Raw genomic sequence first — 53957 nt, 5'->3', positions numbered from 1 at the left:
CCTGGCGCGTTTCTCCCGGCTCGCGAAACACATCCACCCACAGGAACATCCCTCCGGGTTGGATGCGCCGGCGGGCACCCCCTAGAAACCTTTCCTTATCCCCGTCGCTGAGGTGGTGAATGGCGAAGGCTGAGTGGAGGATGTCGGGTTGATCAAGGGCTGGATCGCTCCCATCGATTCCCGTCGACCAGCCCAGGAGGTCGCCTTCGCGCCAGTGGCTGGGGTAGGGCACTGTGCCCAGGGCCTGGGCGGCCAGGGGCAGCACCACCGCTGCCAGGTCTAGGCCGGTGTAACGGCCCAGGGGCAATTTTTTCAGCAGCGGTGCCAGTAGGGCCAAATCACCGCAGCCCAAATCCAGCATGGTTGCGGCCGGGGCATGGCCGGGGCGGGCGGCCAGCCAGTCGTTGATGGTGAGGGCTGTGGCTGTGGCCACGGCCTGGTGTTCCATCAGATCGTGCTCCACCACGGCCCGGTAGGAGCTCCACTGCCGATTGAAGAAATCCATGCTGCGTGCCTAATCGGGCCCATTACCCATCCCAGACTGATGCCTGGGCGGCGCAGAGGGATTAATGGAAGTGGGGGAGCAATTTCACTCTGGCAACCCCGGCGTGCCCCAGCTGTGGCTGGTGGTGCTGGGCGGCCGAGCACCGGGCTGCCATATCGAGCTGCACGACGTGCGTTTCGTGGCGGCGGCAGACATCGAGGCGGCTATCCCGGAGCTGCGGCGCCAATGGTTCGGGAAGCGTGAGGGTTTGCACCTGGATGCCTATGTGAAGGTGCAGGCGGTGGATGGCTGGGAGGTGAGCTTGGGCCGCGAACCCGCGGTGCCCAGGCCCGAGCGACTGTGGTTTGTGAACTTGGGCGCCTACCGCCCCGATTCCTTGGCCGAGTTGCACCACTTCGGCCTAGTGGTGGCCCCTTCCGCCGCGGCTGCCAAGGGGGCCGCCAAACGCCAGTGGCTTGCGGGGGCGTTGCAACAGCACAAAGATGACCTGCTGGCCGTAGACGATTGCCTGGCCTTGGAGCAGCTGGAGTTGTGGGGCGACACCTGCTGGCACGTGCAGCTCAGCCCCCACCCCGAGGGTCTCAGCCAGAGCCAGGTGCCCGATTGGTTTGGTTATCGGCCCATCTGATTTGATTTAGTTGGGTTGCCTGCCTGCGGGCCTCCAAGGATGATCAGGTCACCCGGCAGGCGCGCTCCATGAACATCGACGGCAAGGCCTGGCGCACGATCTGGCTGGAGCCTGATGGCGGATCGGGCCTTAGCGCGGTCGGCGTAATCGACCAGACCCTGCTGCCCCACCAATTCACCACCCGAATCCTGCGCAGCTGCGATCAGGCGGCTGAGGCGATCAGCACGATGGTGGTGCGGGGCGCGCCGCTGATTGGTGTTACCGGCGCCTATGGCCTGATGTTAGCCCTGCAGGTGGATCCCTCCGATGCAGCCCTGGCTGCCGCCTTTGAACAGCTCAATGCCACCAGGCCCACGGCGGTGAACCTGCGCTGGGCCCTGGAGCGGGTGCGCGCCAAGGTGCAACCCCTGCCGCCGCTTGAGCGGGCCGCGGCGGCCCAGGCGGAGGCGGCGCTGATTGCCGAGGAGGACGTGGCGATGGGCGAAGCGATCGGCGAGCACGGCTTGGCGATCTTCCAGCAGCTGGCGGCGGCCCGGCCGGCTGAGCGCCAGGCTGAGCCGTTCAATGTGCTCACCCACTGCAACGCCGGTTGGCTGGCCACTGTGGACTGGGGCACGGCCCTGGCCCCCATTTACAAGGCCCACCGCGCCGGCATGAAGATTCACGTCTGGGTCGATGAGACCCGTCCGCGTAACCAGGGCGCCAGCCTCACCGCCTATGAGCTGGGCCGCGAGGGGGTGCCCCATACGGTGATTGTTGACAACGCGGGCGGCCACCTAATGCAGCACGGCCAGGTGGATGCGGTGATCGTGGGCAGCGATCGCACCACCCGCACCGGCGACGTCTGCAACAAGATCGGCACCTACCTCAAGGCCCTGGCCGCCCACGACAACGGCGTGCCCTTCTACGTGGCCCTGCCCGCCTCCACCATCGACTGGACCATCGCCGACGGGGTGGCTGAGATTCCGATTGAGGCCCGCAGTGCCGCCGAGGTGACCCACATCCAGGGCCTTTTGGCGGATGCACCGCCCGGATCCAAGCCGGTAAGCGTGCAGGTCACCCCCAACGCCAGCGCCGCCTTCAACCCGGCCTTTGACGTGACGCCGGCGCGGCTGGTGACGGGCCTGATCACCGAGCGGGGCGTGGCTCCTGCCACCCCAGAGGGACTGCGGCAGCTTTATGGCCCAGTGGACTGACGCCGCCGCTGTTTTTAGCCCCTGTGGTTGTTATCGCTATGCCCTTTGGCGTAGCTGGCAGGGCGGCGAAGGGGAGTTGCTGGTGGTGGGGCTCAACCCCAGTACTGCGGACGCCTTTAATGACGACGCTACCTTGCGCCGCTGCATCGGTTTTGCCAGGAATTGGGGTTTCGCCGGCGTGAGGCTGGCCAATCTTTTTGCCTGGCGCAGCCGCGACCCTCGGCTGCTGCAGCGTGTGGCCGATCCAGTGGGCCCGGAAAACGACCGCTGGTTGAGGCGATTGGCCGCTGGTTCGGCGATGCGGCTGGTTGCCTGGGGGGCCCGCGGCCAGCTGGGCGGGAGGGCTGAGCGGGTGCTGGCCTTACTGCCTGAACGCCACTGCCTGGGCTTTACCCGCAGCGGTCAGCCCTGCCATCCCCTCTACCTGCCAGCGACGCGCCGGCCCCGGCCTTGGCAGCCGTAATCTGCGCCAACTGTCCTTGGATGAAAACGGACAAGCAATTCATTCAATGGGTGCCTCCCAACGCTTGCCATTACCTGGTCGCAGTGAGTTGGGGGGGGGCAAACAAGAGACACGGGAGGCGGCTCAGGTGAATGGCATTGTTAGTTTGCGTCATGCCAGCTATCCAACAGCTCGCCAACTTCTGCCTTAAGAACGATCAGATCTGAATAGACAAGTCCGAAAACGGCATCGTCATCAATTGCTCCATAGTCATGGGCAAGCAGGTTCCGAAAGTCAACGATCGCACGAGAATTAGATATAGAACTAAACAGCGTCTCATCGAGGAAGCTGACCCTCCTAAGGGCCTTGCCAATAATGATGAACTCTCGTTCGATAGCAGATCTAACGGCACGCTTGTTGCGGTAATCTTCTAATGAAATGCCGCTCATGACATCTTCAGTCGAGTTGCAGGCATCAGGGATATCCTGTAAATATGCAGATAGATCACGCGCCATAAACTAGCTTCTTCGTTCGGTCAATCTCGCCAGCAATAACTTTGTTCTTCACCGCTCCCTGCATAACCAAGTCAACGTCGGCTTGGAAGATATTCCTAAACGCCTCGCGAGCGTCAAGCTACACATGAAAGCGCTTGGTGATTTCCAATGGGCCAAATTCAACAAGAAGGTCAATATCACTTTCTCCAGGCCTGAAGTCCTCTCTGAGGGCTGAGCCAAAGACAAACAAACGCCCAATCCCATATCGCTGGCAGGCTGCCGCGATCTCCTGTCGCTTCTCGTCAATGATGGCTGACATAACCCACATCCTAGCCCATTGTACCCAGAAACCCAGGGAGACCACCAAGAGACCGTGCTTCAAGGGCTTTGCAACGTCAAACTAACGCCAAGATCAGCGGCGGGCATAGAACTTGGGCATTGCCGAATTCTCCCGCTTCCATCTTCTGTATCTTGATGTTAGAAGGTTCACTCATCGGTAGACATCTCTTCTGTGGCCAACCTTAACAACGTCGACAACATGCCTCTCATCATCGACGGAGCAAATGACCCGATAGTTACCTTGTCGGACACGATAAAAGTTTGGCCTGCCTGCAAGCTTTTCATACCCTGATGGCCGCGGTTGAGTTGCCAGTGATTTAATTTTCACAATCATCCGTGTCAACGTCGCCTTGCCTGATAACGCTTGGAGCTCTTTAGCAGCTGATGGCTTAATAGAGAGGCTATTTTCGGCCACTATCTCTTAGGTTTGTGACAAACTCTTCGAAGCCGGAGCTTGGCTCAGCTTGCCTCTGATCAGCATCTCTCAAATCATCAGCATCTTCTGCCCCCCTGTTTCAGGAAAGATGTCACCCCTTTTATTCGTACACCAGGGGGCTTGAGGACATGAGCAATGCGTCGTTACAGCGAGGCCGTAAGGGCTGATGTGAGAAGGCGGATGAGTCCGCCACAAAGACAGAGCGTGGCCCGGATTTCAAAGGAGCTGGGCATTCATATTTTGACCCTCTACAGATGGAGAAGGACTTGGCGATTGCAGGGAGAGGTAGTACCGGCTTCCGAGAGGGAACCAGAAGCCTGGAGCGCTGCAGACAAGTTCACGGTGGTGGTTGAGACCGCTGGCCTCAACGCCACCGAGCTCAGCGGTTACTGCCGCGAGCGAGGGATGTTCCCCGAGCAGGTAAGAATTTGGAAACAGGCGGCACTTGATGCCAATGCCAAGCCGGTGCTGACGATGGACGAGCAGAAGGAGCTTGAAAGGCTCCGCGCCCAAGACCAAAGGGAAATCAAAGCCCCTAAAAAAGAGCTGCAGCGAAAGGAAAAGGCCATGGCGGAGATGGCAGCCCTGCTGGTGCTGCGAAAAAAGTGGGATGCCTTTTGCTCGGAGGACGCGGAAGGCTGACCAACGCCGCCCACCGGCAGAAGGCGATCGAGCTGATCACAGAAGCAAATGCCACTGGCGCCAGGTTGCTGAGGGCCTGCTGCGAGATCGGGATCTCTCTGCGCACCCTCAAACGCTGGCGGAAGGCTTTTGCAGGTGATGGGGATGGCGAAGACCGCCGTAAAGGCAGTCTCCGCTTAGTTTCCCACCGCCTCACGGGCGAAGAGCGTCAGCGGATCCTGCTGACGTGCAACCAGGCGGAGTACGCCTCGTTGCCGCCGGCTCAGATAGTGCCAGCCTTGGCCGATCAAGGGCTTTTTATAGGTTCAGAAAGCAGTCTCTATCGGGTGTTGCACCAGGCAGGGCAATGCCATCGGCGCGGACGGGCCAGGTTGCCGCAGGAGCCACGCTCAGTGCCGCGCCTGATGGCGGCTGGGCCCAACCGGGTCTGGAGCTGGGATATCACCTATCTGCCCACGACCGTCCGCGGGATTTGGCTGTACCTCTACCTGGTGATCGACGTCTGGAGCAGGAAGGTGGTGGCCTGGGATATCGCCGAGCGGGAAGACCCAGCCATCGCTGCCGATCTGGTGAGTAGGGCTTGTCTGAGAGAACGAATCAGCAAGGGCCGCAAGCAGCCGTTGATCCTCCATGCCGATAACGGCAATGCAATGCGTGCCGCAACGCTGGAAAGCCGACTGGAGGAGCTGGGGGTGCTCAGATCTTTCTCCAGGCCACGGGTCTCAAATGACAACCCCTACTCGGAATCGCTGTTCCGAACCGTCAAATACCGGCCCGACTACCCCAGCCGGCCTTTTGCCAGCAAAGACGAGGCCTGCCAGTGGGTCGTGGCCTTTGTGGATTGGTACAACCACCGGCACCGCCATAGCGGTATCAAGTTCGTGACGCCCCACCAGCGCCACAGTGGCGCCGCTACGGCCATTTGCCAGCAGCGCATTGATGTCTATGAGAAGGCTCGCCGGGCAAATCCATCGCGCTGGAGCAGGCAGATCCGCTGCTGGCGTCAGCCGGCAGAAGTGTGGATCAACAAGCCACCAGAGGAGCCCAATTCAATCCAGCCGGTACCATTAATCCAGGCCGCCTTAGTGGCAGCCTAGGAGTGACACCTTTCCTGAAAGTCACCGTGCCAATGTCATGCGCACTGCTTCATTGACCATGTCCGATATTGAGCGGCTACATGCAGCAGCTCTTAGGCGCAATGCACGATGAACATCCATGTCAAAGTAGATGGTGGTCCGTTTCGTTTCGTCTATTCCTTGACCTTAGCGTCTTGACGTCAAGGCGCCAAGACGGCGGCGCTTGCTGCTTCCCTCCTATCCTTCTAACGCTGCCCCTGAGTGGCAGGCAGGGAGCTTGTAGTGGCGGAGCAGAGAGTTGCTGGTGGCCTGTCCACCTAAAGGGGCTTGTTGACCGGCCTTTCCGCTTACACAAGCAACTCTTCAAGTTTATTTCTCGTGAGATCTACATCACGTAGTACCTTGGCCAGCAAACCAGGCCCGATTGATTCACCGGAATGCACTGGCTCGACTGTTGTCCGTTCATCTGGATGCCGAAGAAAATGATGGCTACCCTTCACTCTTAGCACAAAAAGCCAGCCCTCTTGAGTGCCATAATCATTGCTTTTCCTGTAACCGCTGAGTACTTCGATACTCCTATCCCGTAACCCTCTGAATACCTAAAAAATCAAGTTGCTCAACATCACCCTCTTGAACTTCAAGGCACAGCTCAATAGCTTCCTTGATGCGCTCCATCATCTCATCAAGAGAGCGTGCCTGTGTGTGACAGCCAGACAGAGCAGGCACACTGGCGACTAAGAATCCATCCGAGTCTTTCTCGACAACGACATCAAATTGCCTTGCCATGGTCCTCCGCTACATCTCTACAAACTAGCTCTGATCTGGTCTTTCCGGGATCTCATCAATGGGACTGGCCAGCGCTCCAGATAAGAAGCGGGTAAAAATCTCGGCAAAGAAGTCAGCCATTGTTCCCGTCTTCTGCATCTGGATATTAGCCACGCCGCTACACAGAAAACATAGCCTGCAAAACACTGAGCACCTCAACCAGCGTGTCTTCGTCCAATACGCCTAGGTGCTTAATCAACCGGTCTCTATCGACAGCCCTGAGCTGATCGGCAACCACATGACCATCTTTATCATCAAATCTGCAACGTATGCGAAAAGGATAGGGATGGCCACCTGTTGTAAGTGGCGCAACGATAAACGTGCGGAGATGGGCATTCAACTCATCTGGGGAGACGACAACGCACGGCCTGGTTTTCCTGATTTCTGATCCTTGCGTGGGATTAAGGGAAACAAGGTAGATAGCCCCTCTTGAGACGGCTGCTTCTGTTACCACGACCATTCTTCGTCGTCAAAGCGGGTGCTGCTCATATCATCGAGAAGACCATCTGGATCGAATGCTGCTGCTGCTTCTGCCCAGCCTGCTCTTGGATGTGCAGAGGGTCTGATCGTCAGCACTCCAGGCGCAGCCTCGATTTCGACTTCATCAGAAAGCCCCGCCACCTCAAGTAACGGCTTCGCGAGACGGATGCCCCGCGAGTTCCCAATTTTGACAAGCTTCGCCCGAACCATGGCGACCTCAGACCGACGTGCTCACATTGTAGCCACATCTGCCGTCATCAGCCGTTGCCTCTGCTCTGGCTAACGCCGCCCCTGAGTGCCAGGCTCGGCGCTGGGGCAGTTCATCAGAGATTTGATGGTGGCCTGTCCACTCAAGGGGTGTTTTAGACGACTTGATGTATATCTCACAGATCACTCGGCTGTAGACCGGTGTTCTTTGCGATTCAGGACAACATCCTCGGACCTATTTCCTCACCATCATGGAAGGCAAAGATGAAGTCAGTACATCCGTCTCGAGCAAGTGTCTTGTGAGATCCTGACTGACGCTTGACTCGCCACCCAATGGACTGGAGCGCAGCCAACACCCTTCTCGCCTTGACAGATGGCCATGCACTCATGCACTAACGGGGAGAGAAAGATTGATACTCACAGGCTCAGACTCGCTATTTTCTAGCCTTTCGGCAATAACGCGAAGTGCCAAGATTTCGGCCTTCGACATTGCATCTGCGGCAGAGATGCCATAGGAGAGGACGCCAGGCAGCTCAGGAACCTCTGCAATCCAGCGGCCGTCAACCTCTTGCTCGCACTCCAATGTGAAATTCATAGCCTATGAACCGATGCCATTACCTTAGCAACACCAAAAGGGATTGACACCACTCCCGTTGGCTGGTTGAGTTTTCGTCTCAGATGTTCGTCTAACGCTTGCCATCACCTGGCCGCAGAGAGTACGGCCTCGATCCGCTCCATGGAATCAGTGAGTTTCCGGCGGCGGATCAGGTGAATGGCATGGTTGGAAAGTGCTCTTCGCCCTCAGCGCAAATCTCTCAGGATGGCGGATAGACTCAACAGATAAATCAACATCTAAATCTGGCCAATAGAGATGGTCTGCCGTCGGGCGCAAGACGTTAAGGATCTGCTGAATCGTGGCCGCCTTGAACCACGGAAACTCGGAATATGGAAGCGCTAGCTCTTCATCGTCAATAAGCATCCAGACGCAGTGGCCAGATATATTCGTTACCTCAGCTCCTAAAGTGGTTGTTCCAGGCATCGGTGATCTCCTGTTGACGGGACTCGATGAGGCGTTCTGCGTCTTTAATCTTTGAAGAGCTTAGCCCAATGTTGCGGGCGAGTTCAATGGTCGGCTTCAGCCAGAACTTCGCCTCGCCATCTGGATGGCTCACATGGATGTGAACTCGGCTTTCCTCGCGCGAGAAGAAGAAAAACCGATATTCGCCATCCCGGAAGACGGTTGGTGACAATTGCTCTCCCGAAGTTGCCGTTCAGGATAACTCCGCCGCCATTAACAGGAAGCACTCAGTAGCTGCGACCCATACCCGGGGCACACTGAGCATCTAGTCTGATTCGGTATGGCGCTCGCATCTTTCTAACGCTTGCCATCACCAGGCCGCATAGGGCTGTAGTCATCGAAGTTACCCTCAGGTGTCGGGTCTGGTGAATGGCATTATTAGCGGTCATCTATGCGGACCCGCCATTACTCTGGGCGGCGTGCGTGATGAGCAAGTGCAAATACAACTATGTCATCTTCATCCGGTCGATATACAATCGCAAAAGGAAAGTCCTTGAGGAACATTCGCCGAGTGCTTTCTGACGCTGGCGTCCCAGTAAGAGGGTAAGCGAGGGCGCGAGCAGTGGCATCTTCAACGGCAACAAGAAAACGACTGCCAAGCCCCAACTCCTTGTTGTTGCAGTAGGCAACTTCTGCAAGAAGCTCACGTCTAGCAGGAGCAACAAAGCGTGCGCATTTCACTGCAGAGTTCGACGAGCTTCAGCAAATACTTCTTCGGCCAAGTATGAAGTAATTTCGCCCCGGTCAAACGCACTGACACGCTCTTCAATATCTTCAGCCCAAAGAGCCTCGATTTCAGCGATTGATGTGTGGAGTGACTCCAGCATGCTCTCGGCTAGCCTTGCCCTATCCTCTGGGCTAAGGGCGCGTGCCTGCTCCTCAATGCTCTTAAGAAAGGCTGACATTTCGCTCAACCCAGATGCCTAGAAAGAGATCCTACTCCGTTTCGTCCGGTGTTGGGTACCGCTAACAACTATTTGGGCGGATCCGCATAAGATGTGTTCATGAAGTTACAGAGTGTCTGCGGGGCTGCTAATGCCGTATTGGCTCGATTGAGCACGTGGGTATAAATCATTGTGGTTCGGATGTCATGCCCCCGTTCCAGGAGATGGGTGGCAAAGGAATGGCGGAAGCTGTGGGAGGTGGCGGGCTTGCTGATCTTTGCCGCAATGACGGCGCACCGAATTGCTTTTTGCACCAGGCTCGGATTCAAGTGATGCCGACCCTACTGACACATGTGTCTAGCCTCAGGCCCAATCGCCCACCTGCCGTTGCCTGCTGACGCTCAGCCTGAATTACGCCAGCAGCTGGTGGCGGTGGCCCGGCGGATGAACTCAAGTGGCATCAACCAGGGCACTTCCGGCAACCTTTCGGCCCGCATTCCCGGTGGTCTGCTGATCACCCCCACCTCCCTGCCCTACGAGCAGATGGAACCCGAGGATCTGGTGGCGATCGACTTTGGGGGCAACCCCATGGACAATCCCACGGGCCACCCCAAGGGCCACCACAGCAGTCCGCGCCGGCCCTCCTCGGAATGGCAACTCCATGCCGAGATCCTGCGCAGTCGCCCGGAAATCGAGGCGGTACTCCACTGCCACTCGATCCACGCCACGGCCCTGGCTTGCCATGGACGGCCGATTCCGAGCTTTCACTACATGGTGGCGATGGCGGGCACGGCGACGATCCCCTGTGCGCCCTATTCCACCTTTGGCACCAAGGCCCTCTCCCTTGATGCGGTTAGGGCTTTGGAGGGCAAATTGGCCTGCCTGCTGGCCCAGCATGGCCAGGTAGCTCTGGGCCGCAACCTGGACCAGGCCCTGCGCCTGGCGATTGAGGTGGAAACCCTTGCCCACATGTATCTCCAGGCTTTGACCCTGGGGGAACCGCCGCTGCTGGACGCTGCAGAGATGGAGAGGGTTATTGCCCTGATGGGCTCGATGCACTACGGGCAAGCAGCAGACCGCCCAGGGCAAAGCTGAGGGTGATCGCCAGGCATAGCCCGGTCCAGGTGGGTAGGCCAATCGATTCCACTGCCAGGGGTGCGACCACCGTGATCACCCCGCCGGCCAGGATTGGTTGCATCGCCAGTTGCTTGAAGGAAAAGGGGGCCAGGGTGTTGCTGTCGCCCTCGGGATCCGCCAGGCCAAGCAACAGCAGGCCACTGGCGGCCACACCGGTGGCCTGGCCAAATTCGGTTATGCCCCGCTCAAACCAGGGGCTGGGCAAAATCCTCGGGGCTAGCAGCAGCAGGCCCAGCAAATTCCAGGCCAGCCCCACCCCGGCAAGCACGGCCAGGGGCAGCCAGTCGTGGAGCAGGAGGGGCAGGTTGAGGCCGGCCATGGCTCCGGTGATCAAAAGATCGGTGGCGAGGGAGGCCGTTTGGGCCTGGGGCCGTGGCGTGGCCAAGCCGCTTTGCCCGCTCCGCTCCAGCAGCCCTTGCACCAGTAAGGAACCCAGCAAAGCCAGGGGGAAGAGGGGCATGATTCGCACCACCTCAGTCAGGCCGCCACTGATGTTGGGTGTGATCACCAGCAGCAGCCTTTGCAAGGCGAGGGCCAGCAGCACCGCCAGGCCGCAACAGCCCAGGTTGGTGGCCAGTCGCTCCAGGCCCCGGAACCAGGTTTGCTCAGCTATAGCAGGGGTTTTAGGGGCCAGTGGGGTTGGTTCAGGTGCTGACTCGGACTCCGCCAGCCAGCCCCGGGATCGGGCCAGGATCACCAGCAGTGAACCCACCACCACTGAGCTCACCAGGCCCACGGTGGCCATCGCCAGGCCCAGGTCGCGGCCGCCCAGAAAGCCCCACTGGGCATAGATCGGCCCCATCACTGCCGCCGAACCATGGCCCCCCTCGAAGCCCACCTCAATTAGGCAAGCCATCAGGGGATGGACACCGAGCCAGGGGATCAGTAATCCCAAAACCACCAATCCCCCCATCAGGTATTGGCCGAAGCCCAGGGTGAGGCCCAACAGCAACTGGGCCGTGGCAGGTCGCCAGAGGGAGCCGGCGCTGGGCAGGGGTTTGCCCAAAAGCATGGTGGAAAACACCAGGGTCATCAGCACCTCCGGGAAGGGGATCCAGCGCTCAGTTAGGCCAGCGGGCAGCCAATGCACCGGGCCATAGGGCCCAATTAGGAGGCCAATTAATCCAGATAGCAGGGCAGAGGGCAGGCCGATTCTCTGCATGCCACTGGCTTCGCCCAGGCTGCGCCCCAACAGGACCAGAGCCCCCAGCACGACCCCACTAAGCCCTAATTCCAGCAAGTCGGCGTTCATTTAGGGGGCATTGGCCCCGGCAGGTGGGGCGAAATGTTTGGCGAAAAAGGCTTCGGTGGCTTCCAGCACCTTGATTTGGGTGCTGCTCTGCTTGAAGCCATGGCCCTCTCCCGCAAACAGGTGCACCTCCACGGCAATCCCCTTGGCCTTGAGGGCTGCCGCCATCTGCTCGGTTTGCTCGGCTGGCACCACCCGGTCGTCGAGGCCTTGAAAAAAGATCACCGGACAGCTCATTTGGTCCGCATGCTGCAACGGCGAGCGGGCCAGGTAGGTGTCCTTTGCTGCAGGCCAAGGGCCCACCAGGGAATCGAGGTAGTGGGCCTCAAAGCGATGGCTGTCCGCGGCAAGGGCGCCCAGGTCTGCAACGCCGTAGCGGCAGGCACCGGCTCGGAAGACATCGCTGAAACAGAGGGCAGCCAGGGTGGTGAAGCCCCCGGCGCTACCCCCCTCAATGGCGATGCGCTGGGGATCGGCTTTGGCCGCCGCCACCAGGGCCCGGGCCGCGGCGGCGCAATCGGCCACATCCACCACCCCCCATTGGCCATCGAGGCGTTGGCGATAGGCCCTGCCAAAACCCGTCGAGCCGCCGTAGTTCACATCCACCACCCCCCAACCCCTGCTGGTCCAAAACTGAATCGCCAGGTTCAGGCCGGTGCGGGCCATGGCGGTGGGGCCGCTGTGGCTTTTGACCAGCAGCGGTGCATTCGCCGAGGCCCCAGCGGTTGGTGGGTAGTACCAGGCATGGGTGGGTTGGTCGTCGAAACCGGCAAACCACAGTGCCTCTGGTGGGCTGATTGCCCCTGCTGGCAAAGGATTGGGGGCGACGGGCCGGTGCTGCCACTGCCCACTGCTGATTTCCAGCTCCAGCAGTCCGGAGGGGCTGCTGGGATTGCTGGCCACACAGACCAGACGGCCTCCCTCAGCGCTTAGGGCGGCCAGGTCGTTGAAGGGCTGCTCGATCGGCTGCCAGGCCGCCGGCGTGCCTACCCGTTCTGGGGCCAAATCCAGCCGGCCGAGCTGCCACTCGCCCTGGTGGCAGGTGGCGGCAATCAGCTGGCTGCCATCCCAGGCGGTGGTCCGCATGCCATAGACCCATTGGGGCATGCCAAATTCCGCCTCCATCGTCAGCAGGGCTTCGCCTTGGGGGCTGCCGGGCCGGAAGCGCTGCAGATTCCACCAGCCGCTGACATCGCTGGAAAAAACCAGTTCGGGGGGGGCACCAGCGGGGGTAATCCAGAGCGGCTGAAACACCGATATGGCCTCGGGCCCATCGGGGCCGGCTCCGGCGATCGCCTGGGCCTCGCCCAATTGGCCGTCCCCATTTAGCTCCGCTAGCCACAGTTGGCTGCGCTGCCAGGGCATGGCTGGCTGCTGCCAGGTAACCCAGGCCAGGTGCCTGCCATCGGGGCTCAAGGCGGGGTAGCCGCAAAAATCAGCCGGCTGATGCAGCAGTTGCGGTTCGCCGCCAGCAAGGGGGATGGCCACCAGTTGGTCAATCCCGCCCGCCTCCATCACCCCAAGCCAACGCCGGCGGCCTGGATCGATTAGGCCATCGGCGAAGGCGCGATCAGCCGGTGCCACCAGGCGCCGGAAGTCCCCCTGGGGGGCGCCGCTAACGGGATCCAGCTGCAGGTGGTGGGGGCAGCGATCACCGTCGTGGATAACCACCAGATCCTGGCCTTTGACGGCAAAGACCCCGCCTCCGTACTCGTGTACCCGGCTGCGCAGGTTCCAGCTGTTTGGGCTTAGTTCGATCGCCCCATCTCCCAAGCCGGATTTACTGCCAGTGGGCCCACTGCCAGTGGGCCTGACCATCAGGGTGCTGCGGCCCTGCTCGTGGGGCCTTTGCTCCAGCCAAAAAAGGCGGCCGCCATCGAGTAGGGGCTCCTTCAGGCTGGGGATCCGCCCCACAACTGATGCGGCGGGGAGGCCCCGGTCGGTGGTCCTGCTCAAACCATCACCCTGGCTCCTCGCCCTAAAGTGGAGTTTCATTCCTTAAGACACCACCTTGGCGCGCAGCTTCGCCCAGTTGGCACGCAACGCGGAGCAATCCAGCCGCAGCGTTCAGGTGCCCAAGCAGGCAGTTGAGAAGCCTTCGCTTGAAATACACACCCTGGGTAACCAGGCGTTGCGTAAAAGTGCCAAGCGGATCAGCAAGGTGGATGAGACCGTCCGGGACCTGGCCCGTGAAATGTTGCGCAGCATGTACACCGCCAATGGCATTGGCCTGGCGGCGCCCCAGGTGGGCGTCCATAAGCAGCTGCTGGTGATCGACCTCGATCCGGAAAATGCAGCCACGCCCCCCCTGGTGCTGATCAATCCCGAGATCAGCAGTTTTGGCGTCGGCATTGAGACCTACGAGGAGGGTTGCCTAAGCATCCCCGGGGTTTATCTCCATGTGGTGCGGCCTTCAGTGGTGGAGGTCACCTATCGCTGCGAGATGGGCCGGCCCCAGCGGATCAAGGCCGATGGCCTGTTGGCCCGCTGCATTCAGCACGAAATGGACCACCTCAATGGGGTGCTGTTTGTGGATCGGGTGACCGATGAATTGAGCCTGAATGAGGGGCTTAAGGAGAAGGGTTTCGACCGCAACCACGTCAAATCCATTCGCTGAATACCAGCCCCACCACCCTTCACCCATGCCGATGAAACCCCTGGCTGGCCTTTTCCTGGCCCTGGCCTGCCTGCTTGGAATTGCCGCCACCGGTTCGGTGTTTGAGCTGGCCTATGGCGAGCCTGACCTGGGCCAACTCACCACCCGCTGGATATTGGGTTTGAGTGTGCCCGGCACGGTTGTTGCCCTGCTGGTGGCAATCCGCATCAACAAACCTGCCTAACCACAGCCTTCCCCCCTGGCCTAGGGCGCTTTTGCTCCATACCATTGGTTTCCTCAGGTCCGATTGGTGATGCCGTTCAACGCTCTGCGATCTGCCCTTACCCCAGCAAAGGCAAAGGTTTTTGCCCTGGCGGCGGTGGCCTTTGCGGTGGTGGCGGCAGATGGACTGTCGGCGCTGAGGCCCGCTGCTGCTGGTGCCCTATTTGAGGCGGCTGATCTCGACCAACAAAAATTTGTGCTGGTGGCTTCCCCCATCGGTGATGGCAGCAGGCAGCAACTGAACATCTACGAACAGGTGAGCGGCCGGCGTCCCTGCTTTGCCATGAGCGGCTCCAATCCCGCCAAGGTTGATCCGATGTTGGCCACCTTTGATTTCACCGGCGTTTGCAGCCGCTACATCGATGCCAACGGCTATTCCCTGCGGATCGGCGATACCGATTTGGCCACCAGCTACCGCCTTTCGGTGATCCGTAAGGACAAAGACATCCAGCTGCTGGCCATCCCCACCAAGGCGGACGCGGGCCCCGAATATCTGGTTGCCCGCACCCTGGGCGATGGGGCGGGCTTTATGCAGTTGGTTTTCGAGCCCGGTTGGCAGCTCAAGCGCCGGGCCTTTGCTGGCCGCAAGCTCGGCCATGTATACGTCTACCGCGACACAGCGGCGGCTGTTGTGGAAATCCAGGCCCCGGCGGCGCGCCCAGTCACCCGCCAGTGAGCTGCTGGGCAAGGCCAGGCCAGGGGAGTTGCTACATTGGCAAACTCCGTGCTTTGTACAGCGCTTCATGACCCAGGTCACTGTCGGCGAAAACGAAGGCATTGAATCGGCTCTGCGCCGCTTCAAGCGCCAGGTGTCCAAGGCGGGCATCTTTGCCGACCTGAAGCGGCTTCGTCACCACGAAACTCCCGTTGAGAAGTACAAGCGCAAGGCCCAGCAGCGTCGCCGTCGCCGCTGATCTCAAGAAGTCAGTTGATCGAAGGAGCGGAAAGTGAGGGCCTCGGCAATGGCGCTGGGGCCGATCTGCTCCTTGCCGTCTAAATCGCAGATTGTCTGGGCAACCCGCAGCAGCCGCTCCCCTGCCCTTGCCGATAGCTGTCTTTGATTGAGGGCCCCCTCCCATAGGGCCAGGGCAGCATCGCTGAGTTTGATAACTTCGCTCAGCCTGGCCGATGCCAGCTCCCCATTGCTACAGCCAGCGGGGTTGCGCTCTGCCATGCGTTGGCGGGCCTGTTTGACCCGCATGGCCACTTTTGAGGTGGATTCGCCCTCTGGCTCTTGGTGGCTGCGGCGATAGGGGGCGGCAAGTTCATCGCTGTTGGGCCTGCGCATCACCACCTGCAAATCAAGCCTGTCGAGCAGGGGGCCTGAAAGCTTGGCCCAATAGCGTTTACGGATTGATTCGCTGCAGCTGCAAAGTCGTTCGGGATCGCCATGCCAGCCGCAGGGGCAGGGATTGGTGGCTGCCACCAGGGTCACGCGGCAGGGGAAGTGGCTGCGGTACCTGGCCCGCTGCACCCAAATTTCCCCGTCTTCTAGGGGTTGCCGCAATTGATCCAAAACACTGCGGCGAAATTCCGTGAGTTCATCTAGGAACAGCACACCGAGGTGGGCCAGGGAAAGTTCGCCAGGTTTGGGGATGGCGCCACCCCCGATCAGCGCTGCGGCTGAGCAGCTGTGGTGGGGGCTGCGAACGGGCCGTTGCAGCACTAAGCCTGTCTCGGCGCCCAGCTGGCCGGCCACTGAGTGGATGGCCGTAATCGCCAGGGCTTCTGCGCGGCCGAGGGGCGGCAACAGGCTCGCAAGCCGCTTTGCCAGCATCGTTTTGCCACTGCCAGGGGCACCGCAAAGCAGCAGATGATGGCCGCCTGCTGCTGCAATTTCCAGGGCTCGACGGCCATGGGGTTGGCCGCGCACATCCTGGAGATCGGCATGGCTTGGGCCCGGCTGCTGCTGGCCCCTGGCCGCAGGCTGGCTGCAGCTGATCGCAGCAGGTGCCCCCTTGAGCTGGGCCACCACGGCCGCCAGATTCTCGGCGCCCCAGGCATGGAGCCCCTCCACCAATTGGGCTTCCCTGAGGTTGGCGGCTGGCACAACCAACACCTTGGCCTGGGAGCGTTTTGCCTGCAGTGCCAGGGCCAATACCCCCCGCACGGCCCGTAGCCCTCCGTCGAGGCCGAGCTCACCACAGCTCCACACCCCTTCTAAAAGCTGGGGCGCCAGTTGGCCGCTGGCAACCAACAGCCCTAGGGCAATCGGCAGGTCAAAGCCGGGCCCCTCCTTGCGCAGGTCCGCAGGGGCAAGATTCACCACCACCCGGGTTAGGGGCACATTTAGGCCGCAGTGGCGCAGGGCTGAGCGCACCCGCTCCCGCGATTCCTGCACGGCGGTATCCGCCAAGCCCACCATGTGCAGGCCTGGGAGTCCGGCGGCTATGTCCACCTCGATAGTCACCGCTTGGGCCTCCAGGCCCACCAGGGCCGCACTGCTGCACCGTGCCAACATCACGCCAAAAGGGGTAACTAGGACTTAGTGCCACCCCCTGTCCCACGCCCCCCAATTCCTTTGGAGCCTCGCGGCCCAACTGCCATGGCAAGCCCCAGCAACGACACGATTTTTGGCAAAATCCTGCGGGGTGAAATTCCCTGCGACCAGGTCTATGCAGACGACCAATGCCTGGCCTTTCGGGATGTGCAGCCCCAGGCGCCCGTGCATTTGCTGGTTATTCCCCGCCAATCAATTAGCGACCTGGCGCAGGCAGATGGGCAGCACCAGGCCCTGCTCGGCCATTTGCTTTTAGTGGCGGCCAAGGTGGCCCAGCAGGAGGGCCTGGGCAGTTGGCGCACCGTGATTAACACCGGTGCGGAGGCTGGCCAAACCGTATTTCACCTGCATCTGCATGTGATTGGTGGTCGTCCGCTGGCCTGGCCCCCGGGCTGAGCGCGGACCCGCGACAATGAGCTTCTCTAGGACAGTCTATGAATCCATTCACGGCATTTCGGATCCAGATTGGCAAGCTGCAGCGACTGGCGCAGCCCTACTTCCTGCCTCTCGAGGAAGGGGCCTCCAAAGGCGGCTGGCAATTTGTGCTGCTTATTCTGGCTTTGCTGGCAGTGGTTGTTGGGGGCACTCTGCTGCTGCTGACTGGTGTGGTGGTCCTGGCCGGGGCTGTTGTCCCCGAGCTGCGAGATCGCTTTATGCCGGGGGTGGCCCAGCAGGTGGCCGCGGTCTGGCAGGGGCCTATCGGCATCGTCGTGGTGGTGCTGATGGCCGCTGGCATGGCCTGCTTCGTCAGCTTCCGCAGTCGTCTGCGTCAGGGACGCTGGATCCCTTGGGCACTAATGGGTGCCATCGCTCTATTGATCCTTGTCATTAATGGAATAAATGTCGGCATCAGTTTTGTGGTGCGGAATGTCGACAACACGTTGGTGGCATATGACCGCGACGGTTTCTGGAAGACCGTCGCGATCTACGCTTTTTGCCTGGTTTTGGCACTTCCCGTCCGTGCAGTTATGAGTTATTTGAGCAAAAAGCTCGGATTGCTCTGGCGGGAATGGCTGAGCGGGAGATTGCTGACACGCTATCTTGCCAATAGGGCCTACTATGTTTTAAATCCCAATGATGAGACTTGCGAGGATATTGATAATCCGGATCAGCGTATTGCTGATGATTCCAAGGAGTTCACTCGAACCAGTGTAGAGGTTTCCGTAGAGCTTGTATATTCATTGCTTACATTTTTTAGTTTCATCCTGGTTCTTTGGAATATTAGCTCTTCTCTCTCTCTCTTGCTTATTGCGTATTCGGTTGTCGGCACTGCGGCTGTTGTATTTGCGGGCCGCAAGTTGGTTGCTTTCAATTATCTACAGCTCAAGTTGGACGCTGATTTTCGTTATGGCTTGGTGCACATCCGTGACAATGCCGAATCGATCGCTTTTTACGGTGGGGAGCGTCAAGAGGGCCAAGAAGCTGGCCGAAGATTGTCGGGAGCGATTCGTAACTACGACAAATTGATTATATGGGAAGCGCTAATTAGTGTAATACAGCGGTCTTATGATTATTTTTCACGCTTCCTTCCCTGGCTAGTTATTGCCCCGATCTACTTGGCAAAAGAGATTGATTTTGGAGTTATAGCTCAGGCGAGCCTAGCCTTTTTCCAGGTATTGTCTTCGGTAAGCTACATTGTAAACAATATTGATCGACTGGCGGCCTTCTCGGCTTCGATTAGCCGGCTCGAAGGCTTTCAGAGCAAGGTGGACTCGATCAGCACGGAGGCTGTAGCCCTCGCGGACCAACTCGCCGCCACCAGTCGCGGTCGCGACGACGGCACGATCTTGGTGAGCCATGTCGATTTGGTGCCGCCCCGCACCAATCGAACCTTGATCAGCGACCTCAGTGTTGAGGTGGATCGCCATCAGCGTTTGCTCGTTGTGGGCCCATCCGGCTGTGGCAAGACCTCCTTCCTGCGCATGGTCAGTGGCCTGTGGCCCCCTGCAGCGGGCTCGGTGCAGCGGCCAGAGTCTGGGGAGCTGCTGTTTATTCCCCAAAAGCCCTACATGATCCTGGGCAGTCTGCGCGAGCAGCTCTGCTATCCCCTGCAGAGCGACCGCTTTAGCGATGACCAGTTGCGCCATGTGCTCGAGCAGGTGCGGCTGCCCGAGTTGGTTGGTCGCTATCCAGATCTAGACATTATTCAGGATTGGCCTCGCCTGCTTTCCCTGGGCGAGCAGCAGCGTTTGGCCTTTGCGCGCCTGCTGCTGAATTCACCCCGTTTTGTGGTACTCGATGAGGCCACCAGCGCCCTGGATGTGGCAACCGAGCGTCACCTTTATTCCCTGCTGGCTGAGCGGGAGATGGCTTTTGTGAGCGTTGGTCACCGCCCCACCCTCACCGCCTTCCACGACACCGTGCTGGAGCTCGATGGAAGCGGCAATTGGCGGCTGCTACCTGCGGCCGGCTATGACGTTGGCACCAATGCCTGATCCGATGACTGACGAATCACCCCAGCAGGCCACTCCTGCCGCCAGCACAACTCCTGCCACCAGTGCCACCACCGGCGATGTGCCGGCCTTTGGCTGGAGTGGCTACGCCGAGCGGGTGAATGGCCGTTTTGCAATGGTGGGTTTTGTGGCCGTGGTGGTGATCGAGCTGATCAGTGGCGACACCTTCCTGCATTGGGCTGGTCTGGTGCCCTAGGGCAGGCTGATCAGATCTATTTGCCAGGTGCCATTTCTGCTGACTTCCACGGCCAGTTCGCGCCCATCGGCCCTTAGGGAGACCCCCCTGGGTACCCCGGGTGGTTGCATTCCAATCGGCTCCAGGCTCATCAGGGAGCGGCGGTAGAGCACCAGCTCGGTGCGTCCCTCCAGCTGGCGCACCAGGGCAAGCCTTTCGCCGCTGCTGTCGACACTGACGCTGAGGGGCTGGGCATCGCCCCGATTGAGGCCAATCACTGGCACGGGAGTTTGGCGGCCCATATCCACAAGCACCACCTGCTCCCTGCCGCCCCGGCCATTGATCAGGGCCAACCAGCGGCCCGAGAGGCTCGGATCCCGATTGCTGCCAGCCATTTCCAATTGGCTGTTCAGGGCGGCCATGGGGGTGGGCATCGGCCCCATGCAGCCGCCCAGGGCCCCAGCCAGTAGGGCCAGGCCGCAGCCCCAGCCCAACACCTGCATTGGTTTTGCCCTGGCAGCTGGAGCACTCATGGTGGGGCTCCAGCGCCAGCCTGGGCCCCTGAATTGGTTTCAACTGCCAGGCCGCCCGGGAGATCAGCCTCCAGTTGGCCGGCCAGGTCCAATACCTGCACGCGCATTTGGCCGGCTTGCATCACCCCCAGGGCCAGGCGACGGCCGTCGGCCGCCAGGCTGATCTTGAGGGGTTGGCTCCCAGCTGGCACAGGAATTCGCACCATGTTGCCCGTGGCTCGATCTTCAATCAGGGCAACCCGCTCTTGGCCCTGTTGCACCACGGCGGCTATGTAGCGGCCATTCCAGCTCAAGGATGGGGAGCTTTGCGGTTCATGGCCGCGCAGGTGCCTTAGGGGAATTATTCGCCCGCCGGGTTGTTCCTGCAGCAGCACCCTTTGTTTGCCCCCCTGCTCAACAACGGAAGCCAGGAAGCGCCCATTGCCACTAAGGGCCGGCTCTTGGCGGTTTTCTGCCCCCAGTAGCCCCGATGGCCCCGCACTGCGCCGACTGAACCAGCCACTGCCATCGCAGCCAGAGAGCCCAAGGGCAGTAACCACTGCCGTGGCAGTTGCCAGGGCTAGGGCCAGGGAGCGGGCGATTGGCCTGTCCGGGCAGAAAGGCCAAGTCTTCAGACGTGGGTAATCAGCTTTCAGTCGTCGAAACGGGAGCTGTTGTCCCTAGGCCTACTTTCTGGTGCAGTGCCAGGGCTAGGACCTGCACTGGGGGCTGCAGGGGTGCCCGCTGGCGGTGCGCCCTGGGGTGCCCTGGAGGAGCGAATTGGGCTGAAATCTGCATCGCTGATGTCACCGGCCGCAGGCGAGCTGGGGCGTCCGCCCCGAACCGGGGTGCCCTGGGGCATGGCTCCGGGGCGGCTTGAGCCACTGCTGCTAGGCCCGGTGCTGCCAGGGCCTACTGCGCTGGGGCTGGGCCGACTGCCCCGGCGGGTTTCCATTCCCTCCTGGCGATCTCGCCTGCGGGCGCCAAAATCAGGGGTGGCCGGGCCATTGCCGGCACCGGCCCGGTATCGGCTGCGGTCGCTGGGGGGCTCGCTGGTGCTCCAATCTTCTGGTTCAGAGGGGCGGCGGCTGGCTGCCCGCTCGGGGATTGCGGCCCGGCTAGGGCGGCGGGGGCGATAAAAGTCTTCCTCTCCCCCTTCTTCCTCTTCCCTGGATGGGATTCTGCGGCGCAGGGGTTGGGGTTCGTCGAGGCGCTCGTATTCGCTCTCTCCCCAGCTGCGGCCACCCATGCGGGGGCGGTTAGGCCCCGCGGGGATCGGCTCTTCGTCATCGAAATAGGAGGAGCGGCGCGCCTGTTCGGTGGTCACACCGCGCAGCCTCACGCTCTCGTAGGCAAAGAAGACGGTCGTGCCAGCCAGCAGAAATTGGCCGAACTGCAGGATCGGATCGAGCCGCCAGCCCTGGAAAAACAAAATGCCCCCGCAGAGCAAACCAACGGCGGCAAAGAAGACGTCGTAATCGCGGGCAAGCGCAGGCTTAAAGCTGCGCATGAAATAGAGCAGGGCCCCGCCCACCGCAAGCACAATGCCCACGATGCTGGCCCAATTGAGGCTGGCATTAACCACGGTGAGTCACCCGTTGTGGCGCCCTAGGTAGGAGCCCTCTTTATCAGCACACTCTAGGGATCCAGCCAAGACTGCCAAGCTCAGAGTTTGCGATCGAGGCGATCGTTTTGGCTGATCAACACAAGGGCAATGGTGATGGGCACCACCACGATCACCGCGCCCCACACGAGGCTGCTCAGGAAGTTGGCAAGGGATGGGGTCATGGGCAGCCGGCTTTGGGCAATAAGCGTCGCGGAATCCTAGGCATCGATGGCGACTTCCTACGCTGAAGGCTCAGCTGCTTAGAGCTTTGTGACGGCCTTGGCTGGATTTCACCTGCCCAACTCCACCCTGGCCTGGATCCATGGGGGCCTGGTATTGCTGCTTTCGGCCTGGAGCCTGTTGTTTTTATTTCGGATCGTGTTCACCTGGTACCCCCAGGTGGACCTCAGCAAGGGGCTGATGCGTTTGATCGGTGGGCCGACCGAACCCCTGTTACGCCTGACCCGGCGCCTAATTCAACCGATTGGTGGGGTCGATGTGACTCCGGTGGTCTGGTTGGGACTGATCAGTTTGGTTAGGGAATTGGCCGTGGGCCAGCAGGGTCTGCTTACCCAGCTGATGCTGCGGAGTTCCCTGGTTGGCTAGTTACTTTTTGGGGGGCGGGAGCATTTCCTGCTCCACGAACTTGGTGTGAAGGTCGCCGTTTTGAAATTCCGGGCGATCTAGCAACTTCAGGTGGAATTCAATTGTGGTGGGAATGCCGGTTATGGCGCATTCCGAAAGGGCCCGGCGCATGCGCTTCAGGGCGTGCTGGCGGTCGGTGCCCCAAACGATGATCTTGCCGATCAAGGAGTCGTAGAAGGGGGGGATTTCATAGCCTGTATAGACGTGGCTATCCACCCGCACACCCGGGCCCCCAGGCGGTAACCAGCCGGTGATCTTGCCAGGGGCGGGCCGGAAGTTTTGGCGGGAATCTTCGGCGTTGATCCGGCACTCAATGGCGTGGCCCCGGAGCTTTATCTCCTCCTGCTTCACTGAAATTGGCTCACCGCCGGCAATTCGCAGCTGCTCGGCGATTAGGTCGATCCCCGTAACCATCTCCGTGACTGGATGTTCCACCTGTATGCGGGTGTTCATCTCCATGAAATAGAAGTTGCCGCCCCGATCCACCAGGAACTCAACCGTGCCGGCGCCTTCGTAGCCAATGGTGCGGGCTGCGGCCACGGCGGCATCGCCCATTTGGCGGCGTAGATCGGCGTTAATCGCCACGCTCGGGGCCTCTTCCAGCAGTTTCTGGTGGCGCCGCTGGATCGAGCAGTCCCGTTCGCCCAGGTGAATCACGTTGCCGTGGCGATCGGCCAACACCTGCACTTCCACGTGCCTTGGCCGGTCGATGAATTTCTCCATGTAGAGACCCGGGTTGCCAAAGGCAGCCTCGGCCTCTCCCTGGGCAGCCTTAAATAGGTTGTCGAGCTCGTCGGCGGAAGGCACCAGGCGCATGCCTCGACCACCCCCACCGGCGGTGGCCTTGATCATCACCGGGTAGCCCATGGTTTCGGCTAGGGCGGCGGCGTCTCGAGGTGTTTCCAGCAGTCCCTTGCTGCCTGGGATGGTGGGCACCCCCACCTTTTGCATCGTGGCCTTGGCGGTCGACTTATCCCCCATCGAGCGAATCGCCTCGGGGGAAGGCCCCACAAAGGTGATGCCGTGGTCGGCGCAGATTTCGGCAAAACGATCGTTTTCAGCCAGAAAGCCGTAGCCGGGGTGAATGGCGTCGGCGCCCCGGGAGGTGGCTGCGGCCAGGATATTGGGAATATTGAGGTAGCTCTTGCTACTGGGGGCTTCGCCCACGCAGACCGATTCGTCGGCCAATTGGACGTGCAGGGCGTTCTTGTCCACCGTGCTGTAAACGGCCACGGTGGGGATGCCCAGCTCCCGGCAGGTACGCAGGATTCTGAGGGCAATTTCGCCACGGTTGGCGATCAGCAACTTGCCGATGGACATCCGCGGCGTCTCAGCTGATGTGGGCCAGTTCGGACTGTATCAGTGCTCATACGGCGGTCCGGGCGAGCCAGGGGGCCGGCGCAAGTCGATGGGTATATTGCTCACTCGGAAAGCCCATGGGCTGTCCGTATCACAAGCGGATGTGGTGGAATTGGTAGACACGCACGTTTGAGGGGCGTGTGGCTTCGGCCTTACGAGTTCAAGTCTCGTCATCCGCATTTTTTATTTCCCCGCCCTGAGGCCTTGGGTACAGGCGAGCCTCCCCCAACCACTGCAGTGCGGCCCCAGGTTGGGGAGTCGGCCATTGTGCTTGTTAGCAATGGCCCCGGTGAGCTCAGCACCTGGGTAAGGCCCATTGCCCAGCGGCTCCATCGACTGATGGCCCTGCGACCCCAGCAGCCAGGGGCGGCCGTGGGCATGTCTTTGGTGCTGGTGCCCTGCCCCAACGGCACCGGCCGGGAGCATCAAGCGGCTGCGGGCTGGCAGTTGTTTGAGCGCATCATTCCGGCCCGGCGGTTTTGGTCCTTGTTGCTGCGGCCCGGCCGCTATGGCCCCTGGCCAGCCCAGGGGGTGGTGGTGTTTTTAGGGGGTGATCAGTTCTGGACCGTGCTGCTCTCGGCCCGGCTGGGTTACCGCCACATCACCTATGCCGAATGGGTGGCCCGCTGGCCCCAATGGAACGACAGGATCGCGGCGATGGGGGCTCGAGCTGCTGGCCAGTTGCCCCTACGCTGGCGTTCCCGCTGCAGGGTAGTGGGCGATTTGATGGCCGATCTTTCCGAAGCGGTCCGCAGCGATGCCCCACTGCCGCCGGGGGAATGGGTTGCTCTTTTTCCAGGCTCCAAGCGGGCCAAGTTGAGGGTGGGCATGCCCTTTTTGCTCGAAACGGCCGATCGATTGGCCGCCCTACGGCCCGGTTGCCGCTTTTTGCTGCCCTTGGCTCCCACCACCAACGTGGCGGAACTTATCCATTACGCCGGCCATACGAACCCAATTGCCAGGCAGTACGCCTCTGGGGCGCCCCGACTAGAGGGGGATCAATTGCTCACACCCGCTGGCACCCGCATTCAGCTGTTGCTTGAAAATCCCTGCCATGGACCCCTGAGCCAGTGCTCCTTGGCCCTAACCACCGTGGGGGCCAACACGGCGGAGTTGGCGGCCCTTGGTCTGCCGATGTTGGTGCTGCTGCCCACCCAGCATTTGCATGTGATGCAGGCCTGGGATGGCCTGGCGGGGGTGCTGGGGAGGCTGCCGTTGTTGCGTGGGCTTTTTGGCGTGCTGCTCACGGCCTGGAGGCTGCGGCACCGGGGCTTTTTGAGTTCGCCAAATATTGCGGCCGCTCGGCTGGTGGTGCCTGAGCGGGTCGGGCCGATTACCCCGGAGGAGATCGCCGCCGAAGCAGCCGATTGGCTCGCCAGCCCAGGAAGGCTGGCGGGCATGCGCGATGACCTGCGCAGCCTGAGGGGCAATCCCGGGGCCGTGGCCAGCCTGGCGGAGATGGTGCAAGCGCTCTTGCCCACTCCCGAAGGAGGCATTACTTCCTAGGGTTATTGCCACTTACAAGCCAGTTGACTTCCGCCATGGGCGATTCCCCCAACGATTCTTCAGCCTGCGGCATTGAAAGCGGCCTACCCCGGGGCCAGGCTGAGGAGGCCTGGCGCGAGCGGCTGACAGCGGAGCAATTTCGCGTGGCCCGCCAGGGCGGCACGGAGCGGGCCTTTAGCGGTGCCTACTGGAATAACAAAGACACCGGCGTGTATCACTGCATTTGCTGCGATACGCCCCTGTTCAGCTCGGCTACCAAGTTCGATTCGGGCACCGGTTGGCCCAGCTTTTGGGATGGGGTGAATTCCGGCGCGATCACCACCCTCACCGATGCCAGCCATGGCATGGTGCGCACGGAAATTCGTTGCACCACCTGCGACGCCCACTTGGGCCATGTGTTCAACGACGGACCTGCCCCAACCGGTCAGCGCTACTGCGTCAACTCAGCCTCCTTGGAGTTCAAAAAAGACCCGGCCTAGGCCTCTCACCAGCCCAATCCTGGCCAGCCCAATTCTGGTTACCAGGGATCGGCCAGGTCTTCGGCTTCCACATCCAGGGGCTCACGCCTGGGGTTGCGGGGATAGCGCTCCTGGGGCTCCTCGTCGAGATAGCGGCGTTGGCGGAGGGGTTCCCGTTGCTGGCGCTCTTCGAGCTCCACGTAGTCGAGTTCCTCTTCCCGTTCAAAGGCCCGATTGGTGGCCGGCTGGATGCGGCGTTGCTCCTGGACGCTTGGTTGGCCAGCAGCCAATTGGTTCTCCACCGGCACCATGCCAGTGCGGTAGCGGTCCCGTTCTTCCTGCTCCCAGCTGGGTCCGCCGATGCCCAGTTTTTCCAGCAGGCCAGTGCCGAGCTGCTTCAGTTTTTCCTCCGCGCCCTCATAAACGATGATTCGATCGGGGCCACTGCTGACGATCTCCTCAACCGTGAGCTCCCAGGTGCTGAGGACCCCCTCGCCGAGCAGGGGTACTCCCACGGCGCCAAGCACCAGGGTGGCCAGTTCGCCGGTTTCGATGTCGAAGCTGAAGCCGAGCACCCGCCCGAGCTGCTCTCCGGCTTCCGAGACCACCTGGCTATTGATCACCTTGCTGTAGCGATCGGGGTTGAAGCCCTCGGCCAGCGAATCCGCCGAATCCACCAGAATCACGTCGCCCACCTGGCGAATGCGCTCCAGGGGCATCCAGCGGGGTAGGCCTGGCAAAAAGCGGGTGAGTGGGTTGTCCCGCAGGCCTAGGGCCACCACTTCACGGCGGTCGATATCCACCACCACTTCGCCAACTACGCCCAGGCGCCGGCCGGTGTCGCGGGTGATTACCTGGGTGCCCATTAGTTCCGAGCGCAGCCATAGCCGGTCGCTGGGGGCCGCGTTGGCGCTGGGATCAGCAGAGGGGGGGAAGGAAGAGTTCAAAGAAAGGCTCGTGCCGACGGCCCAATCGATTCATTGTGGCCTAACCCGCCAGTTCAGGCAGCAGGCGGTAATCCCACCACCTGGGTGTGGGCGCCGCGGGCCTGGGTGACTCCGATCGTGCGGGTGGCCGCGGCAATCATTGGCCGGCGGTGGCTGACCACCATGAATTGGGCCTGGTGGGCTTGGCTGGCGATCAGGGCGGCAAGTCTCTCCACGTTGACGCCATCGAGGAAGCTGTCGACCTCATCGAGGGCATAAAAGGGTGAGGGGCGGAAGCGCTGCAGGGAAAACAGGAAGCTCAAGGCCGTGAGCGATTTCTCGCCGCCACTCATGGCGTTTAGGCGGCGTACGGCCTTGCCCTTGGGATGGGCCACCAGGGTGAGGCCGCCCTCCAATGGCGCCTCTGGGTTTTCCAGCTGCAGGTGGCCTTCCCCATCGGACAGGCCTTCAAAGATTTCGCGGAAATGGCCATCAACCGCGGTAAAGGCCTCCATGAAGGCCTCCTGGCGCAGGGTCGCCACGGTTTCGATGCGCAGCAGCAACTCCTCGCGCTCCTTGCTCAGGACCTCCATCCGTTCATCGAGATCGGCCAGTCGGATTTCCAGTTGCTCCAGTTCTTCAAGGGCCAGCATGTTGACGGGCTCCAGGGCTTCCATCCGGGCCTGGAGGCTGCGCAGTTCGTTTTGCAGACTTTCGAGGCCGTTTTCACGCACCTCCTCGGGGATCTCGGGCAGGGGATCGGGCAGCTCCCGCTCCAATTGCGCGAGGCGCAGCTGGTCTCCCCGCTTTTGCTCGGCCAGGGCCTCCAGTTCCTCGCCCAGTCGTTGCAGCTCCCACTGCTGTTGCTGGAGGGCCTGGCGGCGGGCGCCCAGCTGGGCTTCGGCGGCATCGCGGGCGCGGCGACTTTCGCCAAAACGGGTTTGCAATTCGCTTTGCTGGCTCTCCAGGGCGCCCCGGCGCTCCTGGTCGCTTTGGTGTTGTTGCTTCCATTGGCCCCGCTCCTGCACTAGGGCATTGACCGCTCCCACCAGCCTTTGCTCATCGGCTCCCAGGGCCTCGAGCTGGTTGCTGAGGCGTTCAGCCGCGAGGGCCCGCTCCCGGCGGGCAGCCAGCAGGTCGTCGCGCTGGCGGCGGGCTGCTGCCAGGGCGGTATCGGCCGCCTCCAGCTCCGCCTGCAGACCCTGCCAGCGGGCTGAATCGCCGGAGGCCTGGGCCCCCGCTTCCGCCTGCACCAGGGCTGCCAGGCGCTCCTGCAAAGGCTGCAGGGCTGCCTCCAGTTCCTGCTGGCGCTGTAGATCGGCCTTGAGGTTTTCCTGGAGCAGGGAGAGTCGGCTGTTGCGTTGCTCTAGCCGTTGCAGCTGGGGGGCGAGGTTCCGTTGGGCGGCGCTGCGCTCGGCCTCCAGGGCTGCCTGGCGCTGCTGCTGCTGGAGTAGCTGGGGCCTCACGTTTTCCAGTTCTCGGCCCAGTTCCGACTCCCTGCGCCGGCAGGCCAGCAGGCTTTCACCCAGCTCCAGCAAGCGCCGTCGCAGGGGCTCGGCCTCATCACCCTCCTGGCTGCTGCCAAAGCTGAGTTGGCCGCCCCGTTGCTGGAGGCTGCCGCCGGTCATGGCGCCACTCTTTTCCAGCAATTCACCATCGAGGGTCACGGCCCGGCAGCGGCCCAGCTCCCGGCGGGCATTGGCCAGGTTGTCGAAGACCAGGGTGTCGCCAAAGACGTAGCGGAACACCTCGGCATACACCGGTTCATGGCGAACCAGATCGACGGCCCTGCCCACCAGGCCACCTCCCGCGCCACCTCCCGGGCCGGAGCTGCGCTGGAGGGCCGCGCTGCCGCCGTTTGGATTGCCATTGGCACCACCGCCGCGGATTTTGTTGAGCGGCAGGAAGGTGAGACGCCCCGCCCGGCGATTTTTGAGCAGCTCAATGGCCTTGGCAGCGATCCGGTCGTCATCGACCACCACCTGGCCCAGTCGTCCGCCGGCAGCCACCTCCAGGGCAAGGCGGCTGGCCTCATCCACTTCGCCAAGTTGGGCCACTGGGCCATGGATGCCCTCGAGGCCAGCTTCCAAAAGCACCCGTAGGGCACCCGTGCCGCGGCTCTCTGAGAGGGTTTCGCGCCGGCTGTCGAGCCTGGCAATGTCGCGCTCGAGGTTGGTCTGTTCCTGCTCCAACCGGGCCCGGGTGCGCTGTTGCAGGGCCAGGGCTTCCGCCAGCTCCTGCACCTTGCGCTGTTGCATTTGCAGGCTGTTCAGCAACTGCTGCCATTCGCCATCGGCTGCGTGTAGTTGCTGTTGCGCCTCGCTGTTGGAGGTCTGGGCTTCCTGGGCCTCGGCCCCCAATTCGCCAATGCGCTCTTGGTTTTGGCGAAGCCTTTCGCTCAGTTGCTGGCGCTCTGCCTCCAGCGGCCCCACCTGCTCGCTTAGCTCTTGGCGGAGCTGGCTGCGTTGCTTCTGCTCCTCCAGCCAGCTACCGGAACGGCCCGCCACCTCACCCAGGCGGCGGCGGGAGAGCTCCACGGCGGCCTCGGCGGAGCGACAGGCGGCCTCGGCGTCCTCGAGTTGGCGTTGATCGGAGCTGGATTGGAGCTGCTGTTGCTGTTGGAGCAGATCACCCTTATTGCGCTCCAGGTCGTGGCGTTGACGTTGCAGGGCCTCGGCATCGAGCTGGTGTTTTTCAGCCTGCCGCGCCAATTCCCGGCCGCTGGCCTCCAGGCCGGCCAGCTCGGCTTGGACCGCAAGCAGTTGGTCTTCTCCCAGGGCCTTGACCTCGTTTTGCAGCTGCTCGAGCTGGGCTGCCCCTGTTTTGATTTCCGCTTCGGCCTTGGCGATCGCCTCACGGTCGCTGAGCTGTTGCTGGCCCAGGGCCTTTTGGCGGCTGGTGAGCTCCCGAAGTTGCTGCTGGGCGGTTTCAAAGCCCAACACCTGCTCCTGCAGGCGGCCGGTTTGGAAGCGTTGGCGCAGGTCCTGGTAGGTGCGGGCCTTGGCGCAATCTCGCTCGAGTTTTTGGCGGTTAACCAGCAGCTCCTGCTGGACGATGCTGCAACGCTCTTGCCGTTCCAGGACCTCATCGAGCTTGCCGCGGCTCTGTTCGATGCGGCTGTCGAATAGGGCCACCCCAGCCAATTCATCGATGATGCCCCTTCGATCCTTGGCGCTCATCGAGACGATGCGGGTGACATCCCCCTGCATCACCACGTTGCTGCCCTCGGGATCGACCCGCAGGCGCCGCAGTTGGGTCTGTAGCTGTTGGAGGTTGCAGGCCACCCCATCGGCGTTGAAATTGCTGCTGTAGGTGCCGCCAGGGGCCACCCGCAGCCGCCGGCTCACGCTCCAGGTTTTTTGGCCCGGTTTGATCCAGGGGCCCTCCTCGGGCACGTCGAGGCCGCTCTCTGCCTCATCGGGTTGCCAGTCGCCGAGGTCGAAGTGCACCGTGACGGCGGTTTCGGCGGCCTTGCCGGCCCGCAACACGGCGCTATTGACCAGGTCAGGCAGGCGATCGGCGCGCATGCCGCGGCTCGTAGCGAGGCCCAGGCAGAACAGAACCGCGTCGAGAATATTGCTTTTTCCTGATCCATTGGGGCCAGTTACCACCGTGAAGCCTTCTTCGAGCGGGATCGACATCGATCCGCCAAAAGACTTGAAGTGGGTTAGCTCGACCCGATTGATGTGAACCAACAGGCCCGTGCGCCGAGCAGCAGAAATGTAGCGGAGGCTTTCGAAAGCTCAACCCCTTTCTTAGCCTGATGCCATAAGAGGCAGTTGTCGCCGCCATGACCCCCGACATCCCCATGACCGATGCACCGCCGCGCAGCGCCGTTGATGGCTTCAGGGAGCGCTTTGAAAGCCTTCTTCCCACCATCCAGCGCGAATGGCCCGAGGTGGCCCGCCACACCCTCGAGGCAACCCGGGGCAGTTTTGATGAGGTAGTGGAGGTGATCGCCAACCAAACCGGCCGCACCGCTGAGGTGGTCAAGGACCAGCTCCACGAGCTGTTGGAGGTGGCCGGTGCCCAAACCAGCCGTTTGGCCCAAAGCCTCGAACCCCTGGAATCCCAGCTCGAGAGCCTGCTCGATGAGCTCAATGCCACCCTGCGGCCCCGCATTGAACGGCCCGTGCGGGCCAAGCCCCTGATGGCGATTGGCATTGCCGCCGGGGTTGGGGTGTTATTGGGTCTGCTGTTGGCCTCTGGTCGCCGTTCGTCATGAGTGATGGGATCGAAAGCCCACCGGCCAGCGCCCAAGCCCCACGCCGCCCTGGTGCGGCCAAGGTGGCGGCTGGACGCATGGGCGCCCTGGTCACCTCGGTGATGGACCTGCATGTGCGCATTGCCCTGCAGGAGGTTGATCGGGAGAAGCGGCGGCTGATCAGCGGTGCCCTGTTGATTAGCGGTGGTTTGACCCTGCTGCTGCTCTCCCTGATCGCGGCGGAAGTGGCTTTGTTGATCTGGTTCCACGGCTCTTTGGCCTGGAGTTGGATCCAGGCGGCCCTGGTGCTTTCTGCCATAAACCTGGTTGTGGCTGGTTTTTCCCTGCGGATTGGCGGCTGGCTTACCCGGGGCCCCTATCTGCCTGAAACCACTGCAGGCATCAGCAAAACCACCAAGGCTCTGCTGGGTCGCTGAGTTGGAATGCCGCTGAGCCTGAGCGGTGCTCAGCGAATTTCGTAGTGCAGCCAGCGACAGTCGATGCCGCCGTTGCTCACGGGGATCCGCCGACTGGCCTTCATCTTCAGGGCGCCCGTCAGCTCTGGGTTGCCGCTCAGCAACCACATGCTCCAGCCCCCGCAGCGCTCCTTGAGCATCTGGCCCAAATCTGAGTAGAGGGGCCAAAGGGCTTCCCGCTCGCCGATGCGTTCGCCATAGGGGGGATTGCAGACCAAAATCCCCGGCCGGGCTGGAGGAGCGAAATCCCGGCAATCGCCAAGGCGTAGATCCAGCCAGGGAGACACCCCGGCGGCCTCGGCATTGGTTTTGGCCTGGGCGAGTACAGCGGGATCGTGCTCCATGCCGACCAAGGGTGCCAGGGGCTCGGCTGTCGGGGAGCCCCCATCGTTTTGTGGCCGGTCGCGGCGCAGGGCTTGGGCGCTTTCACGCTCCTGTTGCCAAAGCTTCAAATCGAAATCGGGCCAGCGCTCAAAACCAAAATGGCGCCCCAGGCCAGGGGCCCGGCCCAGGGCCATGCAGGCAGCCTCAATTAGGAGGGTGCCGGATCCACAGAGTGGATCGGCCAGGGGCACCCGCCCATCCCAGCCCGTCAGGGCGATTAGGCCAGCGGCCAGGTTTTCCTTGAGGGGGGCCAGGCCCATGGCGGCCCGGTAGCCCCGGCGGTGCAGGCTGCCGCCACTGCCATCGATGCTCAAGGTGGCCATGCTGCCCCTTTCATTGCCCCCATCACGGCCCTGGCCCAGATGGAGATGGATGGCCAGATCTGGATTGTCCAGATCCACCGAAGAGCGCTGTCCCCACTGCTGTCGCTGCAGATCCACCAGGGCATTTTTGACCTGCAGGGCGCTGTAGTGGCTGTGGTTGAGGCCCGGGCCAGTGCCGCTGGCATCAACCCGAAAACTCAGGCCTGGCGGCAGCCATTGGGCCCAATCGACGCTGCTTTGCACACCGTCGTAGAGCTCGTTGCGGCCGTAGCAGGGGAATTGGGCCAGCTCCCTCAACAGGCGGAAGGGCAGGCGGGCCTGCAGGTGCAGCCGGTAAAAACCGGCCAGATCGCTTTGGAAGCGCACGGCTCGGCGCAGGGGTGCCACGGCGCAGCAGCCCAAGGCCGTGAGCTCAGCTGCTGCCGGTGCCTCGAGGCCCGGTGGCACCACCGCAATCCCCGTGATTGGTTCGGTCATGCCCACTCCCTGCGGCTTTTGGCCTTGTGGCCCGCTGCTGCCACAATGACAAGGTCCGGTTTCGGCCGGACTAGGTGGCTCACACCAGTGCTTCGGACAGCGGTTCGATTCCGCTCAGCTCCATTTTTTTCCGGTTTAGCCCGCCAATTTGGCGGGATTTGCTGGGGCTGCAATGGTTTCGACGGGGTATAAGGAGGGTGACTGAAGCCTGCTCGGTAAGAGCAAACACGTAACAGCGAACAACATCGTTCGTTTCTCCCGTCAGACCGCCCCTGTGGCTGCCTGACCCTAGTTAGGGAGATGGGGTGAGGTCAGCCTTATCACCCAAATGACCCATGGGGCCTGGAAGGGCCCTGCCAGCCTTTGCCAGCGATCTGCATTTCTTTCATGAACCGCCTCTCCGCCCTTGCTGCAGCCCTTTTGGTCGGTGCTGCCTCGGCTTCGGTGCCCCATGCCAGGGCCGGAATGATCGACAACATCATCAACAGCAAGTGCCAAAGCGCCATGAAGGCCGATTTGGCCGCCAAGGGAATCACCCCCCCCGCTGGGCTGGTGGATTCCACCTGCAGTTGCGTGGTTAAGCAGTACAACCAGGGGGTCAGCATCGACCAGTCCAAGGTGACCTGCTCCCAGCAGGCCAAGGCCCAGCTGGCGCCCCAGGCCACACCCCAGCCAGCCAGCCAGCCTGCTGCGGCCAAATAGCCAGAGCTAGGGGGTTTCCAGCCAGGCCTTGAGCTCCTCAAGGCTCTGAACCCCCACCAGATTTGGCTTGCCCTTCAGGATCCAGGTGGGGTAGGCGGTTATCTCGGCTGCGCTGCAGGCCTTGCGGCCTTCAGCTGTCTTGTCGCATTCCACGTAGGGAAGCCCTGCCGCCGCCTCCTTGCCAAACAGCTCCTTTTGCTGGTGGCAGGCGGGGCACCACCAGGCTCCATAGAACAGAGCTCCTTTGGCTTTGAGTTGCTCGCTCAGGCTTTTTTGTGCAGCCGTGGAGGGGGGGAAGTCTTTGCTGGAGATGGCGCCATGGCCGGCGGGAGCTTGTGCCGCAGCCGGGGCCGGACTCGCCGAAACAAGCCCCATCGCTAGGGCTAATCCGATGGCAAATGCGGCGCTTGGGAGGCCTTTGGGTAGCAGGGGAGCCATCAAGGGGCCTTGTCAACGGCCTTGAAGTTAGGCCAATTCGTTCGGCCTTCCGCCCTTTCGCCAGGCTGCCATTGGACCGCTAAAACTGAGAAACTGAATCAATGGCGGGCCAAGGGAGTCGATGAGCACCAGCGGCTACCGCGATTACTTCAAGGTGCTCGGAGTTGAGCGGGGGGCCGACACCGACTCAATCAAGAAGGCCTTTCGCAAGCTCGCCCGTCAGTACCACCCTGATGTAAACCCAGGCGATAAGGGGGCGGAAGCAAAGTTCAAGGAGGTGAGCGAGGCCTATGAGGTGCTCTCTGACCCTGAAAAGCGCCAGCGCTATGAGCAATTCGGCCAGTACTGGAGCCAGGCCGGCGCTGGTGGGGCAGGTGGTTTCGATGGAGACTTCGGGCGCTACGGCAATTTCGATGACTTCATCAATGAACTGCTGGGCCGCATGGGCGGGGGTTCAGCCGGTTTTGGCGGATTTGGTTCGGGCTTTCCCGGCGCCCGTCAGGCCGTGGTGAATCTCGATGCGGAGGCCACGATCAGCCTCAGCTTTGGCGATGCCTTCCGCGGCTGTGAGCGCACCCTGGCCGTGAACGACGAACGGGTGCAGGTGCGTATCCCGGCTGGGGTCAAAAATGGCAGTCGCCTGCGGCTGAAGGCCAAGGGCAACCTGCAGCCCGGCACCGGCCGCCGCGGCGATCTCTATCTCAATCTGCAGCTCCAGGAGCATGCGGTTTGGAAGCTCGATGGCGACCAGCTGCGGGCCGAGCTGCCGCTCAGCCTCGATGAGGTGGCCCTCGGCGGCGAAGTGAGGGTGGCAACCCCCGATGGCGAAGCGGCGGTGCAAGTGCCCGCTGGCCTGGCCCTTGGCCGCAGCCTGCGACTGAAGGGCAAGGGCTGGCCGATTAAGGGGGGCCGTGGCGATCTGCTGCTCACGCCGGTGCTGAAGCTGCCGGAGCAGCTGAACCCCCAAGAGCTACTGCTGCTGGAGCAACTGCGCACTGCCCGCAGCATTGATCCGCGCTCCAGCTGGATGGAAGCAGCTCGCCTTTAGTGGGCCCAGGGATCTTGCCTCCCTAGGATCCACCTGCGTTTATTGCCGATATGGAGCTCTCCTACCGCCCCCGCCGTTTGCGCCGCACCCCGGCCCTGCGGGCGTTGGTCCGCGAGAACCAACTAAAAGCGGCTGATTTCATTTACCCCCTGTTCGTGCACGAGGGGGCCACCAACGAGCCCATCGGCGCCATGCCCGGCTGTCAGCGCTGGAGCTTGGATGGGCTGGTGCAGGAGGTGGGCAGGGCCTGGGATCTTGGCATCCGCTGTGTGGTGCTTTTCCCCAAGGTGGCCGACGGTCTCAAAACGGAAGATGGGGCCGAATGCTTCAACGAAGGTGGCCTGATCCCCAGGGCGATCCGGCGCTTGAAGGAGGTCTGCCCCGAGATGGCGATCATGACCGATGTGGCCCTTGATCCCTATTCCTGCGATGGCCACGACGGCATCGTCAGTGCCGAGGGCGAGGTGCTCAACGATGAAACCGTGGCGATCCTCTGCCGGCAGGCCGTGGCCCAGGCCCGCGCCGGTGCCGACCTAATTGGCCCGAGCGACATGATGGACGGCCGGGTCGCGGCGATCCGCGAAGCCCTCGACGAGGAGGGTTTTGAGCACGTGGGGATCATTAGCTACACGGCCAAATACGCCTCCGCTTACTACGGACCGTTTCGAGAAGCCCTGGATTCGGCGCCCCGGGCCGATGCCGGTAAACCGATTCCCAAGGACAAGAGCACTTATCAGATGGATCCGGCCAATGGCCGCGAAGCGATCACCGAAGCCCAGCTAGATGAAACCGAGGGGGCCGACATCATGATGGTCAAGCCTGGCCTGGCCTATCTCGACATCATCTATCGGCTGCGGGCCGAAAGTGAATTGCCGATTGCGGCCTACAACGTCAGCGGCGAGTACTCGATGGTCAAGGCGGCGGCCGAAAGGGGCTGGATTGATGAACGGGCGGTGGTGCTTGAAACCCTGCTCTGCTTTAAGCGGGCTGGGGCTGATTTGATCCTCACCTACCACTCCTGCGACGCGGCCCAGTGGTTGCTTGAGGGTTGAGGCCCGCAACATGAAGCACTCAGCCAGGGCTTTGGGTGCCTTGCGGGATCCTGGTTGGCACCTTGCCGGAGCCTGTACCTCCCTACTGATTTTGCTGGCTTCCCCATCTGCCGATGCGGGATCGCTGCCAGCGGCTCTCAAGCCCTTGTTGCGCAGCTTCGAGGCCTACGAAAGGGATCTCGATCGTCTGGATCAGGTCTTGCCACCGGCCAAAGCGGCTCCAGCGGCAACGAAGCTTCCTGCTCTGCCATCCCCTGCCCCCGCAGCTCTGCCGGTGCAGCCTTCTGAGGTGTCGATCACGAGTCGCCTGCGGGTCGATCTGCAGCAAGCGATCGATCTGGCGGTGCAAAACGACCCTGTTCTGCAGCAACAGATTGCCGGGGTGAGGGAGCAGCAAGGCTGGCTGCGTTCCGTGCGCGGGCGCTACTTCCCTGTTTTTGGGCTTGATCTTGGTGTTGGCTATCAACAGCAGGCGCGGCAAAACTATGCCTGGAACGGCAACGCCGGCATTTATGCGGCTGACTCAGCCTTCTATGTGCCCACTGGTGGCTCAAGCAACTATCAGACCAACATCGGATCTGGCTTCGCCCAGTTGCGCTTCGACTACGAGCTGCTCAGTTTCGAGCGGAGTGCAGCCCTGGCGGAGGTGAAGGCCGATCTCGAGGCGGCTCGTCAGCGCTATGGCGATCGGCTGCGCCAACTGCAGTTCGCGGTCAGCGAGGCCTACTACCGGTTGCAACTGGCCGATCAACTGCTGCGCATCCGCCAGGTCGTGGTTGATAACAACCAGGTGATCTTGGATCAAGTCCAGGCCTTGAAAACAGTTGCCCTGGTACCCAGGGTTGATCTACTACGCGCCCAGGCGCGTTTGCAGCAAAGCCTTTTCCGGCTGGAACAGGCGCAGGCTCAGCGACTTAGCGGCCAGCGCCGCCTTAGCAACCTGGTGAATACGCCGTTCTCAGTGACGTTAGAGGCGAGGGAGGCGGTTCAACTGCAGCCCCCATGGCCCCTTGACCTAGAGCAGACCATCGTGCGCGGTTTTGCGGATAACCCGCAGCTCCAAGCGCTTCAGGCTGCCCGCATCGCCCTGCTCCGCCAGGCTGATCGCCGAGCCGCCGAGCTGCTGCCGCGGATCGGTCTCTTTGCCAGCGCCGGTTATCGGGCGGCTCAGACCACAACACCGGTGATCAACTTGCAGGGCTGTTGCGGTGGACCCGCCTTAATCCCTGGACTCAACAGCCAAAGCGGTGATTGGTCTGCAGGTGTGCTGCTCCAGTGGCGCGTGTTTGATGCAGGCATCACGGCTGGTGCAGTGGAAGCCAATCTGGCCGCTGCTGAGCGCACCCTCCAGGGTGAAGCAGGTGAGCGCAATGCAATCCGGCAGAGACTGGAGAGCGCATACTTTGACTATCGCGCCGCCCTTAAACAGATCATCGCGGCCAATTCTTCATTCCGCGCGTCGCGTGAGGCCTATCGCGATTCGCGGGCCCGCTACGAATTCGGCCTAGACGACTATACCGATCTTGCCGAAACGATCACGTCGCTCACGACCGCTATGGAGCAGCGGGCCGAAGCGATTACCCTCGCAAATCTCAGTTACGCCCAGCTGCTGCGTGAGTTGATTCCAGTGCCCAGCAAGCCTGGTGAAGTGGTGAGTTTGCCGATCCAATTGTCTGTTAACTAATCCCCTAGCGCGCCAGAGTGTCGACTCTGGCGTAAGCAGTTGCGCCGGCCCGGAGAGGATGACGACCGTTCTGCTGCAAACGGATACGCACAGGGAAACGCTGTGGCACTTTGACCCAGTTGCCCGTGGCGTTCTGGGGTGGCAGAAGCGAATAATAGGCACCGCTGCCCTGACTAATATTGATCACTTCGCCTTTAAACGTAACCCCAGGATACATGTCGAGTTTGATCTCGGCTGGCATGCCATCGCGAATGCGATGAATCTGTGATTCTAGGTAATTTGCATCTACCCACCATTTGGTGTTGTCAACCAACTTGAACATCGCCTGTCCCGGCTTCACATATTGACCGGCGCGGATGCTGAAGTTGTTGCTAACAAAGGCGTCCATTGGTGCGTAGTAACGTGTATAGCTCAGGTTGACCTTGGCATTTCCTAATGCTGCACGCAGCGACTTGATGGTGGCCTCCTGTTCTCTGATTCTCTTGCCCAGGCGTGAGATCTCTAAGCCAGCACTTTTCACCTCTGCCCTCGCCTCAAGCTTGGCAGCTTCGAATTGCTGTTCTTTCTCTAATGCCACCACCTGTTGCTTTTGTAGGTATGCGTAGCGCTGCTGGTTGAGGTTGATGATCCACTGGCTGGCCTGTTGATCCTTCAAGGCCTGACGTGCCTTGAGCAGTTGATCCTCAAGTCCTGCCTTCTGGGCAATCGCTGCCTCCAGTTGGTGCTGTTGCTGAGCCATGCTCAGCTGGAAAGGAAGCGGCACAATCTCATAGATCAGCTGCCCCTTTTTCACAAAGGCGTTGGGCTCGGTGTGGATACTATTGATATACCCCTCCACGTACGGCGACACAGTCACGGTGTAGGCCTGAACGTAGGCGTCGTTTGTGCTGGGGAGGTAATGGTTGTAAGTGAAGTAACCCGCCAGGCCAACTCCCACCAGGCTCACGGCACCTGCCGCGATCAGCCGGGTACGCCTGGGATGGCTGGAGGCGCCTTCCGGAGTGTCAATAGATGCGCTCACGGGGATCTCAGAAGACCAGTTAAGTCGGAGCTTAGGGGGTGCTATCGCGATGCATCAGGGGCAGGCCAGCAAGCACCAGCAGCACTATTCCCACCATCGTGGCGACGTTGATGAACGACACCACTTCCACCTGCTGGCTGATCGCCTTGTTTATCAGCTCCAAGGAGCCCTGCGACCACCCATCCCCGCCGATCCCCGTCGGATGGCCGTTCAGTGGTCTTTGGAAGGCTTCTAGTGCCGTGTTGCCGGCGTTAATTTGTTCGCGAAAGCGCTCCCAGCTGCCCTGGCTGGTGGCGGTGAGTATGGCCGCGCTCACACCTCCAGAGAGGGCTTTAGAGATGTTGGTGCAGAAGAACAGCACTGAGCTGGCGCTGGTCATCAGCTCAGCCGGCATCGTCGATACCGACATCTGAATCTCCAGGCAGTTGATGATGGCGAAGCACATGCCCACAACCATCATCTGCAGCATCATGGTGTGGTTGTCCTGCTGTGCGCTGGTGTTGGCCATCCACAGTGCGGTGCAGGCGAAGCAGAAGATGCCCGCTGAGCAAAGTTTTTTTTTGGCAGCTATCGTGGCGCCAATGAGGTGGGGGCTCACCCCGGGGGTTATCATCAGCCCAGTGACCACGGTTGTACCTAGGAAGGGAATGAATGCCCAGGCGTAGCTCTCGATCGTGTTGCCCAGCACCACTATCATGAACTGGGGCACGATTGCGAATATCATGAACAGAAAGAACATCACCGAGCTCAGATTCACTAGGCTGATGCAGTAGTTGATGTCCTGGAAGATGCGTAGATTGATTAGTTTTGGTACTGCCACTATTCGCCAGGCGAATAGGCCTATTAGCAGAATTGAGCTCCACAGCATCACCACGTAGGTGGGACTGAGGAACCATTCCCGTTGGTTACCCACAACCAGCGACAGTCCCAGGAGTCCGAACCCACCACTCATCAAGCCGTAGCCAAGCCAGTCGATTTTGGCTTTGGGGTTCCCGGGGGTTGGGGGCATCAACCGGGCAATCACAACGACCGCTACCAAAGCCGTAAGGCCCAGCCCCGCCTTCAGCACACGCCAGCTGGCGTACCAGGTCACGAAGGCCGAGAGGGGAATGCCAAGGCTTGATCCGCTGACCACGGCGAGTGCTAACAATCCCTTACCCATGAGCGTGTATTTCTCGCCCAGCTGGCCTCCCAGGTAGCCCCCCGCGGCTGCCGGAATCACACCTGCCCCAAGCCCCTGAAGCACCTGCAGACCTATGAAGAGCTGGGGATCGGTGGCGCAGGCGCTGATCAAGCTGGCCACTCCGAAAAGTCCGGGCCCCACCGTGGCGATCGCCTTCGAACCCACCCTCTCCCGAAGATTGCCGAGCAGCGGCATGATCAGCGCTGCTGGCACGAGGAAGGCCACCATGAACCACACCGATAGGTAGGGAGTTCCCCCTACATCACCGCTTACGTAGGCGTGGGCCGGCACGCCGACGGAGTCGGTGGAGAAGAACACCAGCTCAAGCACGAAGAAGCTGATTGCCACCACCCCGCGATTGGTAAGCCAGAAGCTGCGAGGTTGACCCGGCTGGGCAGGGGACACGGAGCTGATGGCAGCGGCAGCTTCAGTCTCCCCCAGTCAGAATCACAATGGGTTTATCCAAGTCTTCGTCCATGTCTGCCCACCATCGCCTTGGCCATGTCGCCCTGCGGGTGCAGGACATGGACCGCGCCAAGCGCTTCTACCTAGGGCTTGGCCTGCAGCTCACTTGGGATGCTGATGACTGGTGTTACGTGCAGTGGCCTGCCACCGGGGAAGGCATTGCCCTCCTCAGCCCCAGCTACCGCGCCGCCGGTCCCCACTTCGCTTTCCATTTCAAAGACCGGGCTGAGGTGAATCGGATCCACGAACAGTTGGTGAAGCAGGGCCACAGCTGTGGGCCGGTCCACGATCACCGTGACGGCACGGCTTCCTTTTATATGCAGGATCCGGAGGGCAACTGGCTGGAGATGCTCTACGAGCCTGTTGGAGGCATCCCCTCCAATACCGACGCCGAACCGATCGCGTTGTTTCCGGCGTGACTGCCGCACCGAGAACCGGACAGCAGGTTGGGCTCGGGCCCGTGGGTCTGCCGGCAGAACGGACCCAGGCCGCAGACCCGTTCAGCGGTATTCAGCAAGAGACCCTTGAGCTGCTCGATTGGCCCCGGTTGGCGGAGCAGGTGGCCAGTTTTGCCAGCACGGCTGCGGGGCGGCGCTTGTGCCTCAATTTGGCCTTGGCGGAATCGTTCAGGGGGAGCCAACGCCTGTTGGCCGAAACCACCGAACTGGTGGGCCTTGATGGACTCACGGCGGAGGCTGGCACTGCGGGGCTGAGCTTCCAGGGGGTGGCAGATATCGGCGAAACAGTGGTCCATTGCGCCAAGGGCGGCACCGCCGGAGCGGAGGGCCTGTTGGCGGTGGCCAGCACCCTGGCGGCTGCCAGACGATTGAGGCGCCAGATCGAGGATCCCGAGCTTCGTCCGGTCTGTTCTGCCCTGGTAGCTGATCTACGCACCCTGCCGGAGCTGGAGCAGCGGCTTTTGTTTTGTCTGGAGGAAGGGGGCCGGGTTGCGGATCGGGCCAGCCCGCCCTTGGCGGGCCTGCGCCGCCAATTGCAGGGTGTGCGCTCAGATCGCCGCGATCGACTCCAGGAATTAATGCGGCGCCACGCTGCCCTGCTGCAGGACAACGTGGTGGCCGAACGCAATGGCCGGCCGGTCCTGGCGGTGAAGGCCGGGGCAGCGAGCCAGCTGGCGGGCCTGGTCCATGACAGCTCCGCTTCGGGCAGCACCGTGTTTGTGGAACCCCAGGCGGTTGTGGCCCTGGGCAATCGGTTGCGCGAGTTGGAGGGCCAGGAGCGGGAGCTGGAATTGGCCGTCCTGCGCGAGCTCAGTGGCCTGGTGGGGGAGCAGGAGCAGGCATTGACGCTGTTGCAGCAAATCCTGGAACGGCTGGATGGCGGCTTGGCCCGGGCCCGCTACGGCCAGTGGCTGGGGGCTGTTCGCCCTGAGTTGGTGGAATATGCCGATGCACCCTTTTCCCTACGAGACCTGCGCCACCCCCTGCTGCTCTGGCAGCACAAGCGAGAGGGTGGCCAGCAGGTGGTGCCCGTCACTATTCAGGTGGCGAAGGATCTGCGGGTGGTGGCCATCACCGGCCCCAACACCGGCGGTAAGACCGTCACCCTCAAGAGCGTTGGTCTGGCTGCCCTGATGGCGCGGGCGGGGCTGTTTTTGCCCTGCCAGGGCACCCCCCAGTTGCCCTGGTGTGGCCAGGTGTTGGCAGATATCGGTGATGAGCAATCCCTGCAGCAAAACCTCTCCACCTTCAGTGGCCATATCCGCCGAATTGCCCGGATCCTGGAGTCTTTACCTGGGCGGGGCGGGGCTTCATTGGTATTGCTTGATGAGGTGGGGGCGGGCACCGATCCCCAGGAGGGATCGGCCTTGGCCACGGCCCTGCTCAAGCACCTGGCTGATCTGGCCCGGCTGAGCATCGCCACCACCCACTTCGGGGAGCTCAAGGCCCTCAAGTACGCCGACCACCGCTTCGAAAATGCCTCCGTTGCCTTTGATGGGGAAACCCTTTCGCCCACCTATCACTTGCAATGGGGGATTCCGGGCCGCAGCAATGCCCTTGCCATTGCCAGCCGCCTCGGCCTGAAGCAGAGCGTGATCGAGCAGGCGGCGAGCCAGTTGGCCCCCTTGGGGGAAGGGGAGGTGAACCAGGTAATTGCGGGCCTGGAGGATCAGCGCCAGCGCCAGCAGGAAGCGGCAGAGGAGGCGGTCGTTTTACTGGCCCGCACTGAGCTCTTGCACGAGGAGCTGCTGTCGCGATGGCAGCAGCAAAAGGAGCAATCGGCCGAACTGCAGGAACAGCGCCGCCAGCAGCTCGAGCAATCCATCCGCCAGGGCCAGCAGGAGGTGAAACGGATCATCCGGCGCCTGCGCCAGGGCGAGCGCTCCAGGGGCGAACGGGGTGCCCAGGCCAGCAGCAGTGTCCTCGGTGAAACCGCAAGGCAGGCGGGCCAAAGGCTCAAGCGCTTGGAGGAGCAGCACCGTCCCAGTCCGGAGCGGCGCGAACATTCGGGCTGGATGCCTGTGCTCGGGGATCGGGTGCGCCTGTTGGCCCTCGGTAAGGCGGCGGAGGTGCTGGCAATTTCCCCGGATGGCCAGGAGCTCACGGTGCGCTGTGGGGTGTTGCGCCTGAGTGTGGAGATCACCGCGATCGAGGGACTCCACGGCGAGAAGCCCACCCCACCGTCTCCCCAGGAAAAGGTGCAGGTGCAGGTCAAGGGCCAAAGGGGTCTCGGTGGCCGCGGCGCCGGGGTGCGCACCGAGCGCAACACCGTGGATGTGCGCGGCCTAAGGGTGCATGAGGCGGAAGCCCAGGTGGAGGAACAGCTGCGTCAAGCCAATGGCCCCCTCTGGGTTATCCACGGCATCGGCACCGGCAAACTAAAGCGGGGCCTGCGGGCCTGGCTGGAAACGGTGTCCTACGTGGAGCGGGTGGCAGATGCAGAGCGGGGCGACGGTGGCGCCGGCTGCAGTGTGGTTTACGTGAGATGATCTGAACAAAGATCAGGTTCCCAAGCAGCAATGAAAACCATTGCGGTCATTTGCCCAGGGGACCCAACAACAACTCCTAGTACCCGTTATCGAATAAAGCAATATCAGCCCCTATGGGAAGAGCACGGTTATCGCACAGTCTTTTTTCCAAAAAAAGATTTATCTGCGCAAAGCCTTCTTCAAATGGCAGAAGCTGATATAATTCTAAATCAGAAGTGCTTGCTTTCCCATGGTTGGTTAAAGCGTATCCAGGCGCTTGGATTGCCTATTTTGTTTGATTTAGATGATTTGATATGGCACCGCGCTATTCGTGACTATTCCTGGCTGAAACGTGAGATGTTGCTTAGGAGGCTGAGATCTTGGGTAGAAGCGGCAAAGGCAGTAACTGTGGCTAATTCAGTCTTGGCTCGCAAAATCTTAGAGAAAACAAGAATTGAGCCAATTATTATACCTATGAGCCTTGACCTGGAGATTTGGAAGCCGCATTGCCCATCCTCGGCTCTTCCCATTTTGGATTTAAATATTGGCTGGACAGGTTCACCTGAGTATCATCATCTACTGGCTGGTATTGCTCCAGCAATCGATGAGATTTTGATGTCAAATCCAGGCACCAGATTTACCATTCATTCAGGCCTGGATCCTAAATTTTTGATCAATTATGAGTTTATAAAATGGCAAAGTGGAAACGAAGTAGACTACGTTAAAGAGCTGCAAATAGGCTTGCTGCCAATGGAGAATGCATCAAAATTTGCCACATGCAAATCACCAATTAAGGCACTTCAGTATATGGCGTTAGGAGTGGTGCCAGTAGGTAATTTTGTCGGAGCCTCTTTGGATTTTTTAAGTGACAAAAATAGTTTGCTAGTTGAACCATCTATCAGGGGATGGAGTGATGGCCTTTCTAGGCTAATTTTAGATAGACAGCTGGCCTTAGATTTGTCCGAAAGAGCAATTCTAGATGTTTCTCTGAACCATAACCTTCCGGTCGTTGGCCAGCAACTTCTTACGGTAATCAATTCCATAAGCTGATTTTAGTGCATGCCAAAAACGTTTTTAATTACTTATTGTGGAGCCGAGAATGCAGATTCAACTCTCAGAGAGCAGCTGGCAAGTTCTGTTCAAAAATTTATTGCTTTGGGGCGAAAGCGTGGATTTGAGGTCATTGTCTGGAATGAGCAGCTCATTCGCCAAAAAATTGATAATCATCAAGACATCTTAAAAGATTACTATCCAGATTATTCAGACGAGTGCGAGATTCAAGGAGTTAGATTAAATAAGCAATGGCTAAATGCAGGTTTGTTCCTTTGGAAGCCTTCAATAATCAAACACACCCTTGAAAAAAAATTGGAGGAAGGAGATGTACTTGTTTATCTTGATTGCAACTTGAATAAGTTTCCTTGTTATCGACAATTGATTGATTTGGGCCCTGAATATTTCAGGGCCAAGCTGAATAAAAAATCTATTCTTTTGGCGGTCGACAAGTATAGGCCATTATGTAGAGACGTAAAGTATCAAGTCTTGTCTGCTAACTTGAGTCAGTATCAAGAGTGTGGTCGTTATTTGCCTGGATTTTGGGCTGGATTTATGGCGATTAAAAAAAATAAATCGTCCTCTTCATTTATCAGTAAATGGCATAAGATTTGCTCAATTGAAAACTTGGCACCATTGCCAGATGTCCCTGTTGAATCTCGGTTTGAGGAGTATAAGTGGCATTCGCAGGAGCAGTCAATGCTAAGTGTTGTCTATTATCAGGGCTCTAGTCGGCTCAGAAATAAGTCGGTAAGATTTTTGTTCGTTCCAGGCCGCCGAGTCATGTCTTGGAATAGGCTAATTGTTGCTCTAAAGACATTAAAGATTAGGCTTATTTTTAATATAATTGCGGTTCAAAAACCATGGATTAATAAAATAGTGCTTAAATTCTGTAAATTTTAGCTCAAAAGTTTTTGGGTTGCTTCGATTCGCTGTTTGTATGTTGTATGCCTTACCTCTGAGCTGGGGTAGATTGATTTTTTCTTGTTTTGGCTATAATAGCCTAGTGTTTCTTTGGATTTTCTTTGGGAAAGCCGAGCTGTTGTGTCGTCAGAGCGAGATTTTCTTGTTGAGCCGCGACTCAAAGGTGAGTAAAACTCAATAGGAACAAAGCCATTGCGCCAATTTTTTTGCTCCCATGCCCTGAGGAATAGATCGTGATCGTCGTTGCCAAGCACATAATGGTATTCATCTAAAAAACCCATTACTGCAAGCTTTTTCTTTGAAAATGCAATTGGACCACGGTTGGACGAGTGAGATAAGAATGTGGAATTATGGTTCTCCCATGATTGCAGAATAGTGTCTGGATGATTTATTTTGGCTGATAATTTTCCTAGGTTGATCCCGTGTGAGTTTGTATTTATGCGGTGACAGCATCTTCCGCTTATGGCGATAATGTCCTCAAATATTTCCAAGGGAATTGCCAGTTTAATATTGTAACCGACTGTTCGCATTTCCATGTCTGCTTGCACTTCTACTATGTACTCTCCTCTTGATTTTGTAAAGCCTAGGTTGTCGCAGGAGGTCTCGAACATGCCATCGATATTCTCGAAAATAGTAATTCCCTTTAGGCTCTGCGGCGGCTCAATTAGATCTATTAGTGATTCAAGGATCGCTTTCGATTTGTCTGTGCAATTATCGAGAATTGCAATTATTTCGTAGCTGCCAAGCGTGTTTTCTAGGATGCTCAAGAAAACATCTTCTATGCAATCTTCTTGATTGTGAATTGGAATTACAATTGAAAATTGTGGCGAAGTGTCTGATTCTCTGTGATATGAACCTACGAGTTGTGATTCCTGTTCCCACTGCTTTGTCGGCTGATGTATAAGTAGGCGCTTGTAGGTTTCATGCTTTGGGTTGAGTAGCCATTCTTCTATTGGGTTCTGCATGGCGCCTTTGGGGATTGCCTTATTGTTCTGTTTTTTTGCGGATTGCCGATTCTTGGTCTTTCTTTAATGTCGGCAGCCTCGGTTCACTATTTGGCAATCCTTGCGCTGCGTCTACCAAGCCATCGCCCTGGCTGTCAAAAAAGCGCCAGCCGCTGCCATCCACATCGAGGTGAATGGTGGTGCCGGGGTTGGCGCGCACTTCGGGGCTGATGCGCACCTGCACCAGCTGGCCAGATTCGAGCAGCTTGCAGGTGATCAGTTGTTCATTACCCAGGGCCTCGCAATGGCTCACTTCAGCGGCCAGGTTGCGGTTGGTGGCAGGGGCAAGCCGCAAATGCTCGGGCCTTAGGCCAGCCGTGAGTTGGTCGCCAACAGCGGTGCCCGGTCGGTTGCCGTTGGGACTGCCAATTAGATCGCCCAGGGGGGCAGGCACGGCAAATTTTTTGCTCCCCAGTTGCACCTGGCCCGGACCAACCACCTGAACTGTCAGCAGGTTCATCGGCGGACTACCAATGAATTGGGCCACAAACACATTCGCCGGCCATTGATAGAGCTCCATCGGGGTGCCGAGCTGTTGAAGCTTGCCGCCATTGAGCACCGCAATCCGGTGGCCCATCGTCATCGCCTCCACCTGGTCGTGGGTGACGTAAAGGGTGGTGGTGCCAAGGCGCCGCTGCAACTCCACGATCTGGGTGCGGGTGCCCGTGCGCAACTTGGCATCCAGGTTGCTGAGCGGCTCATCCATCAGGAATACCGCCGGCTGACGGGCGATGGCACGGCCCAGGGCAACCCGCTGCTTTTGGCCGCCGGAAAGCTCCTTGGGCAGTCGCTCCAGCAGGGGGCCGAGCTCGAGGGTCTCGGCCACTTCCCTGATGCGCTCGGCAATGCGCGCTTCTCGCTTTGAGGCCACCCGCAGGGGGGCTGGCAGCCCTGCGGTGGCCTTGCTGAGGCTGTCCTGCAGCTGTTGAAGGGCCGTGCGCGGCCGGCTGCGCCGCAGGCCAAAGCCGATGTTGTCGGCCACGCTCAGGTGTGGGTACAGGGCATAGCTCTGGAACACCATGGCCACATCTCGCTGCCCTGAGCGCAGGCGGCTAACCGGCCGATCTCCCACGTAGATCTCGCCGCTGCTGGGTTGGTCAAGGCCCGCCAACAGGCGCAGCAGGGTGCTTTTGCCGCAACCCGAGGGCCCCACCAGCACTAGAAATTCGCCGTCCTGGATGTGCAAATCCAGCTGCCGCAGCACCGGCACCGGCTCGCCCTGGGGCCGGCGGGGTGGGTAGGTCTTGCTGACCTGGTGGAAGCGAACCTCGGCCAAGCGGGCTCCCCAAGGGGCTCTAGGTAGCCGCGATCCTAGGTTTGCCCGTAATGCAATTCATTGATCAGGCCAGGATTGCCGTAAAGGCTGGCCGCGGCGGCGATGGAATCGTCGCCTTTCGCCGAGAGAAGTACGTGCCCGCCGGCGGTCCGTCCGGCGGTGATGGGGGCCGTGGTGCGGACGTTTTGTTGGTGGCAGACAGCAACCTTCAAACCCTGCTCGATTTCAAGTACAAACGCCTGTTCCAGGCCATCGATGGCCGCCGTGGCGGACCAAATCGCTCCACTGGTGCCAGCGGCACGCCCCTACTGATCAAGGTTCCCTGCGGCACCGAGGTGCGTGACACCCGCACCGGCATCCTGCTGGGGGATCTCACCGATGCCGGAGATGAGTTGCTGGTGGCGGCAGGCGGCCGTGGCGGCCTCGGCAATGCCCATTACCTGAGCAATCGCAACCGGGCTCCGGAGAAATTCACCGAGGGCAGGGAGGGGGAGGAATGGCTGCTGCGCCTCGAGCTCAAGCTGCTCGCCGAAGTGGGGATCATCGGCTTGCCCAATGCGGGTAAGAGCACCCTGATCTCGGTGCTCTCGGCTGCTAGGCCCAAGATTGCCGACTATCCCTTCACCACCCTGGTGCCCAACTTGGGTGTGGTGCGCCGGCCAAGTGGGGATGGCACCGTTTTTGCCGATATCCCTGGCCTGATTGCCGGTGCTGCCCAAGGAGCTGGCCTGGGTCACGATTTTCTGCGCCACATCGAGCGCACCCGGCTGCTGATTCACCTTATCGATGCCAGCAGCTCGGATGTGCTTGGCGATCTCCAGGTGGTGGAGCAGGAGTTGGTGGCCTATGGCCATGGCCTTTCAGATCGGCCCCGATTGGTCTCTTTGACCAAGATTGAGCTGGTCGATCCAGATGAGCTGCCAGGGCTGATCTCGGCAGTGCAGGAAGCCCATGGGGGGCTGCCTGTGCTGGCCATCTCCGCAGCAGCTTCAATGCGCCTCAAGGAGCTGCTGTCAGCCGTGTGGCAGCAGCTCGGCATCAAGGAGCTCTAGGAACGGGGCTGAACAGGGTTCAGTCGTCGTATACCAGGCACTCAGCTGCGTCTGGGTTGAGGTCGCAATAGACCTCTAGGGGGCTGGGGTCTGCCTTCTCCTCAGGGTGGTTTTCCTTGTACACCTGCAGCCCCTTGAGCTCCTCTTCCAGGTGGCGGACCTTGCCCATGTCGCCAGCAGCCCGCGCTGCTTCGATTTCGGTCTGATCCTTCTGGATGTGCTCGTCGATGCTCTTCATTTCGGATGCCGGCTTCCTGAGACCGGAGTTGACCGCGGCTAACCATACGGGCGCCACCCAACCTTTTGACTTTCTGTTGCCTGCTGCTGATCTTCCAAGAAGTGGCTAGGCCTGGGAATACTCAGTGAAAAGGCCGGTGATGGTGAGGATCAAGCAGCGCCGGGGACGGCATTTGATGGATGAGAACGGCCGGCTCCTCTGGATAAATGGCCCTGAAGAGCACTGCTATCTCTCGGAGCAACGGCAGTGGCGCCGCGGCCTGAGCTTCGATGATGTGTTGGATTGGAAACAATGTGCTCCCAGTGGCCTGGTCAGCCAGCGCTTCGGTTCCCTGCAGGCCGTCTGTGAGGCCTATGAGCGCGACCAAATCACCTGGTACCAAGACCTTTACCTGCGGCGCATGGGCGACCAGATGGCATGCCATCGCGCCCAGGACGACTACAAGCCCACGGCGATGAAGGAGGCGGAGGACCGCGGCGAGGCTGGAGGCCGTCCCCCCTGGCTGCTGCCGGAGCCATCGGGCCCCGTCTGCGGATTGCCGCCCCGCTTGGGATCGCCTAGCAAGCCCTCTGCCAACAAACCGGAGCCTGCCTTGGTGGCTGGCGCTGGGGCTGAATCCTGCGGCGAAGTGGTCCATGCCCATCGCCGCCGCCGTTCGTCTCGGGCCTAGGCCCCCAGCTCACTCAGCTCCAGCCAGCGCTCCTCGCCGGCATGGATTTGGCTGCTCAGGCTGGCCAGCTGGCCGGTGAGGGTTTCCAGGGCCCCATAGTCGGCACCCCCCTTGGCGAGGGCTGCCTCCAGTTCCTGGCGCTGCTGCTCCCACTGGGGCAGTTGCAGTTCGAGGTTTTCCAATTCGCGGTTTTCCTTGAAACTGCGCCGCCGGGCTTTGGCTGCGCCATTAGCCGGCGCCTTAGCAGCGCCATTGGCTTTCGCCTTCACTGCTTCCGGCTTCACTGCTGCCGATTTGGCCTCGACGCTGCGCCTTTGGCTTTGGGACTCCAAGTAGGCGCTGTAGTTGCCTTCAAAGCGCTTCAGCTGGCCCTCCTCAAAGCTGAACAGCCGATCCACGGTGCGATCCAGGAAGTAGCGGTCGTGGGAGACCACCACCACACAGCCGCGAAAATCCTCCAGGAAGTCTTCGAGCACGCTCAGGGTTTGAACATCCAGGTCGTTGGTGGGCTCGTCGAGTAGCAGCACGTTGGGCGCCGCGATCAACAGGCGACACAAGTGCAGGCGCCGGCGTTCGCCGCCAGAAAGTTTGCCGACCGGTTGGTGTTGCTGGGCGGGCGGAAACAGGAAGCGCTCCAGCAGTTGCGAGGCACTCAGCTCGACGCCATCGATGGCCACCCGGCTAGCTGCATCGCTGACCACATCAATCACCTTCCGTTCTGGCTTGACCAGCACATCGCTGTGCTGATCGAAGTAGGCCAGCTTCACGGTGGAACCCAGTTCCAGGCTGCCGGCACTGGGTTGGCGCCGCCCGGCAATTACCTCCAGCAGGCTCGATTTACCAACCCCGTTGGGGCCGATGATCCCCACCCGATCCTCCGGACTGAAGTCGTAGCTGAAATCGCGCAGCAGGGTCGGGGCGTCTTGCCCATCCCCTGCCGCTACCGACAAGGCTTCAGCGGTGATGGCCCGCTTGCCCAGCCTTCTGCTGGCAGTGGCCAGGCTCACCTTGCCCTTGGCCTGGCGCACCGGAGCCTCCTGCATCGCCTCGATGCGCTGGATCCGGGCTTTTTGCTTGGTGCTGCGGGCCTGGGGCCCCCGACTAAGCCATTCCAGTTCGCGCCGCAAGGTGCCCTTGAACTTGGCGGCCGATGCGGCGGCGGAGGCCTCCTCCTCGGTTTTGTGGGTGAGATAGGTGGCGTAGTTGCCGGCGTACTGGCGGGCTTCGCCCCGGTCCACCTCGACAATTCTTTGGGTCACCCGATCCAGCACGTAGCGATCGTGGGTAACCAGCACCAGGGCCCCGGGGAACCGGCCCAGGTAGCTCTGTAGCCACTCCACCCCCAGGGCATCGAGATGGTTGGTGGGTTCATCCAACAGCAGCACATCCGGTTCGGCCACCAGGGCGGCCGCCAGGGCCACCCGTTTGCGGTAACCGCCTGAGAGCTCGCCGATTCGGCGCTGGCCCTCGTTGATGCCGAGGCGCTGGAGCACCTCCTGGCACTGCTGTTCCAGGTCCCAGGCGTTGAGCGAGTCCATCTGGTCCTGTAGATCGCTGAGCTGGGACAGAAGGGCCCCATTGCTGGGGTCTGCGGCGATCTGGTGGCTGAGGCTTAGGTGGCTACGCAGCAGGGTCATCTTGTCGCCACTGCCGGCGTAGACCTGCTCCAGCACCGTGGACTCAGGGTCTAGGTCAGGTTCCTGATCCACCAGCACCACCCGGGTGCGGGGGGCGCAGCGCCGGCTGCCTTCGCCCAGGGGCTCCCTGCCAGCAAGCACCTTCAGCAGGGTTGATTTGCCGGCCCCATTGGCGCCAATCAGGCCAATGCGATCCCCATCGGCCACATGCAGGGTCAGGTTGGCGAACAGGGTGCGGATCCCGAAATCCTTGGCCGCACCGACAAGACTGATCAGGCTCAACTGCCGATCCCCTGTTGGGCCTTGAGATGGGCAAACACGCTCTTGTCGCCCACATCAGCGGCGGCAGGCATTGGAAATTTGCGCAGGCAGAGCAGTAGCAAAAGGCCTGCTTCTGCGCCCATTAAGCCCAGGCAGACCTGGGCGCCAAACAGGCCCAGCCAGTAGCCCATTAGGGCCAGGGGCAGCAGCAGGGTGACGCCAATCGCTTCGGGCCTCTGGAAGCAGAAAAACTCCTTGAAGCCGATGCCGGCTAGGGCCGCAAAGAAAGGTCCGATCGCCAGCACCCAAAGGCGCTGTTGCCCCAGTGCTTCCGCCATGTGGCCGGGGCCCGCAGCCCAGGCCAGCCCCCCAAAGCCCAGGCAGCCCAATAGCCAGAACAGCTGCAAGGCCCGGTGGAGAGGCTTCAGATAGATGTGAATCCAGCGCAATGCCAGGCCAAGCCCGGCGGCCATCACGATTAGCCAGGGCCAGAGGTTGGAGCTTCCCAGTTGGCGCCATTGCACGAGGAGGCCCAGCTGGGCCAGGGCCACGGCCGTGAGGGCGAGCCGATAGCCCAGCACCTCCCGCCGGTCCCGCTGATCGATGCTGTAGAGCCCATAGACCCCCTCAAAGACAGGATCTCCTGGGGCCATGGATGCGGTGCTTGCCATGGGGCGGGGAAGGGCTCAGCTGCAGGGAGGGGTTGTCACCAGTGTGGCGAGCGGCGGACCTGCCGGAACAATCCCCGAGGGATGGAGCGGGAACAGGGCCCCGAAATAATCCCGGCGCCAGGCCTGGTCATCGCAGCTCGCGGCCACCCCTGGCAGGGCATAGAAGCGCGATCGCCATTGCCACAGGGCCGGTAGTTGCCAGAGCGGTTGGCGGCTACAGCCGAATAGGGGGGCATAAACCAGCTCTAGGCGGATCAGGGTTGGAAACAGCACCACATCGGCCAGGCCCAGCTCTGGCCCGCTTAGCCACTGGCCCGGTGCCGCTGCCAGGGCAGCGTTTGCCTTGCCAAGGGTTGTAAAGAGTGCCCGCTCGGCCCGGTCATAGGCGGCCTGGTTGCGGGCGAAGCCACAGCGGTAAACCCCGTCGTTGACGTCATGCTGCAGCTGCTCTCGCCAACCTTGGCTTTGTTCCTTTTGCCCGACCGGATCCAGGTCGACGGTTGAGCTTGAGGGCCACTGGTTGAGCAGCTCGATCAGTTGGGCGCTTTCGCTGAGCAGGATGCGGCCATCTTTCAGGGAAACCAGGGCCGGAACCGTGGCCCGGGTGCCCGCAGCTGCCCCGGAGCGCAGGTAGAGCTCCGCCAGGGTTTGGCATCCCTGGAAGGGCTCCGTAAATCGCCAGCGGCCAGCCTCTGGATCCGGTTCCACCACCACCAGATCAATGGACTCTCCCAATTGGCGCAGGCACCACACCAGCCAGGCCCGGTGGGCCCAGGGGCAGCTTCTCCCCACAATCAAGACGTGGGCGCCGGCTTGGGCCGCGTCGGCGGGCAAAGGCGGTAGGGCCGTGAAGGCCCCGGCAGGACGCCGGTAGTTGCCTTCCGCATCGGCGGGTGCCAGGCCGCCCATCAGTTGCTGCCATTGCCATCGCCAGAGGCAGCGGGCTGTGCGCACAAGGGCTGCAGGTGGGGCCATGGGATGGGTAGACGGTCTGCCATGAATCTGCGTCAGGCTGGGCCCTAAATCCAGCGCAGGGTTTTCGGGCATGGCAGTGGGAACCGGGCCAGAGAATCGGCCCAGGTCAAGGGTGTTGATGGTGGCCGGCACCCACGGCAATGAGCGCAATGGGCCCTGGCTACTGGAGCATTGGGGCCAACGGCCCCATGCCCTGGCTTGTGCGGGGCTGGAGCTGGAGTTGGTGCTGGGCAATCCGGTGGCCCATGGCCGCAACAGCCGCTACATCGACCGCGACCTCAACCGCAGTTTTGAGCCCTCTCTGCTGGCCAATCCCAGCTGCCAAGAGCTGGAAGTGCAGCGGGCCAGGCAGCTCATCGACAGCCACGGCCCAGGGGGCCTCAGCCCCTGCAGCGTGGCCCTCGATCTACACAGCACCACCAGCTCCATGGGGAATTGCCTGGTGCTCTATGGCCGGCGGCCAACCGATCTGGCCCTGGCCGCAGGCATTCAGGCGGAATTGGGCCTGCCCATTTATCTGCATGAGGCAGATGGGGCCCAGACCGGGTTTTTGGTGGAGCGCTGGCCCTGTGGACTGGTGATTGAGGTGGGTCCGGTGCCCCAGGGGGTTCTGCAGGCCTTGATTTGCCGCCAAACCCAGCTTGCCGTTGAGGCCTGTCTGGCCGTTCTGGCCCGGGCCCAGGCAGGCAGCTTGCGGTTGCCACCCAGCTTGGAAGTTCACCTCCATTTGGGCAGCTTGGACATCCCTCGAGATGGGGCCGGCCAACCCGAGGCCTGCTTGCACCCCCGCCGTCTGCAGCGCAACTGGCAGCCCATGGCCCCAGGCGACGAACTGTTTTGCACCGCCAGTGGAGACGCCTTGCCCTACAGCCCACCCCCTGGCTTGGCCGAACAGACGGTCTGGCCGGTATTCATCAATGAGGCTGCCTACGGGGAGAAGGGCATTGCCCTAAGCCTTACCCGAAGGGAGATCTGGGCAGTACCGCCGGCATGGCCAGCTGCCCTGGAGCACCTGGCCGAGGGGCTTGCTTGCGGAACTTGATGAACGAATCTTCACAAACCACGCAATATTCTGTTACAGTTCAATTCGACGGGGTTCCGTCATCCATACCCGTCTCTTTTGAGACACCTCTCTCCCGTTCTTATGACAACCACAATTCAGCAGCGCCAAGGCGCTTCT

64 protein-coding genes and 1 tRNA gene (1 of these 65 running past the window's edge) are annotated in these 53957 nt (G+C 60.9%); 30 read left to right on the top strand and 35 right to left on the bottom strand.

Annotation, left to right across the window (positions count from 1 at the left end; translation table 11 throughout):
• On the bottom strand, window positions 1-505 hold the 5' portion of the coding sequence (locus KBY49_RS11330; protein WP_254934936.1) for a trans-aconitate 2-methyltransferase. It extends 215 nt beyond the left edge of the window; 505 of the gene's 720 nt are visible here — the first part of the coding sequence; the start codon lies at window positions 503-505; its stop codon lies beyond the left edge, outside the window.
• Between the two features lie 70 nt (window positions 506-575).
• Between KBY49_RS11330 and KBY49_RS11325 the strand changes: the two genes are divergently transcribed.
• The 3 genes from KBY49_RS11325 (at window position 576) to KBY49_RS11315 (ending at window position 2792) form a co-directional block, all read left to right on the top strand.
• A complete protein-coding gene (locus KBY49_RS11325) occupies window positions 576-1133 on the top strand; it encodes a DUF1543 domain-containing protein (RefSeq protein WP_254934935.1) in 558 nt (185 codons plus the stop codon).
• A 68-nt stretch (window positions 1134-1201) separates the two neighbouring features.
• Window positions 1202-2329, top strand: coding sequence for an S-methyl-5-thioribose-1-phosphate isomerase (mtnA, locus tag KBY49_RS11320; protein ID WP_254934934.1), 1128 nt, complete (start codon window positions 1202-1204; stop codon window positions 2327-2329).
• Window positions 2313-2792: a DUF1643 domain-containing protein gene (locus KBY49_RS11315; RefSeq protein WP_254934933.1), complete on the top strand. Its 480-nt coding sequence runs from the start codon at window positions 2313-2315 to the stop codon at window positions 2790-2792. Before mtnA ends, KBY49_RS11315 begins: the two co-directional genes overlap by 17 nt.
• A gap of 140 nt (window positions 2793-2932) precedes the next feature.
• On the opposite strand, the gene KBY49_RS11310 is transcribed toward KBY49_RS11315, so the two are convergent.
• The 3 genes from KBY49_RS11310 to KBY49_RS11300 all read right to left on the bottom strand — a co-directional run bounded on the left by KBY49_RS11310 (window position 2933) and on the right by KBY49_RS11300 (window position 4019).
• Complete coding sequence (locus KBY49_RS11310) at window positions 2933-3286, bottom strand: DUF86 domain-containing protein (protein ID WP_254934932.1); 354 nt, start codon at window positions 3284-3286, stop codon at window positions 2933-2935.
• Between the two features lie 118 nt (window positions 3287-3404).
• On the bottom strand, window positions 3405-3584 hold the full coding sequence (locus KBY49_RS11305; RefSeq protein ID WP_254934931.1) for a nucleotidyltransferase family protein: 180 nt from the start codon (window positions 3582-3584) through the stop codon (window positions 3405-3407).
• Between the two features lie 171 nt (window positions 3585-3755).
• The gene (locus tag KBY49_RS11300; protein WP_254934930.1) at window positions 3756-4019 is read right to left on the bottom strand and encodes a type II toxin-antitoxin system RelE/ParE family toxin; all 264 of its coding nucleotides are present in this window, start codon (window positions 4017-4019) and stop codon (window positions 3756-3758) included.
• 156 nt (window positions 4020-4175) lie between these two features.
• On the opposite strand from KBY49_RS11300, the gene KBY49_RS11295 reads away from it, so the two are divergent.
• Together KBY49_RS11295 and KBY49_RS11290 are read left to right on the top strand one after the other, a co-directional pair.
• The gene (locus KBY49_RS11295; RefSeq protein WP_254934929.1) at window positions 4176-4682 is read left to right on the top strand and encodes a transposase; all 507 of its coding nucleotides are present in this window, start codon (window positions 4176-4178) and stop codon (window positions 4680-4682) included.
• Window positions 4658-5779, top strand: a complete 1122-nt coding sequence (locus KBY49_RS11290; protein WP_254934928.1) for an IS3 family transposase — start codon at window positions 4658-4660, stop codon at window positions 5777-5779. The genes KBY49_RS11295 and KBY49_RS11290 overlap by 25 nt, the downstream gene beginning before the upstream one ends.
• A 326-nt stretch (window positions 5780-6105) precedes the next feature.
• Here the strand turns inward: KBY49_RS11290 and KBY49_RS11765 are convergent, their stop codons facing one another.
• From KBY49_RS11765 to KBY49_RS11725, 11 genes are all read right to left on the bottom strand, one after another.
• The gene (locus tag KBY49_RS11765; RefSeq protein WP_396099927.1) at window positions 6106-6330 is read right to left on the bottom strand and encodes a type II toxin-antitoxin system HicA family toxin; all 225 of its coding nucleotides are present in this window, start codon (window positions 6328-6330) and stop codon (window positions 6106-6108) included.
• 4 nt (window positions 6331-6334) lie between these two features.
• A complete protein-coding gene (locus KBY49_RS11285) occupies window positions 6335-6544 on the bottom strand; it encodes a type II toxin-antitoxin system HicB family antitoxin (protein ID WP_254934927.1) in 210 nt (69 codons plus the stop codon).
• Window positions 6545-6701: 157 nt separating this feature from the next.
• Complete coding sequence (locus KBY49_RS11280; RefSeq protein ID WP_254934926.1) at window positions 6702-7043, bottom strand: type II toxin-antitoxin system PemK/MazF family toxin; 342 nt, start codon at window positions 7041-7043, stop codon at window positions 6702-6704.
• On the bottom strand, window positions 7031-7273 hold the full coding sequence (locus KBY49_RS11275; protein ID WP_254934925.1) for an AbrB/MazE/SpoVT family DNA-binding domain-containing protein: 243 nt from the start codon (window positions 7271-7273) through the stop codon (window positions 7031-7033). Before KBY49_RS11275 ends, KBY49_RS11280 begins: the two co-directional genes overlap by 13 nt.
• Window positions 7274-7485: 212 nt before the next feature.
• Window positions 7486-7659: a type II toxin-antitoxin system HicA family toxin gene (locus KBY49_RS11270; RefSeq protein WP_254934924.1), complete on the bottom strand. Its 174-nt coding sequence runs from the start codon at window positions 7657-7659 to the stop codon at window positions 7486-7488.
• Window positions 7656-7865 carry a type II toxin-antitoxin system HicB family antitoxin gene (locus KBY49_RS11265; protein ID WP_254934923.1) on the bottom strand — a complete coding sequence of 70 codons (210 nt, stop codon included), beginning with the start codon at window positions 7863-7865 and terminating at the stop codon, window positions 7656-7658. The genes KBY49_RS11270 and KBY49_RS11265 overlap by 4 nt, the downstream gene beginning before the upstream one ends.
• A gap of 147 nt (window positions 7866-8012) precedes the next feature.
• Window positions 8013-8309 (bottom strand): DUF2442 domain-containing protein, encoded by a 297-nt coding sequence (locus tag KBY49_RS11260; RefSeq protein ID WP_254934922.1) that lies wholly within the window; start codon window positions 8307-8309, stop codon window positions 8013-8015.
• Window positions 8281-8520: a DUF4160 domain-containing protein gene (locus KBY49_RS11255; protein ID WP_254934921.1), complete on the bottom strand. Its 240-nt coding sequence runs from the start codon at window positions 8518-8520 to the stop codon at window positions 8281-8283. The genes KBY49_RS11260 and KBY49_RS11255 overlap by 29 nt, the downstream gene beginning before the upstream one ends.
• A 233-nt stretch (window positions 8521-8753) precedes the next feature.
• The gene (locus KBY49_RS11760) at window positions 8754-9029 is read right to left on the bottom strand and encodes a type II toxin-antitoxin system RelE/ParE family toxin (protein WP_396099904.1); all 276 of its coding nucleotides are present in this window, start codon (window positions 9027-9029) and stop codon (window positions 8754-8756) included.
• A complete protein-coding gene (locus KBY49_RS11250; RefSeq protein WP_254934981.1) occupies window positions 9026-9253 on the bottom strand; it encodes an addiction module protein in 228 nt (75 codons plus the stop codon). Before KBY49_RS11250 ends, KBY49_RS11760 begins: the two co-directional genes overlap by 4 nt.
• Before the next feature lie 68 nt (window positions 9254-9321).
• Window positions 9322-9546: a tyrosine-type recombinase/integrase gene (locus tag KBY49_RS11725; protein ID WP_396099925.1), complete on the bottom strand. Its 225-nt coding sequence runs from the start codon at window positions 9544-9546 to the stop codon at window positions 9322-9324.
• Window positions 9547-9619: 73 nt separating this feature from the next.
• Here KBY49_RS11725 and KBY49_RS11240 point away from each other — a divergent pair, with 73 nt between their 5' ends.
• A complete protein-coding gene (locus tag KBY49_RS11240) occupies window positions 9620-10327 on the top strand; it encodes a class II aldolase/adducin family protein (RefSeq protein WP_261346587.1) in 708 nt (235 codons plus the stop codon).
• On the opposite strand, the gene KBY49_RS11235 is transcribed toward KBY49_RS11240, so the two are convergent.
• Window positions 10266-11621: a sodium:solute symporter gene (locus KBY49_RS11235; RefSeq protein WP_254934920.1), complete on the bottom strand. Its 1356-nt coding sequence runs from the start codon at window positions 11619-11621 to the stop codon at window positions 10266-10268. The genes KBY49_RS11240 and KBY49_RS11235 overlap by 62 nt on opposite strands.
• Window positions 11622-13574 (bottom strand): prolyl oligopeptidase family serine peptidase, encoded by a 1953-nt coding sequence (locus KBY49_RS11230; RefSeq protein WP_254934919.1) that lies wholly within the window; start codon window positions 13572-13574, stop codon window positions 11622-11624.
• Between the two features lie 55 nt (window positions 13575-13629).
• On the opposite strand from KBY49_RS11230, the gene def reads away from it, so the two are divergent.
• The 4 genes from def to rpsU all read left to right on the top strand — a co-directional run bounded on the left by def (window position 13630) and on the right by rpsU (window position 15410).
• Window positions 13630-14235 carry a peptide deformylase gene (gene def / locus KBY49_RS11225; RefSeq protein WP_254934918.1) on the top strand — a complete coding sequence of 202 codons (606 nt, stop codon included), beginning with the start codon at window positions 13630-13632 and terminating at the stop codon, window positions 14233-14235.
• Window positions 14236-14260: 25 nt separating this feature from the next.
• On the top strand, window positions 14261-14458 hold the full coding sequence (locus tag KBY49_RS11220; RefSeq protein ID WP_254934917.1) for a hypothetical protein: 198 nt from the start codon (window positions 14261-14263) through the stop codon (window positions 14456-14458).
• Window positions 14459-14527: 69 nt separating this feature from the next.
• Window positions 14528-15172 carry a DUF3747 domain-containing protein gene (locus tag KBY49_RS11215; protein WP_254934916.1) on the top strand — a complete coding sequence of 215 codons (645 nt, stop codon included), beginning with the start codon at window positions 14528-14530 and terminating at the stop codon, window positions 15170-15172.
• Between the two features lie 67 nt (window positions 15173-15239).
• On the top strand, window positions 15240-15410 hold the full coding sequence (gene rpsU, locus KBY49_RS11210) for a 30S ribosomal protein S21 (RefSeq protein WP_010304532.1): 171 nt from the start codon (window positions 15240-15242) through the stop codon (window positions 15408-15410).
• Window positions 15411-15412: 2 nt separating this feature from the next.
• Here rpsU and KBY49_RS11205 read toward each other — a convergent pair whose 3' ends face one another.
• The gene (locus tag KBY49_RS11205) at window positions 15413-16957 is read right to left on the bottom strand and encodes a YifB family Mg chelatase-like AAA ATPase (RefSeq protein WP_254934915.1); all 1545 of its coding nucleotides are present in this window, start codon (window positions 16955-16957) and stop codon (window positions 15413-15415) included.
• 84 nt (window positions 16958-17041) lie between these two features.
• Between KBY49_RS11205 and KBY49_RS11200 the strand changes: the two genes are divergently transcribed.
• The 3 genes from KBY49_RS11200 to KBY49_RS11190 are packed head-to-tail and all read left to right on the top strand — an operon-like array spanning window position 17042 to window position 19645.
• Complete coding sequence (locus tag KBY49_RS11200) at window positions 17042-17392, top strand: histidine triad nucleotide-binding protein (RefSeq protein WP_254934914.1); 351 nt, start codon at window positions 17042-17044, stop codon at window positions 17390-17392.
• A gap of 38 nt (window positions 17393-17430) precedes the next feature.
• Window positions 17431-19431 carry an ABC transporter ATP-binding protein/permease gene (locus KBY49_RS11195; RefSeq protein ID WP_254934913.1) on the top strand — a complete coding sequence of 667 codons (2001 nt, stop codon included), beginning with the start codon at window positions 17431-17433 and terminating at the stop codon, window positions 19429-19431.
• Between the two features lie 4 nt (window positions 19432-19435).
• Window positions 19436-19645 carry a chlorophyll a/b-binding protein gene (locus tag KBY49_RS11190; RefSeq protein WP_254934912.1) on the top strand — a complete coding sequence of 70 codons (210 nt, stop codon included), beginning with the start codon at window positions 19436-19438 and terminating at the stop codon, window positions 19643-19645.
• On the opposite strand, the gene KBY49_RS11185 is transcribed toward KBY49_RS11190, so the two are convergent.
• The 4 genes from KBY49_RS11185 to psbX form a co-directional block, all read right to left on the bottom strand.
• Window positions 19642-20157 carry a hypothetical protein gene (locus KBY49_RS11185; RefSeq protein WP_315857027.1) on the bottom strand — a complete coding sequence of 172 codons (516 nt, stop codon included), beginning with the start codon at window positions 20155-20157 and terminating at the stop codon, window positions 19642-19644. The two genes, KBY49_RS11190 and KBY49_RS11185, sit on opposite strands and share 4 nt — an antisense overlap.
• Window positions 20154-20696 carry an LpqB family beta-propeller domain-containing protein gene (locus KBY49_RS11180; protein ID WP_254934911.1) on the bottom strand — a complete coding sequence of 181 codons (543 nt, stop codon included), beginning with the start codon at window positions 20694-20696 and terminating at the stop codon, window positions 20154-20156. The genes KBY49_RS11185 and KBY49_RS11180 overlap by 4 nt, the downstream gene beginning before the upstream one ends.
• A gap of 92 nt (window positions 20697-20788) precedes the next feature.
• The gene (locus KBY49_RS11175) at window positions 20789-21721 is read right to left on the bottom strand and encodes a Ycf66 family protein (RefSeq protein ID WP_254934910.1); all 933 of its coding nucleotides are present in this window, start codon (window positions 21719-21721) and stop codon (window positions 20789-20791) included.
• Between the two features lie 80 nt (window positions 21722-21801).
• Window positions 21802-21924, bottom strand: coding sequence for a photosystem II reaction center X protein (gene psbX / locus KBY49_RS11170; protein ID WP_254934909.1), 123 nt, complete (start codon window positions 21922-21924; stop codon window positions 21802-21804).
• Window positions 21925-22021: 97 nt separating this feature from the next.
• Here psbX and KBY49_RS11165 point away from each other — a divergent pair, with 97 nt between their 5' ends.
• Window positions 22022-22348 (top strand): YggT family protein, encoded by a 327-nt coding sequence (locus KBY49_RS11165; RefSeq protein ID WP_254934908.1) that lies wholly within the window; start codon window positions 22022-22024, stop codon window positions 22346-22348.
• Here KBY49_RS11165 and accC read toward each other — a convergent pair whose 3' ends face one another.
• A complete protein-coding gene (accC, locus tag KBY49_RS11160; RefSeq protein WP_254934907.1) occupies window positions 22349-23707 on the bottom strand; it encodes an acetyl-CoA carboxylase biotin carboxylase subunit in 1359 nt (452 codons plus the stop codon).
• Window positions 23708-23843: 136 nt separating this feature from the next.
• On the opposite strand from accC, the gene KBY49_RS11155 reads away from it, so the two are divergent.
• The 3 genes from KBY49_RS11155 (at window position 23844) to msrB (ending at window position 25731) form a co-directional block, all read left to right on the top strand.
• Window positions 23844-23925, top strand: a tRNA-Leu gene (locus KBY49_RS11155).
• 25 nt (window positions 23926-23950) lie between these two features.
• Window positions 23951-25252 (top strand): glycosyl transferase, encoded by a 1302-nt coding sequence (locus KBY49_RS11150; RefSeq protein ID WP_254934906.1) that lies wholly within the window; start codon window positions 23951-23953, stop codon window positions 25250-25252.
• Between the two features lie 35 nt (window positions 25253-25287).
• Complete coding sequence (gene msrB, locus KBY49_RS11145) at window positions 25288-25731, top strand: peptide-methionine (R)-S-oxide reductase MsrB (protein WP_254934905.1); 444 nt, start codon at window positions 25288-25290, stop codon at window positions 25729-25731.
• Between the two features lie 38 nt (window positions 25732-25769).
• On the opposite strand, the gene KBY49_RS11140 is transcribed toward msrB, so the two are convergent.
• A complete protein-coding gene (locus tag KBY49_RS11140; protein WP_254934904.1) occupies window positions 25770-26657 on the bottom strand; it encodes a PRC-barrel domain-containing protein in 888 nt (295 codons plus the stop codon).
• A gap of 53 nt (window positions 26658-26710) precedes the next feature.
• Window positions 26711-30331 (bottom strand): chromosome segregation protein SMC, encoded by a 3621-nt coding sequence (smc, locus tag KBY49_RS11135; RefSeq protein ID WP_254934903.1) that lies wholly within the window; start codon window positions 30329-30331, stop codon window positions 26711-26713.
• A gap of 95 nt (window positions 30332-30426) precedes the next feature.
• On the opposite strand from smc, the gene KBY49_RS11130 reads away from it, so the two are divergent.
• Together KBY49_RS11130 and KBY49_RS11125 are read left to right on the top strand one after the other, a co-directional pair.
• Complete coding sequence (locus KBY49_RS11130; protein WP_254934902.1) at window positions 30427-30861, top strand: glycine zipper domain-containing protein; 435 nt, start codon at window positions 30427-30429, stop codon at window positions 30859-30861.
• Complete coding sequence (locus KBY49_RS11125; RefSeq protein ID WP_396099895.1) at window positions 30858-31277, top strand: phage holin family protein; 420 nt, start codon at window positions 30858-30860, stop codon at window positions 31275-31277. The genes KBY49_RS11130 and KBY49_RS11125 overlap by 4 nt, the downstream gene beginning before the upstream one ends.
• A gap of 29 nt (window positions 31278-31306) precedes the next feature.
• Here KBY49_RS11125 and KBY49_RS11120 read toward each other — a convergent pair whose 3' ends face one another.
• Window positions 31307-32500 carry a class I SAM-dependent RNA methyltransferase gene (locus tag KBY49_RS11120; RefSeq protein ID WP_254934901.1) on the bottom strand — a complete coding sequence of 398 codons (1194 nt, stop codon included), beginning with the start codon at window positions 32498-32500 and terminating at the stop codon, window positions 31307-31309.
• A gap of 387 nt (window positions 32501-32887) precedes the next feature.
• On the opposite strand from KBY49_RS11120, the gene KBY49_RS11110 reads away from it, so the two are divergent.
• The gene (locus tag KBY49_RS11110) at window positions 32888-33202 is read left to right on the top strand and encodes a hypothetical protein (RefSeq protein ID WP_254934900.1); all 315 of its coding nucleotides are present in this window, start codon (window positions 32888-32890) and stop codon (window positions 33200-33202) included.
• Window positions 33203-33208: 6 nt separating this feature from the next.
• Here KBY49_RS11110 and KBY49_RS11105 read toward each other — a convergent pair whose 3' ends face one another.
• A complete protein-coding gene (locus KBY49_RS11105) occupies window positions 33209-33640 on the bottom strand; it encodes a hypothetical protein (protein ID WP_254934899.1) in 432 nt (143 codons plus the stop codon).
• Between the two features lie 121 nt (window positions 33641-33761).
• Here KBY49_RS11105 and KBY49_RS11100 point away from each other — a divergent pair, with 121 nt between their 5' ends.
• The 3 genes from KBY49_RS11100 to KBY49_RS11090 are packed head-to-tail and all read left to right on the top strand — an operon-like array spanning window position 33762 to window position 37424.
• Window positions 33762-34688 (top strand): DnaJ C-terminal domain-containing protein, encoded by a 927-nt coding sequence (locus tag KBY49_RS11100; protein WP_254934898.1) that lies wholly within the window; start codon window positions 33762-33764, stop codon window positions 34686-34688.
• A 50-nt stretch (window positions 34689-34738) separates the two neighbouring features.
• A complete protein-coding gene (hemB, locus tag KBY49_RS11095) occupies window positions 34739-35740 on the top strand; it encodes a porphobilinogen synthase (RefSeq protein ID WP_254934897.1) in 1002 nt (333 codons plus the stop codon).
• Window positions 35741-35750: 10 nt separating this feature from the next.
• Entirely contained in the window at window positions 35751-37424 is a 1674-nt protein-coding gene (locus KBY49_RS11090; protein WP_254934896.1) for a TolC family protein, read from the top strand.
• Between the two features lie 4 nt (window positions 37425-37428).
• Here KBY49_RS11090 and KBY49_RS11085 read toward each other — a convergent pair whose 3' ends face one another.
• Window positions 37429-38445, bottom strand: coding sequence for an HlyD family secretion protein (locus KBY49_RS11085; RefSeq protein WP_254934895.1), 1017 nt, complete (start codon window positions 38443-38445; stop codon window positions 37429-37431).
• Window positions 38446-38476: 31 nt separating this feature from the next.
• Entirely contained in the window at window positions 38477-40033 is a 1557-nt protein-coding gene (locus KBY49_RS11080) for an MFS transporter (protein WP_254934894.1), read from the bottom strand.
• A gap of 71 nt (window positions 40034-40104) precedes the next feature.
• Here KBY49_RS11080 and KBY49_RS11075 point away from each other — a divergent pair, with 71 nt between their 5' ends.
• The 4 genes from KBY49_RS11075 to KBY49_RS11060 are packed head-to-tail and all read left to right on the top strand — an operon-like array spanning window position 40105 to window position 44972.
• The gene (locus KBY49_RS11075) at window positions 40105-40512 is read left to right on the top strand and encodes a VOC family protein (protein ID WP_254934893.1); all 408 of its coding nucleotides are present in this window, start codon (window positions 40105-40107) and stop codon (window positions 40510-40512) included.
• Window positions 40513-40559: 47 nt separating this feature from the next.
• Window positions 40560-43040: an endonuclease MutS2 gene (locus tag KBY49_RS11070; protein WP_261346593.1), complete on the top strand. Its 2481-nt coding sequence runs from the start codon at window positions 40560-40562 to the stop codon at window positions 43038-43040.
• A gap of 30 nt (window positions 43041-43070) precedes the next feature.
• Window positions 43071-44069, top strand: coding sequence for a hypothetical protein (locus KBY49_RS11065; protein WP_254934891.1), 999 nt, complete (start codon window positions 43071-43073; stop codon window positions 44067-44069).
• Between the two features lie 9 nt (window positions 44070-44078).
• Window positions 44079-44972 (top strand): hypothetical protein, encoded by an 894-nt coding sequence (locus KBY49_RS11060; RefSeq protein ID WP_254934890.1) that lies wholly within the window; start codon window positions 44079-44081, stop codon window positions 44970-44972.
• On the opposite strand, the gene KBY49_RS11055 is transcribed toward KBY49_RS11060, so the two are convergent.
• The gene (locus tag KBY49_RS11055) at window positions 44969-45958 is read right to left on the bottom strand and encodes a glycosyltransferase (protein WP_254934889.1); all 990 of its coding nucleotides are present in this window, start codon (window positions 45956-45958) and stop codon (window positions 44969-44971) included. The two genes, KBY49_RS11060 and KBY49_RS11055, sit on opposite strands and share 4 nt — an antisense overlap.
• 19 nt (window positions 45959-45977) lie before the next feature.
• On the bottom strand, window positions 45978-47273 hold the full coding sequence (locus KBY49_RS11050) for an ABC transporter ATP-binding protein (protein ID WP_254934888.1): 1296 nt from the start codon (window positions 47271-47273) through the stop codon (window positions 45978-45980).
• Window positions 47274-47323: 50 nt separating this feature from the next.
• On the opposite strand from KBY49_RS11050, the gene cgtA reads away from it, so the two are divergent.
• Window positions 47324-48325 (top strand): Obg family GTPase CgtA, encoded by a 1002-nt coding sequence (gene cgtA / locus KBY49_RS11045; protein ID WP_254934887.1) that lies wholly within the window; start codon window positions 47324-47326, stop codon window positions 48323-48325.
• Between the two features lie 19 nt (window positions 48326-48344).
• Here the strand turns inward: cgtA and KBY49_RS11040 are convergent, their stop codons facing one another.
• Window positions 48345-48563: a Calvin cycle protein CP12 gene (locus KBY49_RS11040; RefSeq protein WP_254934886.1), complete on the bottom strand. Its 219-nt coding sequence runs from the start codon at window positions 48561-48563 to the stop codon at window positions 48345-48347.
• Window positions 48564-48702: 139 nt separating this feature from the next.
• On the opposite strand from KBY49_RS11040, the gene KBY49_RS11035 reads away from it, so the two are divergent.
• Window positions 48703-49233 carry a hypothetical protein gene (locus KBY49_RS11035; protein ID WP_254934885.1) on the top strand — a complete coding sequence of 177 codons (531 nt, stop codon included), beginning with the start codon at window positions 48703-48705 and terminating at the stop codon, window positions 49231-49233.
• Here the strand turns inward: KBY49_RS11035 and KBY49_RS11030 are convergent.
• From KBY49_RS11030 to KBY49_RS11020, 3 genes are read right to left on the bottom strand one after another with little or no spacing between them, the layout of a single operon-like run.
• On the bottom strand, window positions 49230-51152 hold the full coding sequence (locus KBY49_RS11030; RefSeq protein WP_254934884.1) for an ABC-F family ATP-binding cassette domain-containing protein: 1923 nt from the start codon (window positions 51150-51152) through the stop codon (window positions 49230-49232). The genes KBY49_RS11035 and KBY49_RS11030 overlap by 4 nt on opposite strands.
• The gene (locus KBY49_RS11025; RefSeq protein ID WP_254934883.1) at window positions 51149-51802 is read right to left on the bottom strand and encodes a DUF2301 domain-containing membrane protein; all 654 of its coding nucleotides are present in this window, start codon (window positions 51800-51802) and stop codon (window positions 51149-51151) included. Before KBY49_RS11025 ends, KBY49_RS11030 begins: the two co-directional genes overlap by 4 nt.
• A gap of 15 nt (window positions 51803-51817) precedes the next feature.
• Window positions 51818-52777 (bottom strand): glutathione S-transferase C-terminal domain-containing protein, encoded by a 960-nt coding sequence (locus KBY49_RS11020; protein WP_254934882.1) that lies wholly within the window; start codon window positions 52775-52777, stop codon window positions 51818-51820.
• A gap of 70 nt (window positions 52778-52847) precedes the next feature.
• On the opposite strand from KBY49_RS11020, the gene KBY49_RS11015 reads away from it, so the two are divergent.
• Window positions 52848-53819: an aspartoacylase gene (locus tag KBY49_RS11015; protein ID WP_254934881.1), complete on the top strand. Its 972-nt coding sequence runs from the start codon at window positions 52848-52850 to the stop codon at window positions 53817-53819.
• Window positions 53820-53957: the final 138 nt, after the last annotated feature.

This window comes from Cyanobium sp. WAJ14-Wanaka (assembly GCF_024345375.1).
Classification (GTDB): Bacteria; Cyanobacteriota; Cyanobacteriia; order PCC-6307; family Cyanobiaceae; genus Cyanobium_A.
The sequence above is the reverse complement of the archived record's forward strand: the minus strand, read 5'-3'. Positions and strand labels throughout refer to the sequence as shown.

Coding starts and splice junctions, on each gene's coding strand:
- KBY49_RS11105 (WP_254934899.1), bottom strand. CDS start 33,640: ATGGCTCCCCTGCTACCCAAAGGCCTCCCAAGCGCCGCATTTGCCATC.
- KBY49_RS11130 (WP_254934902.1), top strand. CDS start 30,427: ATGACCCCCGACATCCCCATGACCGATGCACCGCCGCGCAGCGCCGTT.
- KBY49_RS11185 (WP_315857027.1), bottom strand. CDS start 20,157: ATGAGTGCTCCAGCTGCCAGGGCAAAACCAATGCAGGTGTTGGGCTGG.
- KBY49_RS11075 (WP_254934893.1), top strand. CDS start 40,105: ATGTCTGCCCACCATCGCCTTGGCCATGTCGCCCTGCGGGTGCAGGAC.
- KBY49_RS11040 (WP_254934886.1), bottom strand. CDS start 48,563: ATGAAGAGCATCGACGAGCACATCCAGAAGGATCAGACCGAAATCGAA.
- KBY49_RS11025 (WP_254934883.1), bottom strand. CDS start 51,802: ATGGCAAGCACCGCATCCATGGCCCCAGGAGATCCTGTCTTTGAGGGG.
- KBY49_RS11065 (WP_254934891.1), top strand. CDS start 43,071: ATGAAAACCATTGCGGTCATTTGCCCAGGGGACCCAACAACAACTCCT.
- rpsU (WP_010304532.1), top strand. CDS start 15,240: ATGACCCAGGTCACTGTCGGCGAAAACGAAGGCATTGAATCGGCTCTG.
- KBY49_RS11055 (WP_254934889.1), bottom strand. CDS start 45,958: ATGCAGAACCCAATAGAAGAATGGCTACTCAACCCAAAGCATGAAACC.
- KBY49_RS11060 (WP_254934890.1), top strand. CDS start 44,079: ATGCCAAAAACGTTTTTAATTACTTATTGTGGAGCCGAGAATGCAGAT.
- KBY49_RS11250 (WP_254934981.1), bottom strand. CDS start 9,253: ATGTCAGCCTTTCTTAAGAGCATTGAGGAGCAGGCACGCGCCCTTAGC.
- KBY49_RS11275 (WP_254934925.1), bottom strand. CDS start 7,273: ATGGTTCGGGCGAAGCTTGTCAAAATTGGGAACTCGCGGGGCATCCGT.
- KBY49_RS11020 (WP_254934882.1), bottom strand. CDS start 52,777: ATGGCCCCACCTGCAGCCCTTGTGCGCACAGCCCGCTGCCTCTGGCGA.
- psbX (WP_254934909.1), bottom strand. CDS start 21,924: ATGACCCCATCCCTTGCCAACTTCCTGAGCAGCCTCGTGTGGGGCGCG.
- KBY49_RS11295 (WP_254934929.1), top strand. CDS start 4,176: ATGCGTCGTTACAGCGAGGCCGTAAGGGCTGATGTGAGAAGGCGGATG.
- KBY49_RS11265 (WP_254934923.1), bottom strand. CDS start 7,865: ATGAATTTCACATTGGAGTGCGAGCAAGAGGTTGACGGCCGCTGGATT.
- KBY49_RS11285 (WP_254934927.1), bottom strand. CDS start 6,544: ATGGCAAGGCAATTTGATGTCGTTGTCGAGAAAGACTCGGATGGATTC.
- KBY49_RS11270 (WP_254934924.1), bottom strand. CDS start 7,659: ATGAGTGCATGGCCATCTGTCAAGGCGAGAAGGGTGTTGGCTGCGCTC.
- cgtA (WP_254934887.1), top strand. CDS start 47,324: ATGCAATTCATTGATCAGGCCAGGATTGCCGTAAAGGCTGGCCGCGGC.
- KBY49_RS11195 (WP_254934913.1), top strand. CDS start 17,431: ATGAATCCATTCACGGCATTTCGGATCCAGATTGGCAAGCTGCAGCGA.
- KBY49_RS11090 (WP_254934896.1), top strand. CDS start 35,751: ATGAAGCACTCAGCCAGGGCTTTGGGTGCCTTGCGGGATCCTGGTTGG.
- KBY49_RS11205 (WP_254934915.1), bottom strand. CDS start 16,957: ATGTTGGCACGGTGCAGCAGTGCGGCCCTGGTGGGCCTGGAGGCCCAA.
- KBY49_RS11015 (WP_254934881.1), top strand. CDS start 52,848: ATGGCAGTGGGAACCGGGCCAGAGAATCGGCCCAGGTCAAGGGTGTTG.
- KBY49_RS11220 (WP_254934917.1), top strand. CDS start 14,261: ATGCCGATGAAACCCCTGGCTGGCCTTTTCCTGGCCCTGGCCTGCCTG.
- accC (WP_254934907.1), bottom strand. CDS start 23,707: ATGTCCATCGGCAAGTTGCTGATCGCCAACCGTGGCGAAATTGCCCTC.
- KBY49_RS11110 (WP_254934900.1), top strand. CDS start 32,888: ATGAACCGCCTCTCCGCCCTTGCTGCAGCCCTTTTGGTCGGTGCTGCC.
- KBY49_RS11125 (WP_396099895.1), top strand. CDS start 30,858: ATGAGTGATGGGATCGAAAGCCCACCGGCCAGCGCCCAAGCCCCACGC.
- KBY49_RS11215 (WP_254934916.1), top strand. CDS start 14,528: ATGCCGTTCAACGCTCTGCGATCTGCCCTTACCCCAGCAAAGGCAAAG.
- KBY49_RS11120 (WP_254934901.1), bottom strand. CDS start 32,500: ATGACCGAACCAATCACGGGGATTGCGGTGGTGCCACCGGGCCTCGAG.
- KBY49_RS11100 (WP_254934898.1), top strand. CDS start 33,762: ATGAGCACCAGCGGCTACCGCGATTACTTCAAGGTGCTCGGAGTTGAG.
- KBY49_RS11200 (WP_254934914.1), top strand. CDS start 17,042: ATGGCAAGCCCCAGCAACGACACGATTTTTGGCAAAATCCTGCGGGGT.
- KBY49_RS11280 (WP_254934926.1), bottom strand. CDS start 7,043: ATGGTCGTGGTAACAGAAGCAGCCGTCTCAAGAGGGGCTATCTACCTT.
- KBY49_RS11315 (WP_254934933.1), top strand. CDS start 2,313: ATGGCCCAGTGGACTGACGCCGCCGCTGTTTTTAGCCCCTGTGGTTGT.
- KBY49_RS11305 (WP_254934931.1), bottom strand. CDS start 3,584: ATGTCAGCCATCATTGACGAGAAGCGACAGGAGATCGCGGCAGCCTGC.
- KBY49_RS11260 (WP_254934922.1), bottom strand. CDS start 8,309: ATGCCTGGAACAACCACTTTAGGAGCTGAGGTAACGAATATATCTGGC.
- mtnA (WP_254934934.1), top strand. CDS start 1,202: ATGAACATCGACGGCAAGGCCTGGCGCACGATCTGGCTGGAGCCTGAT.
- KBY49_RS11190 (WP_254934912.1), top strand. CDS start 19,436: ATGACTGACGAATCACCCCAGCAGGCCACTCCTGCCGCCAGCACAACT.
- hemB (WP_254934897.1), top strand. CDS start 34,739: ATGGAGCTCTCCTACCGCCCCCGCCGTTTGCGCCGCACCCCGGCCCTG.
- KBY49_RS11310 (WP_254934932.1), bottom strand. CDS start 3,286: ATGGCGCGTGATCTATCTGCATATTTACAGGATATCCCTGATGCCTGC.
- KBY49_RS11235 (WP_254934920.1), bottom strand. CDS start 11,621: ATGAACGCCGACTTGCTGGAATTAGGGCTTAGTGGGGTCGTGCTGGGG.
- KBY49_RS11035 (WP_254934885.1), top strand. CDS start 48,703: ATGGTGAGGATCAAGCAGCGCCGGGGACGGCATTTGATGGATGAGAAC.
- msrB (WP_254934905.1), top strand. CDS start 25,288: ATGGGCGATTCCCCCAACGATTCTTCAGCCTGCGGCATTGAAAGCGGC.